At 34.7% G+C, this 57,671-nt stretch carries 47 protein-coding genes, 1 tRNA gene and 3 pseudogenes; 31 read left to right on the top strand and 20 right to left on the bottom strand.

Translation table 11 applies throughout. The annotated features are described in order from the left end of the window. The first annotated feature begins 835 nt into the window (after positions 1-835). The 26 genes and pseudogenes from HNQ00_RS02160 to HNQ00_RS02035 all read left to right on the top strand — a co-directional run bounded on the left by HNQ00_RS02160 (position 836) and on the right by HNQ00_RS02035 (position 27,136). Positions 836-1,519: a BON domain-containing protein gene (locus tag HNQ00_RS02160; RefSeq protein ID WP_173836602.1), complete on the top strand. Its 684-nt coding sequence runs from the start codon at positions 836-838 to the stop codon at positions 1,517-1,519. Between the two features lie 315 nt (positions 1,520-1,834). Beyond that, the gene (locus tag HNQ00_RS02155) at positions 1,835-2,881 is read left to right on the top strand and encodes a glycoside hydrolase family 130 protein (RefSeq protein ID WP_173836600.1); all 1,047 of its coding nucleotides are present in this window, start codon (positions 1,835-1,837) and stop codon (positions 2,879-2,881) included. Next, positions 2,871-5,234 (top strand): glycosyltransferase, encoded by a 2,364-nt coding sequence (locus HNQ00_RS02150; protein ID WP_173836598.1) that lies wholly within the window; start codon positions 2,871-2,873, stop codon positions 5,232-5,234. The genes HNQ00_RS02155 and HNQ00_RS02150 overlap by 11 nt, the downstream gene beginning before the upstream one ends. Positions 5,235-5,303: 69 nt before the next feature. Next, positions 5,304-5,633: a hypothetical protein gene (locus tag HNQ00_RS02145; RefSeq protein WP_173836596.1), complete on the top strand. Its 330-nt coding sequence runs from the start codon at positions 5,304-5,306 to the stop codon at positions 5,631-5,633. Between the two features lie 304 nt (positions 5,634-5,937). After that, entirely contained in the window at positions 5,938-6,696 is a 759-nt protein-coding gene (locus HNQ00_RS02140; protein ID WP_026707183.1) for an MlaE family ABC transporter permease, read from the top strand. A gap of 4 nt (positions 6,697-6,700) precedes the next feature. Continuing rightward, entirely contained in the window at positions 6,701-7,441 is a 741-nt protein-coding gene (locus tag HNQ00_RS02135) for an ABC transporter ATP-binding protein (RefSeq protein ID WP_173836594.1), read from the top strand. 39 nt (positions 7,442-7,480) lie between these two features. Then, a complete protein-coding gene (locus HNQ00_RS02130) occupies positions 7,481-8,428 on the top strand; it encodes an MlaD family protein (RefSeq protein WP_173836593.1) in 948 nt (315 codons plus the stop codon). A gap of 322 nt (positions 8,429-8,750) precedes the next feature. Then, positions 8,751-9,251: a Dps family protein gene (locus tag HNQ00_RS02125; RefSeq protein ID WP_254598422.1), complete on the top strand. Its 501-nt coding sequence runs from the start codon at positions 8,751-8,753 to the stop codon at positions 9,249-9,251. A gap of 3 nt (positions 9,252-9,254) precedes the next feature. Beyond that, a complete protein-coding gene (locus HNQ00_RS02120) occupies positions 9,255-9,473 on the top strand; it encodes an SHOCT domain-containing protein (RefSeq protein ID WP_316930247.1) in 219 nt (72 codons plus the stop codon). A gap of 20 nt (positions 9,474-9,493) precedes the next feature. After that, positions 9,494-9,712, top strand: a complete 219-nt coding sequence (locus HNQ00_RS02115; protein WP_371738720.1) for a YgaP family membrane protein — start codon at positions 9,494-9,496, stop codon at positions 9,710-9,712. A 159-nt stretch (positions 9,713-9,871) separates the two neighbouring features. Further along, entirely contained in the window at positions 9,872-10,252 is a 381-nt protein-coding gene (locus tag HNQ00_RS02110; protein ID WP_173836592.1) for a hypothetical protein, read from the top strand. Between the two features lie 60 nt (positions 10,253-10,312). Then, positions 10,313-10,624 (top strand): hypothetical protein, encoded by a 312-nt coding sequence (locus tag HNQ00_RS02105; RefSeq protein ID WP_173836591.1) that lies wholly within the window; start codon positions 10,313-10,315, stop codon positions 10,622-10,624. Positions 10,625-10,757: 133 nt separating this feature from the next. Then, positions 10,758-13,262 (top strand): annotated as a pseudogene (locus tag HNQ00_RS02100) (cation-translocating P-type ATPase). Positions 13,263-13,806: 544 nt separating this feature from the next. Beyond that, entirely contained in the window at positions 13,807-14,193 is a 387-nt protein-coding gene (locus HNQ00_RS02095) for a hypothetical protein (RefSeq protein WP_173836590.1), read from the top strand. Positions 14,194-14,661: 468 nt separating this feature from the next. Next, the gene (locus tag HNQ00_RS02090; protein ID WP_173836589.1) at positions 14,662-16,260 is read left to right on the top strand and encodes an oleate hydratase; all 1,599 of its coding nucleotides are present in this window, start codon (positions 14,662-14,664) and stop codon (positions 16,258-16,260) included. 68 nt (positions 16,261-16,328) lie between these two features. Continuing rightward, complete coding sequence (locus HNQ00_RS02085; RefSeq protein WP_173836588.1) at positions 16,329-18,029, top strand: alpha-keto acid decarboxylase family protein; 1,701 nt, start codon at positions 16,329-16,331, stop codon at positions 18,027-18,029. Between the two features lie 72 nt (positions 18,030-18,101). Then, on the top strand, positions 18,102-19,409 hold the full coding sequence (locus HNQ00_RS02080) for an MFS transporter (protein ID WP_217425239.1): 1,308 nt from the start codon (positions 18,102-18,104) through the stop codon (positions 19,407-19,409). A gap of 148 nt (positions 19,410-19,557) precedes the next feature. Then, positions 19,558-20,376 carry a hypothetical protein gene (locus tag HNQ00_RS02075; protein ID WP_173836586.1) on the top strand — a complete coding sequence of 273 codons (819 nt, stop codon included), beginning with the start codon at positions 19,558-19,560 and terminating at the stop codon, positions 20,374-20,376. Positions 20,377-20,400: 24 nt separating this feature from the next. Further along, positions 20,401-21,105 carry a 2,3-bisphosphoglycerate-dependent phosphoglycerate mutase gene (locus HNQ00_RS02070; RefSeq protein WP_173836585.1) on the top strand — a complete coding sequence of 235 codons (705 nt, stop codon included), beginning with the start codon at positions 20,401-20,403 and terminating at the stop codon, positions 21,103-21,105. An 11-nt stretch (positions 21,106-21,116) separates the two neighbouring features. Next, positions 21,117-21,617, top strand: coding sequence for a hypothetical protein (locus tag HNQ00_RS02065; RefSeq protein ID WP_173836584.1), 501 nt, complete (start codon positions 21,117-21,119; stop codon positions 21,615-21,617). A 54-nt stretch (positions 21,618-21,671) separates the two neighbouring features. Next, the gene (locus tag HNQ00_RS02060) at positions 21,672-23,264 is read left to right on the top strand and encodes an oleate hydratase (protein ID WP_173836583.1); all 1,593 of its coding nucleotides are present in this window, start codon (positions 21,672-21,674) and stop codon (positions 23,262-23,264) included. 275 nt (positions 23,265-23,539) lie between these two features. Beyond that, complete coding sequence (locus HNQ00_RS02055; protein WP_173836582.1) at positions 23,540-23,998, top strand: peroxiredoxin; 459 nt, start codon at positions 23,540-23,542, stop codon at positions 23,996-23,998. An 11-nt stretch (positions 23,999-24,009) separates the two neighbouring features. Further along, on the top strand, positions 24,010-24,525 hold the full coding sequence (locus tag HNQ00_RS02050; RefSeq protein WP_173836581.1) for a DsbA family protein: 516 nt from the start codon (positions 24,010-24,012) through the stop codon (positions 24,523-24,525). Positions 24,526-24,625: 100 nt separating this feature from the next. Continuing rightward, a complete protein-coding gene (locus tag HNQ00_RS02045) occupies positions 24,626-25,102 on the top strand; it encodes a Dps family protein (RefSeq protein WP_173836580.1) in 477 nt (158 codons plus the stop codon). 218 nt (positions 25,103-25,320) lie between these two features. Next, complete coding sequence (locus HNQ00_RS02040; protein WP_173836579.1) at positions 25,321-25,971, top strand: BON domain-containing protein; 651 nt, start codon at positions 25,321-25,323, stop codon at positions 25,969-25,971. A 268-nt stretch (positions 25,972-26,239) separates the two neighbouring features. After that, a complete protein-coding gene (locus HNQ00_RS02035) occupies positions 26,240-27,136 on the top strand; it encodes a 3-hydroxyacyl-CoA dehydrogenase (protein ID WP_173836578.1) in 897 nt (298 codons plus the stop codon). 92 nt (positions 27,137-27,228) lie between these two features. Here the strand turns inward: HNQ00_RS02035 and HNQ00_RS02030 are convergent, their stop codons facing one another. The 13 genes from HNQ00_RS02030 to HNQ00_RS01970 form a co-directional block, all read right to left on the bottom strand. Then, complete coding sequence (locus HNQ00_RS02030) at positions 27,229-27,588, bottom strand: hypothetical protein (RefSeq protein WP_173836577.1); 360 nt, start codon at positions 27,586-27,588, stop codon at positions 27,229-27,231. A gap of 87 nt (positions 27,589-27,675) precedes the next feature. After that, a complete protein-coding gene (locus tag HNQ00_RS02025) occupies positions 27,676-28,440 on the bottom strand; it encodes a sigma-70 family RNA polymerase sigma factor (RefSeq protein ID WP_173836576.1) in 765 nt (254 codons plus the stop codon). A gap of 516 nt (positions 28,441-28,956) precedes the next feature. After that, positions 28,957-30,027, bottom strand: a complete 1,071-nt coding sequence (locus tag HNQ00_RS02020; protein WP_173836575.1) for a response regulator — start codon at positions 30,025-30,027, stop codon at positions 28,957-28,959. Beyond that, complete coding sequence (locus HNQ00_RS02015; protein WP_173836574.1) at positions 30,020-33,283, bottom strand: PAS domain S-box protein; 3,264 nt, start codon at positions 33,281-33,283, stop codon at positions 30,020-30,022. The genes HNQ00_RS02020 and HNQ00_RS02015 overlap by 8 nt, the downstream gene beginning before the upstream one ends. Next, positions 33,276-34,148 (bottom strand): mechanosensitive ion channel family protein, encoded by an 873-nt coding sequence (locus HNQ00_RS02010; RefSeq protein ID WP_173836573.1) that lies wholly within the window; start codon positions 34,146-34,148, stop codon positions 33,276-33,278. The genes HNQ00_RS02015 and HNQ00_RS02010 overlap by 8 nt, the downstream gene beginning before the upstream one ends. Positions 34,149-34,676: 528 nt before the next feature. Further along, positions 34,677-35,165 (bottom strand): hypothetical protein, encoded by a 489-nt coding sequence (locus HNQ00_RS02005; RefSeq protein ID WP_173836572.1) that lies wholly within the window; start codon positions 35,163-35,165, stop codon positions 34,677-34,679. Between the two features lie 71 nt (positions 35,166-35,236). Then, entirely contained in the window at positions 35,237-35,983 is a 747-nt protein-coding gene (locus tag HNQ00_RS02000) for a succinate dehydrogenase/fumarate reductase iron-sulfur subunit (protein ID WP_173836570.1), read from the bottom strand. Between the two features lie 17 nt (positions 35,984-36,000). Further along, positions 36,001-37,914, bottom strand: a complete 1,914-nt coding sequence (locus HNQ00_RS01995; RefSeq protein WP_173836642.1) for a fumarate reductase/succinate dehydrogenase flavoprotein subunit — start codon at positions 37,912-37,914, stop codon at positions 36,001-36,003. 2 nt (positions 37,915-37,916) lie between these two features. Further along, a complete protein-coding gene (locus tag HNQ00_RS01990; protein WP_173836568.1) occupies positions 37,917-38,576 on the bottom strand; it encodes a succinate dehydrogenase cytochrome b subunit in 660 nt (219 codons plus the stop codon). Between the two features lie 40 nt (positions 38,577-38,616). Further along, on the bottom strand, positions 38,617-40,047 hold the full coding sequence (locus HNQ00_RS01985) for an anion permease (RefSeq protein ID WP_173836566.1): 1,431 nt from the start codon (positions 40,045-40,047) through the stop codon (positions 38,617-38,619). Between the two features lie 14 nt (positions 40,048-40,061). Beyond that, a complete protein-coding gene (locus tag HNQ00_RS01980; RefSeq protein ID WP_173836564.1) occupies positions 40,062-41,168 on the bottom strand; it encodes a porin in 1,107 nt (368 codons plus the stop codon). Positions 41,169-41,264: 96 nt separating this feature from the next. Then, positions 41,265-41,576, bottom strand: coding sequence for a hypothetical protein (locus HNQ00_RS01975; RefSeq protein WP_173836562.1), 312 nt, complete (start codon positions 41,574-41,576; stop codon positions 41,265-41,267). 139 nt (positions 41,577-41,715) lie between these two features. Continuing rightward, positions 41,716-42,168 carry a hypothetical protein gene (locus HNQ00_RS01970; protein WP_173836560.1) on the bottom strand — a complete coding sequence of 151 codons (453 nt, stop codon included), beginning with the start codon at positions 42,166-42,168 and terminating at the stop codon, positions 41,716-41,718. Between the two features lie 280 nt (positions 42,169-42,448). Here HNQ00_RS01970 and HNQ00_RS01965 point away from each other — a divergent pair, with 280 nt between their 5' ends. Continuing rightward, complete coding sequence (locus HNQ00_RS01965) at positions 42,449-43,636, top strand: PAS domain-containing sensor histidine kinase (RefSeq protein ID WP_173836558.1); 1,188 nt, start codon at positions 42,449-42,451, stop codon at positions 43,634-43,636. Then, the gene (locus tag HNQ00_RS01960) at positions 43,633-44,685 is read left to right on the top strand and encodes a response regulator (protein ID WP_173836555.1); all 1,053 of its coding nucleotides are present in this window, start codon (positions 43,633-43,635) and stop codon (positions 44,683-44,685) included. The genes HNQ00_RS01965 and HNQ00_RS01960 overlap by 4 nt, the downstream gene beginning before the upstream one ends. A 1,295-nt stretch (positions 44,686-45,980) precedes the next feature. Here the strand turns inward: HNQ00_RS01960 and HNQ00_RS01955 are convergent. After that, positions 45,981-47,048 carry a DUF932 domain-containing protein gene (locus tag HNQ00_RS01955; RefSeq protein WP_173836554.1) on the bottom strand — a complete coding sequence of 356 codons (1,068 nt, stop codon included), beginning with the start codon at positions 47,046-47,048 and terminating at the stop codon, positions 45,981-45,983. 54 nt (positions 47,049-47,102) lie between these two features. After that, positions 47,103-47,495, bottom strand: a pseudogene (locus tag HNQ00_RS01950) (single-stranded DNA-binding protein). Positions 47,496-48,414: 919 nt separating this feature from the next. Between HNQ00_RS01950 and HNQ00_RS01945 the strand changes: the two are divergent. Continuing rightward, entirely contained in the window at positions 48,415-48,693 is a 279-nt protein-coding gene (locus tag HNQ00_RS01945; protein ID WP_173836552.1) for a DNA-binding protein, read from the top strand. Further along, positions 48,677-48,991 (top strand): hypothetical protein, encoded by a 315-nt coding sequence (locus HNQ00_RS01940; RefSeq protein ID WP_254598421.1) that lies wholly within the window; start codon positions 48,677-48,679, stop codon positions 48,989-48,991. The genes HNQ00_RS01945 and HNQ00_RS01940 overlap by 17 nt, the downstream gene beginning before the upstream one ends. Before the next feature lie 83 nt (positions 48,992-49,074). Here the strand turns inward: HNQ00_RS01940 and HNQ00_RS01935 are convergent, their stop codons facing one another. From HNQ00_RS01935 to HNQ00_RS01915, 5 genes and pseudogenes are all read right to left on the bottom strand, one after another. Further along, entirely contained in the window at positions 49,075-50,379 is a 1,305-nt protein-coding gene (locus tag HNQ00_RS01935; protein ID WP_173836550.1) for a site-specific integrase, read from the bottom strand. A gap of 291 nt (positions 50,380-50,670) precedes the next feature. Beyond that, positions 50,671-50,752 (bottom strand) — tRNA-Tyr (locus tag HNQ00_RS01930). 382 nt (positions 50,753-51,134) lie between these two features. Next, positions 51,135-51,521 (bottom strand): annotated as a pseudogene (locus tag HNQ00_RS01925) (peroxiredoxin family protein); the annotation flags it as partial. A gap of 18 nt (positions 51,522-51,539) precedes the next feature. Then, positions 51,540-52,292, bottom strand: coding sequence for a DUF4369 domain-containing protein (locus HNQ00_RS01920; RefSeq protein ID WP_173836548.1), 753 nt, complete (start codon positions 52,290-52,292; stop codon positions 51,540-51,542). Between the two features lie 255 nt (positions 52,293-52,547). Beyond that, positions 52,548-52,784, bottom strand: a complete 237-nt coding sequence (locus HNQ00_RS01915) for a hypothetical protein (RefSeq protein WP_173836546.1) — start codon at positions 52,782-52,784, stop codon at positions 52,548-52,550. Positions 52,785-53,573: 789 nt separating this feature from the next. Between HNQ00_RS01915 and HNQ00_RS01910 the strand changes: the two genes are divergently transcribed. After that, on the top strand, positions 53,574-57,671 hold a 4,098-nt coding region (locus HNQ00_RS01910; protein WP_173836545.1), incomplete at its 3' end, for a beta strand repeat-containing protein.

The following is a 57,671-nucleotide window of genomic DNA, read 5'->3' as shown; positions in this document are numbered from 1 at the left end:
ATCTAGAAATGGAAGAATCACTCGTTATTTCATCATATCTTATTAAATTGAGTTACTAGGGAATCTTAAATTAGCTAAAGTCTTTTGGTCTTTATCCTAGGAAAAAGCACATATTTTTGGCGCCGCCATTTTCGAATTATACTACTGAAAATTACGATTTTTCGAAAGTAAAAATTGCGGCTTCGTTACAGAATTTGGATTATGAAATTGCAAATGGCCACATAATCTCCAGTGTATGTTTTATAGTAGAACCTGATAATGAATCACTCACTATGTGATAATGTTGCATTTCTTTTTTTGTTTAGCTGAGTTTTAATAGCATTTGAAAGTCTAAATCAATAAAATGGTTTGTTGGACAATCAGCAACACCCATTTCTATTCCTTTTCGCATATCCATTCTTCCTGATTATGCAGTTATAATAATGAAAGTGATTATATCAATTGTGTTCTAGTAAATAATAAAAAAAGCGGCAGGCAAGATTACATTAAAATAATGGGAAAATAACTTCGAATAATAGTAGTGTAGCTTCACTAGTTTCGAATTATTTTATTGAAAAGAATCTTTAATTCATTGTATCATAAAGGAACTGCTGAGTGTATTACCTAGAATATACTTAGTTTTTCTTCACATTGTAAATCAATTTAAATACTTGTAATGAAAACAAATACTATGAGTTTCACGGACTGATATTGAAAAAAGTGTTTCACATCACTTTTAGATAGTCCTACAATCATTTCCATTCGAAAAAAAGTACCTCAACTTTGTCAAATAATTTATTAAAAGTGACCTGCACTAAGCTAGTGATAAAAGCAATTAAATTAAAGCACTACAGATATGAAAACAAATGAAGAGTTACAAAGAGATGTTCAGAATGCTATTCAATTTGAACCCCTTATGCATGCTGCAGAAATAGGAGTGATGGTAAAAGATGGTATTGTAACCTTAACAGGAAATGTCGATCGCTATTACAAGAAGATAGAAGTAGAAAATGCAACCAAAAACGTGGCAGGTGTAAAAGCTGTAGTTGAAAACATTACAGTTATCAATAATGATTTTGTCAAAGATGACAATGAGATTGCTGTTGAGGTTGTATATGCCTTAGATAGTAACTGGTCAGTGCCTAAAGATAAAGTGAAGGTCAAAGTAGAAAGAGGCTGGGTTACTCTTGATGGAGAATTATCCTGTAACTATGAAAGAGATGCAGCCAAAAGTGCAGTAAATTATCTTATGGGAGTTAAAGGTGTTACTTGCAATATCAAAATTAAATCTCAAGTTCCTGATGGTATTGAGAAAAAACATGTTGAAAATGCATTGGCACGCCACTGGTCTATCAATGCCAAAGATATTACTGTTACGGTTTTAGGTGCTATGGTTACCTTAACAGGTGATGTGACTTCGCTATACCAAAAGGAAGAGGCTGGGCGTATTGCTTGGAATACCCCAGGAGTATTGTCAGTGAATAATAGATTAGTAGTAGAATATGATTATGCATTTGTTGATCAAAGCAAAATAATTTAGAATATACATGCTATATGATTAGTACATACAGAATAATATGAAGACTGAGCCAGCCTTATTAATGTTGCCAGACTTGCCCACCACTATACCCATAAATGCATTTTCGAAAATTAAACTAAAATTATCATGAAAATAATTATTGTACTTACACCTTACAAATTTCTAGAAACAATTGATGCAAAAAAATTCTCTCGAGTTCTGGGATTCGCTGCACCTTTTTTTGTCTTTTAGATGTATATGCAACAATAAACATTGCCTCTGCGGAGGCTGTATTTCAGATAAAGAGACAAAAACTAATTTAAGACACGATAGACAATGATACAAGTAAAGAAAGAAGGTGTGGTATTAAGTAAAACAATACTTCCGTTTGAAAACGAAGGTGTACTAAATCCTGCTGTCATAAAAGAAGGCAATTTTGTTCATATGTTCTATCGTGCTGTGGCTGAAGGAAATCATTCGACCATTGGTTATTGCAAATTCGATGGTCCTTTGACATTGTTTGAAATAGATAGAAAACCTCTTTTGATTACTGAGTTTGATTATGAGTGCCAAGGTATGGAAGATCCTAGAATTGTAAAAATTGAAGACCTCTATTATTTAACGTATACCGGTTTTGATGGAATCAATGCTCTAGGATGTCTTGCTATTTCTAAGGATTTGATTCATTTTGAAAAAAAAGGGGTTATAGTACCACAAATCAGTTTCGAAGAGTTTGATAGATTGGCCGAAGAAGAAACAGCCATAAACCCAAAATATTTTCGATACAATGAACACACAAATAGCTTAGAAAAAGACAATAATAAATATCTAGTTTGGGATAAGAACGTGATTTTTTTTCCGCGAAAAATAAATGAAAATTTTTATTTTTTGCATCGCATTCGACCTGAAGTTCAGATTGTTGTAGGGGTCAAAGATTTAAAAGATTTGACAGAAGTGTTTTATCAAGATTATCTGAGACATTTTAATGATTATGTAGTGCTCAGTTCTAAATTTGATCATGAAATCAGTTATGTTGGTGGAGGTTGTCCACCCATAGAAACGGCGCAAGGATGGTTGTTAATTTACCATGGCGTGAAAGATGGTGCTGATGGTTTCATTTATGCAGGATGTGCTGCCTTATTGGATCTCGAAAACCCACAAAAAGAGATTGCTAGACTTCCTTATCCACTTTTTAAGCCAGAATTAGATTGGGAATTAAACGGCGAAGTTAATAATGTTTGTTTTCCAACAGGTACAGCACTTTTTGAGGATACTTTATATATCTATTATGGCGCTGCAGACGAAAGAATTGCCTGTGCCTCTGTTTCCTTTTCAGGATTGCTAAATGAATTAATACTTTATAAAAAAGAAGATGATAAATAACGTAAGATCAAAGCATAATGATGCATTTGTAGTTGTAAACGAACCTCTAATTAACTCGATAGCGACTACTAAACAAATAGTTAAGGCCGGCAGTAGATCTGAAGTATTATTTATAACTTCTTATCCGCCACGCGAGTGCGGCATTGCTACCTATTCACAAGATTTAATTTTTGCATTAAATAACAAATTCGAAAACACATTTGATATAAAAATAGCAGCATTAGAAACAAAGAAACATAAATACAGCTATGGAAAAAAAGTGGTCACTGTTTTAGAAACAGATAATGAAAATTCCTATCGTGAACTTGCAGCGCAAATCAACAAAAACACATCGCTAGAATTAGTTCTTATTCAGCATGAATTTGGACTATTTAGATCAAACGAAGCTGATTTTATTGATTTTTTAAAGTCTATAAATAAGAGTAATATCATTGTTTTTCATACGGTTTTACCTAATCCTGATGCGGCATTGAGAGAGAATGTTGCACAAATTAATGCAAGTGTTGACTCATTTATAGTAATGACAAAAAACTCAGCAAAATTACTGCATCAGGATTATGGAATTTCAATGGATAAAATTACTGTTATTCCTCACGGCATCCACTTAGTGAAGTACATAGATAAGGAAATTTTAAAAGAAAAATACAATTTATTAGGCAGGAAGGTAATCTCTACATTTGGTTTATTAAGCTCAGGTAAATCTATCGAAACAACGCTAGATGCAATGCCTGCCATCATTGCAAAAAGTCCAAATGTTGTGTTTTTGATTATAGGTAAAACGCATCCCTCTGTCGTTTTGGAAGAGGGAGAAAAATACCGTGAGGGTTTAGAACATAAAATTGAAACCTTAGGGCTGCAAGAACATGTGAAATTTATTAATTCTTTTCTGCCACTTGATGAATTGTTAGATTATTTACAACTTACAGATATTTATCTATTCACGTCAAATGATCCTAATCAGGCGGTTAGTGGTACGTTTTCGTATGCAATAAGTTGTGGTTGTCCTGTAATTTCAACGCCAATACCACATGCAAATGAGTTAATCAAAAACAAAGGAGGATTGACAATCAATTTTGGTGACTCAAATCAATTAGCTAAACAAGTAACCTTATTGCTCGATAATCCAAAGTTGCGTAAGGAAATTTCAAGCAATGGTATTCATAAAATGGCGCCAACAGCTTGGGAAAACTCTGCAATTGCACATGCTACTTTATTCAAAAGATTTATTAATAGAAAAATTAGACTGCAATATATTACTCCCAAGATCAATTTAAATCATTTGAAAGAACTGACTACATCATTTGCTATGATTCAATTCTCAGTAATTAACAAACCCGATTATAAAAGTGGGTATACGCTTGATGATAATGCGAGAGCATTAGTAGCACTGTGCCAGCATTTTGAATTAACAAATGATCCTGAAGACTTAACTTATATCAACCGATATTATGAGTTTATTCATTTTTGCCAACAAAAAGACGGTACTTTTTTAAATTATGTAGCTACAGATAAAAAATTTACAGAACAAAATAGTGAAAATCTTGAAGATTCGAATGGTCGGGCGATATGGGCTTTGGGATTTTTGCTTTCGATGCACGAAATACTGCCAAAATCATTAATCATAAATGCAAAGCATACCATGCAAGCTGCCTTGATAGGTGCCGTATCCATGCATTCCACAAGAGCTATGGCTTTTACGATAAAAGGAATTTATTACAGTAATAAAAAAGTAATGAGTTTTGAATATAAGGCATTGATAAAGTTATTAGCCAATCGCTTGATGCAAATGTACAAGCACGAATTAAAACCAACTTGGCATTGGTTTGAAAGCTATATGACGTATGGCAATAGTATTTTACCAGAAGCCATGCTCTGTGCTTACCTTGCTACTGGAGAAATAGTTTATAAAGAGATAGCAAAAACGTCGTTTGATTTTTTATTAACTAAAATTATGTCAGATGATAACATTACAGTTATTTCAAATAAAGGGTGGTTACACCATAATGCTCCAGTGAAAGAGAAAATACTTGGCGGTGAGCAACCCATCGATGTGGCTTACACCATTCTAGCTCTAGCAAAATTCTATGAAACTTTTAGGTGTAATCGCTATCAGCAAGCTATGGAAATGGCATTTAGTTGGTTTTTAGGTAACAATCATCTGCACAAAATTATTTATAACCCGTGCACAGGAGGTTGTTATGATGGACTAGAAGATAGTTATGTCAATCTTAATCAAGGAGCAGAGTCAACAGTAAGTTATTTAATGGCAAGACTAACCATGGAAAAATTTAAAAGGGAGATGCATGATAAGAGCATGGCGATTAAAAATCGAAGTGTAATGTTAACCAATTAAAAAATGGGTAATTCCTAGTAAGAATTTTAAATAATCAGGTACCAATAATTTGTCAATACAATTAGTAATATGAAATCAACAAGAAATATTTTCAAATCACCAGAATCACAGCAAAGTAATTTAGATCGAATACACTATACACCAAGCGATGATATCTTTAATAAACTTACAGAGGAACAAGATATTGATCCAGAAAATATTTTGAAAAAAAAGTTCATTATTAAGCCTAGAAACAACAAATGGAACGAAAAGGACTTTATTGAAGATGTTTCCGGTTCTGACTTAGATAATCTCGGTTCTGAACTCGACGATGCAATGGAACAAATTGGTAGTGAAGACGAAGAAAATAATGGGTATAGTTTGGGCGGCGATGCGCACAATGATTTGGACGAAGATTAAATAGATCAATAGCGTCTTGTTTTTAAAGATAAGAAAACTTAACATTTATGTTTTTAATTAAATACAACAGTCTATCATCATTAGGAAGCACTCCTTATCGAGAATATACAAATGTATCATGTGGTTTTCAAATTTACTAGACTCGTATTAAGGTTGCAAATAAAATCAAATACGACACGTAATAAGCTGTATTACAATTCATATGAATATAATATTATTTGCTCCAAGAGATTAAAATTCACCTAAAAATTTCAAATCAGTTAGGTCCTAACCAAATAATATTTATCTATTTAAAAAAATAATCATGGTAGCTTTTATAAAAGAGCAGTTCACTCAAGCTGGAAAATTTTCCTTTTTTATTGCAAGATTTTTTAGAGAACTAGTTACTCCTGTTTTTCAGTTTAATGAATTTGTAAGACAATGCTATACCATTGGGTACAAATCCATACCCCTTGTTAGTATTACAGGTTTTATTATGGGTTTAGTACTGACCATACAGTCAAGACCAACAATGACAAAATTTGGTGCAGAATCTTGGTTGCCCAGTATGGTTTCACTTTCACTAATAAGAGAAATTGCACCAGTGATTACAGCTTTAATTTGTGCAGGGAAGATTGCTTCTGCCATTGGTGCTGAAATTGGATCTATGAAAGTTACTTCACAACTCGATGCTATGGAAGTTTCTGCAATAAATCCTTTTAAATATCTAGTGGTTACTAGAATTTTAGCCACCTCTTTAATGGTTCCTTTACTTGTTATTATTGCTGATTTAGTAGGGATTTATGGTGGTTATATTGGGTATAACGTGCACAGCAGTATTAGCTTAATGCGCTATTTCTCAGATGTTGTTGAGCATCTTGATTTTATAGACCTTTTACCAGCAACCATAAAAACTTTCTTTTTTGGATTTTTCATTGGTGTTATAGGTTGTTACAAAGGATTTAATGCTTCAGGCGGAACCGCAAGTGTAGGCCAAGCAGCTAATTCGGCAGTAGTCACCGCTTCACTGTCAATTTTTATTTTGGATATGCTAGCAGTACAAATAACCGATTTATTTTTTTAAAACTATGCAAGAACAACCCATCATAAATATCAAAAAACTCACTAAATCCTTTGGTAAAAACAACGTATTGAGAGGCATTGACTTAACTGTGAACAAAGGAGATAATTTAGTCATTCTTGGTCGTTCAGGTTCTGGTAAATCAGTAACGATCAAATGTGTAGTAGGATTGCTAAAAGTTGATAAGGGAATAATAGACGTCTTTGGAACCGATGTAACAAAATTAAACTACAAGGAACTCAATAAAATACGGTTGAGAATTGGGTTTTTGTTTCAAAATGGTGCCTTATATGATTCGATGTCTGTAAGAGACAATTTAGCTTTTACGTTAAAACATCATACTAAGGATTTACCAAAAGAGGAGGTTGAAAAACAGATCATCGAGGTATTAGAAAATGTTGGTCTTGAAGAAGCTATAGATAAAATGCCTTCTCAATTATCGGGAGGTATGATTAAACGTATCGGTCTGGCAAGAACTTTAGTCATTAAACCAGAAATTATTCTCTATGATGAACCTACGGCAGGACTGGATACCATAACTGGTAAAGAAATTAGTGAATTAATCCTATCGGTCCAAGAAAAATACAAAACCACTTCGATAGTTATAACACATGACATAATTTGTGCAAAAATGACCGCCAATAGGATCATAATTATAAAAGATGGATTGATACATGTAGAAGGAAGTTTTGAAGAACTTAAAAACAGTTCTGATGAATGGGTGCGTTCTTTTTTTGAATATGAATAAATTACAAATAGCATAAATATAGTTTTTAAAATAAATCTAATGGAAAATAAAATTATTAAAGCTTGGAAACTTGGGATGTTTGTAGTGCTATCGCTTACGGTGTTCTTGGTTGCTATTTATTTCATTGGCAAAAGCCAAAATCTTTTTGGAACAACCTTCCATTTGGAAGCAAAATTTAAGAATGTAAGCGGTCTCCAAATAGGCAATAATGTACAACTTTCAGGAATCAACATTGGAACGGTGAAAGAAATTGAATTCGTGTCTGATTCTATTGTAATGGTTAATATGGTGATACGTTCTGAAATTCAACAGTATATCAAGACAGATGCCTCTGCAACCATTGGTTCTGATGGATTGATGGGCGACAAAGTATTGATGATTGCTGCAGGAAGTGCATCACAAGAAATTGTAAAAGATCATTCTCTAATAAAATCTACTGAAGCCGTAGGAATGGAGGACTTGATGAACGGACTCAAAAAGAGTATTGATAATGCCGAGATTATCACCAAAGAGTTATCAGAATTCAGTTATAAAATCAATAACGGCAAAGGTGCTTTATCAAAGGTGCTAACCGATGAAGAGTTTTCTAAAAGCATAGATCGAACATTGCAAAATCTCGAAACCGGAACTGACGAATTTGTAGTTTTTACTACAAAAATGAACGATAAAAATGGTTCTTTGTCTAAAGTTATGACTGATCCTGTTTATGCTAACAGTCTAAAGAAAACTTTATCAAAATTTGAAAAAAGTGCTGCCGATATAAATGTTTTTACAGCCAAGTTAAAGAATGATAAAGGGATCGTGTCCAAATTGCTTTCAGATGAAAAAATGGCTAATGATCTAGATTCAATTGTAACAAACACGAGAACAGCAACAGAAAAACTGAATGAGTTAGAAGAAGCTGCAAAACATAATTTTCTTCTAAGAGGTTTTTTTAGAAAAAAAGAAAAAGCCAAAGATAAAATGGAAGCCAATAAAAATCACTAATGTTATTTTTTAATCATAGAAATAGCCTTTTTAATGTAATTATTACGAACGCGATTATCTTGATGATATAATGCTAATTTTAGGCATCGGCTTACTTATCGCAATGACGGCTTCATTGAAAGGTTTATACCTTTTAATAATTTGCTCATCATTCAAATCAAGCCTTTTTTACCTAAGAGGGACAGAGGAAATAATAAGAATGTAGACTCATATTTTTTATTGATTTTTTTTACCAAATTAAAGTAATGAATATCACTTTTTTAACCACGCTGTGTCATTTCATGAGTAGTCTTTAAGGCGCATCTTTGTTCATGAATTCAAAATGAAGAGCTTTAAATACAGTATTATGAAAAACAGTATTGAAATCACAGCCCAAAATAGAGAAGGTGTTGCAGGAGATCTAGGAAAGATCTTGGCAGATGAATATGTATTATATACCAAAACTAGACACGCACAGTGGAATATTGAAGGCCCTAACTTTCTTGACAAGCACAAATTCTTTGAAGCTCAGTTTGGCGAATTAAATGGCATGATTGATAACGTTGGCGAACGCATACGCACTTTAGGGCATTATGTAGATGCGATGCTCAAAGCATTTCTCAGCGTGACACAGTTTACTGCACAAAAGCGAGAAAAGAATGACAGTCAAGGCTACTTAAAAGAATTATTAATAGACCATGAAACATTAATCATGTCCTTAAGAGATAATATTCCTGTTTTTGCTAACGAGTACCATGACTTAGATAACAGCGATTTTATTATAGGACTTGTAGAAACGCATGAAAAAATGGCTTGGTTTTTACGCTCACATTTAAATAATTAAATTATGATGGAATATAACAATTACAGTTACGTAGGAATGCACTTGATATGGTGGTTTGTTTGGATGGTATTATTATTTTGGATTTTTGCTAGCCCATTTAACATACCTGGACAAAGAGCCAGAAAAGATACACCACTTGATGTATTAAAGAAACGTTTAGCATCAGGAGAAATTGGTAGAGAAAAGTATCAGGAAATCAAAAAAACACTTGAACTTAAATAATCACAAAACCAAACAGTATTATGATGAAAAAAAATATGGGAACAGTTGACAAAGCAGTAAGAGTCCTAATTGCAGTAGTTTTCATAGGTTTATACTTCGCCAATGTAATTACAGGAACAGTGGGTATCGCTCTTTTAATGTTTGCTGGAGTTTTTATCCTTACTAGTTTTATAAGTTTTTGTCCGTTGTATTATCCGTTTGGATTCTTTTCGAATAAAAGAATGGAAGACAGAACGTAAACAGAAACTTCTGATAACGAGCTAGTAATTACTATGACTTTATTACATAGCATGATAACCGTTGCTACTCCTCCCGAATTCCCAAAAGGACTAGAAGGGATTTAGTCAGATGAACACGTAAGCCCTTATCTATTTTATAACCATTAAACAAAAGCAGAAATGGAAACACAAAAAAACTTAGGCATTTGGATGGATCATTCAACTGCCAATTTTATCGATTTAAATTCAGAGAAAAACAGCAAATCTATTGATTCAAAATTCACTACAGATACAAAAGAAGAAGTGCTATCAAGAAGTGAGTTTACCATGCACAATAAAGAGGAGCAAATGACAGAAGCCTTCTACAAGAAGATTTCAGAAAAGATTTTGAAATATGATCACGTACTTTTATTTGGTCCAACCAATGCAAAAACAGAACTGCAGAATTACTTAGACAAAGATTTACATTTTAAAGACATACAAATTGATGTGGAAGCAGCAGATAAAATGACCGACAACCAACTCGATGCATTTGTTAGAAATCATTTTGATAAACAATAGCATAAAATTATTTTAAAGCGGGCAAAGAGGGGCCATATTACTACTCTAACAATTATAATTATGGAAAAAACAAATATGGATAGCTTAGTTACAGTATTAGCCGAGGTAGAAAAACTCGGCTTTCAATCGCAATTTGAAATCAATGGAAAAAATCTAGTTTCTTTAAAAACAGGTAAACATTTTTTATCGAGCGAAGTGAAAATAGCACATTATTACCGTTTTGAAGGCGAATCCAATCCTGATGACAGTTCAATAATGTACGCAATTGAGTGCAGTGATGGGGAAAAAGGAACGCTAATTAATGGTTACGGTCCTAGCGCTAGTCTTGAAACAGCTGATTTTATCACTACAGTAGAGAACATAGAAAAATAATCTGCAATAGAAATAACCATTAAAAAATTAGAAAAAATAAGTATTTAATAGCTGCTTTTTTTGCGTAACTTCACTACTAAATAGACCATTAGTGATACGGTATAATGACACTTCTTGATAATACATAGATTTTATGTCCCAAAATAATTTTAAAATCAAAGGTCTAACCGGTGCCGAAGTACGTGCTGCAAGGGAAAAACATGGAGAGAATAGAATTAGCTATAAAAAATCCAACCAATTCTTAAAGGGGCTGATTCAAATTGTCACTGAGCCTATGACAATTTTATTATTTGTGGCTTCTACTATCTATTTAGTGAGTGGAAAAACTTCAGATGGAATTTTTCTAGCTGGGGCTATTATTTTAATCGCCGTAATATCATCGTATCAAAATGCCAGAAGCCGCAATGCTTTAGACAAATTAAAAGATTTTACTAAGCCTAAATGCAAAGTCATTAGAAATGGTGCTACCATAGAAATTAAAACCGAAGAATTAGTAGTAGGGGATAGCTTATTGGTCGAAGAAGGAAACGCAATTGCAGCGGATGGAACCATTGTACATTCGAATGATTTCTCGGTGAATGAATCTATTCTTACGGGGGAATCTATGGCTGTTGCCAAAGACAAGTCGACAAAGGATAACACTATTTTTCAAGGAACCACCGTTGCCAGCGGATTGGCTATTGCAACTATTACAGCCATTGGAAGTGAAACCAACTTAGGAAAAATAGGCAAAAGTCTCGAAGAAATTAAAGAGGAAAAAACACCACTAGAATTACAGATTAATAGTTTTGTCAAAAAGATGACTATAGCGGGAGCTTTGGTCTTTTTTGTTGTTTGGGCAATAAATTATTTCAACTCCTACCTTTTGTTTGATAGTTTACTTAAAGCTTTAACGCTCGCCATGAGCGTGTTACCCGAAGAAATTCCGATTGCCTTTACCACCTTTATGGCACTTGGCGCTTGGCGTATGATGGAGAACGGTATTATCGTCAAGCAAATGAAAACGGTCGAAACCCTAGGAAGCGCAACTATAATTTGTGTGGATAAAACAGGAACAATTAGCGAGAACAAAATGAGTTTAGCCAAAATATTCACGCTGAAATCTCAAAAAATAAACGACATAGGAAACGATTTGTCAGCCGATGAAAAGCAGTTAATTACAATCTCCATGTGGGCGAGTGAGCCTGTTCCATTTGATGCTATGGAAATTGCATTGCATGAAGTCTACGCAGCAGAAATTGAAAAAGATCAACGTTGTCAATTTAAAATGGTGCATGAATATCCACTATCAGGCAAACCGCCTATGATGACCCACATTTTTGAAAATAAAGCGGGAGAACGTATTATTGCCGCCAAAGGTGGTGCTGAAGCTATAACTGTAATTTCACAGCTTACTGAAAAAGAAAAAGCAGCAATTGAAAAAGCTATACACTTATTATCAACAGAAGGCTACCGCACTTTGGCTGTTGGGAAAGCATTATTTGAAGGAGATAATTTTCCAGAAAAGCAACAAGATTTTTCATTTGAATTCATAGGATTATTGGCCTTTTATGATCGCCCTAAAAAGAATATTAAATCGGTTTTACAAGCGTTTTACAAAGCAGGAATAAAAGTAAAAATAATCACAGGAGACAATGCCGAAACAACGGGTTCTATAGCCAAACAAATCGGATTTGTTGGCTACGAAAAAAGTATTTCTGGTGATGCATTACTGCAGTTATCCGATGAGGAACTTCAAAAACAAGTGGGAGAAATCAATTTATTCACCCGAATGTATCCCGAAGCCAAACTGAAAATCATCAATGCCCTAAAAGCGAATCAAGAAATTGTGGCCATGACGGGCGATGGTGTCAACGATGGCCCCGCACTCAAAGCGGCGCACATAGGTATCGCCATGGGTAAAAAAGGAACCGAAATTGCCAAGCAAGCGGCTTCTCTAATTCTAATAAATGATGATTTGGCTAAAATGGTCGATGCGGTTGCTGCAGGTCGAAAAATATATGCCAACTTAAAAAAGGCCATACAATTTATCATTTCTATTCATATTCCCATCATTTTCACCGTATTTATACCGTTGGCTTTAGGCTGGATTTATCCTAACATTTTTTCACCAATACATATTATATTTTTAGAATTAATTATGGGACCCACTTGTTCTATCGTGTACGAAAATGAACCTATAGAAAAGAATGCAATGTCATTAAAACCAAGACCTTTTACAAATACTTTCTTCAGTTGGAAAGAACTTTCCACTAGTATCATTCAAGGAATAGTAATCACTATTGGGACGTTATTTATCTATCAGTTTTCGGTGTATTAAGGTTTTAATGAGCAAGTAACGCGAACTATGGTTTTCTTGGTTTTGGTGACTGCCAATATTTTTCTAACCTTAATCAATCGTTCATTTTATTATTCCATTTTTACTACGATGCAGTACAAAAATAATTTAGTGTTCATCATTACCGGAATTACGATTGTTATTACAGGACTACTGCTCACCGTGCAGCCACTAATTGATTTTTTCTTATTTACAAAACTAAATTTGCAGCAAGTAGGGCTCGCTATCGGTACAGGAATCGTTTCGGTGCTTTGGTACGAATTAGTTAAAATTTGGATGCGGAATTTTAAAGCGATTTAGATGACTTATTAGTTATAATTGGATAATTACTTTGGGGCGGGAAAAAGAAAGGGTGTTCAGCTACTCATAAAATTTGATGGAACGCAACCCATTGCATACCCAAATATAAGTGAAGCCAAAATACAAAGTGGTGTACTCAAGTATTTTTACTCTAATTACGTAGTACTGTTTAGCTAAATAAGTAAGTGTGTTTGTCTAGTTTTTTGGGATGCGGCAATTAGATTAAAGCTTGCAGTTATCTTTAATCATTTAACGATGTTTTTTAATAAGTAGTAGATAAAAGTGATATAGTTTTATGTGTTTAGGCCTTATTTTTATTAGGTGTAGGACAGTGTTTTTTTTCGTTTTACTTGACAAAAAGTTAGTGTAATTATTTACCAATCAAACGGAATCATAAAAAGACTTTTGCAGTAAAAAACTATTATATACTGGCAAATTGAGAATGTTGTGCATTAGCTGACCTAGGTCATTTACAATAACCTTGATATGAAATACTTTTGATAAATATTTACTGCACACAGTATTAACATTAAAAGCCTAAATCATGAAAAAAGAAGTTTTATACAACTCCAATATGCATTTTGAACACGAACAATGGAAAGGGGAACTTGCCTTATGGAAGGGCGAACTACTATTCTTCAACAATAAACTGAGCGAACTCGTAACGCGCTGGACAGACAAGGACGTATTGGCTCAATTAGAGCACTATCAAAACGAATTTGTGTTGCACGGTGGTGTCATCGAAGATCTACAAGAACTTATTGAAAAACACGAAGAGCGTATCGCTGGACAAAGCATGATTGGTGAGGATGCGTTAGATATTCAATCAACTAAACAGCATTTAGAATTTAGAGATAAAATAGAAACGCAAAGACATATTTATGCTGAATTAAAGAAAGAATTTTTTAGATTTCTTGAAAAGTATATGTAATTCTAAAGATCACTATTTTATTTTCCTAAATAGAATGATAAAAACAAAGGTTGACTACTAATTTTAATTTGGTAGCCAACCTTTTTTTTGTGGCAAAAATGTAAGACTTATAAATTCAGGAATAGATAAACTGTAAAAATTGTTTGGGCGTGACCACAAGGGTCGGGCTTTCCGCTACAATTCCTTGCTGCACTCCCAATAAAAATTGGGAGTTTGCTGTGGGATTTTCACTTCAATCCCTCACGCACGATCATTGTTAATCCTCAAAATTAAATTGATTTCGTCTTTTTTAACCTAGCTGATCTAGGTCAGTGCAACAGTCTTTCTAACCACCTAATTTTGAAATTTGAAATTTTGATAAGTGAACTCTTCCATAACGGTAAACAGAATTTTAAAAAATGGTGTAGTAATAACTCACTATAGGAAGCAATAATGACAAAATAACAAAACGAATAATATATTTTGATTATGAAAAGTAATAAAGATAAAAAAGCCTATTTCATAGGTGGCGGAATAGGATCATTAGCAGCAGCAGTATTTTTAATTCGTGATGGTGGAGTAGCCGGTGAAAATATTACGATCTATGAAAGTTTACCCGTTTTAGGCGGAAGTCTAGACGCAGGTGGAAACCCTGAAAAAGGGTATACACTGCGTGGATCGCGCATGCTGACTTTAAATATCTATGAATGCACTTGGGATTTATTCAAGTCTATTCCATCGCTTACAGATCCTAATACTTCTGTTTATGAAGAAACAGTTGCATTTAATGAGCGCGTAAAATCAAATGCAAAAGCTCGTTTAATTGACAAAAACCGCGCAATAGTTGATGCCTCTAAACTTGATTTCTCGATGGAAAATCGTGCAGAATTGTTGAAACTAAGTGAAGCTAGTGAAGAAAAATTGGGCAATAGCTGTATTTCTGATTGGTTTTCACCTTCGTTTTTTGAGACTAATTTTTGGTTCATGTGGCGTACTAGTTTTGCTTTTTCACCTTGGCATAGCGCAGTAGAGTTCAAACGTTATTTGCACCGATTCATGCAAGAATTTCCTAATGTAGAGACAATGACAGGCGTAAAACGTACCGTTTATAACCAATATGACTCTATGATTCTTCCGTTGGTTGTTTGGTTGAAGTCGCGTGGAGTGAATTTTATGAAGAATTACACGGTAATGGATTTAGATACTGCTTACGAATTGGATTCAAAAACTGGAACCGAAAAAGTGGTCGTTAAAAACCTTTTTTATGAAAATGATGGAGCTAGTACCTCAGTTGGTATTGATGCCGATAACCTGGTATTCCTTCAAAATGGATCTATGACAGACGCTTCTAGTTATGGATCTATGACAACAGCTCCTCAATTCTATACAAAAGAAGACAGTCAAGGCTGGGCAATTTGGGAAAAACTAGCTAAAAAATATCCTGGATTTGGTAAACCAGAAGTGTTTAACTCCAATATAGCAGAATCGTTCTGGGAATCTTTTACAGTTACATTAAAAGACACTGTTTTCTTTGATCAAATGGAAAAATTTTCTGGTAACAAAGCAGGAACAGGAAGTCAGGTTACACTTAAAGATTCTAATTGGTTCATGAGTTTTTCATTAAACAAGCAACCTCACTATAGAGAGCAACCAGAGAATGTGCAGGTGTTTTTTACTTATGGTTTACATCCTGACCGCGTTGGGAATTTTGTAGGGAAACCCATGACAGATTGTTCAGGAGAAGAAATTCTTCGTGAACTATGCGGGCACTTAAAATTTGATTACAATGTGGTGTTTGCTAATGCCATTTGCATTCCTTGTAGAATGCCGTACATCACCAGTATGTTCATGCCGCGATTATCTACTGACAGGCCGCTGCCAGTGCCTAAAAACTCAAAAAACCTCGCGTTTGTAAGTCAGTTTGTTGAGATTCCAGATGATGTAGTTTTTACTGTGGAATACTCGATAAGAGCTGCCCAAATGGCGGTTTATGAACTACTAGAAATTGATCTTGAAATTCCGCCAATTACAAAATTTGATAAAAGTATAAAGGTTGAAATAGAAACCTTAGTAAAAGCATTTCATTAAAAAATAACTCTGAAATACAAATACTTATTAGAGCAAAAGTGAAGACTTTAATATAAAATAATAGAAACATGAAAAAAGAAAAAGAATACACGGTTGGAACTTATTTAGCCAAACGTTTACAAGATATCGGTTTGAAACACCATTTTGCTGTCGCAGGTGACTACAATCTTGTGTTGCTTGATCAGCTTTTAGCAAACAAAGAAATGGATCAAGTGTATTGCACTAATGAATTAAATTGTGGCTTTAGTGCTGAAGGATACGCACGTGCAAACGGAGCTGCAGCTGCAGTAGTAACTTTTAGTGTTGGAGCACTATCTGCTTTTGATGCCATTGGAGGGGCTTATGCTGAGAACCTTCCAGTGATTCTGATAGTGGGAGCACCAAACAGCAATGATTATGGAACAAACCATTTATTACATCATACACTAGGAACACATGATTTTAGTTACCAACTTGAAATGGCCAAACACATCACGTGTGCTGCAGTATCTATTACATCAGCACAAGAGGCACCATCGCTGATAGATCATGCTATTCGTACCGCTTTACGCGAAAAGAAGCCTGCATATATTGAGATTGCTTGTAATGTAGCTGGACTTCCGTGTGCTGCACCTGGACCTGCAAGTGCTGTCCTTAGTGAAATTCCAAGTGATAAAGAAACATTAGATAAAGCAGTAGAAACGGCTGTAGCATTCTTGGCTAGTAAAGAAAAACCTGTACTATTGATTGGTAGTAAGCTACGAGCAGCTGGTGCAGAAAAAGAAGCGATACAACTTGCAGAAGCACTTGGGTGTTCTGTAGCGGTGATGGCTGCAGCAAAAAGCTTCTTCCCAGAAGAGCATCCACAATTTGTAGGTGTATATTGGGGAGAAGTTAGCGCTCCGGGTGCACAAGAAATTGTAGACTGGTCAGACAGTATTATATGTCTAGCGCCACTCTTTAATGATTATTCTACTGTTGGTTGGACTGCAATGCCAGAAGGTCCGAACGTAATGATTGCGGATCAGAAGAACGTTCGTATGTTAGGACACGATTTTTCAGACCTTCACTTACGTGACTTTCTTTCGGCGCTTGCTCGTAAGGTAGAAAAAAAGCCAGCTACAATGGTTGAGTTTGAACGTATCAAATACAAGAGAGAAGCAGTAAAAGAGGCGGCTCCAGATACAAAGCTAATGCGAAGCGAATTGTTCAGACAAGTCCAACAATTGATCACACCGCAAACAACCATTTTTGCTGAGACTGGCGACTCTTGGTTTGGTGGTGTTGCGCTTTATCTGCCTGATGGTGCTCGTTTTGAGGTAGAAATGCAGTGGGGACATATTGGATGGTCCATACCTTCAGTTTTTGGATATGCTGTTTCAGCATCAAATCAACGACGCATTATTTCATTAACTGGAGATGGTTCTTTTCAACTAACAGCGCAAGAAGTAGCACAAATGATTCGTCGTAAACTACCTGTTATTATTTTTTTAATTAACAATCGAGGATATACCATTGAAGTCGAAATCCATGATGGTCCTTATAATAATATCAAAAATTGGGACTATGCAGGTCTTATCAAAGCTTTCAATGCTGAGGACGGAAAAGGGCTTGGTTTTAAAGCGCAAACAGGAGGGGAACTAGCGGATGCTATTAAGAAGGCACTCGCTAATCAAGAGGGTCCAACTTTAATAGAATGTGTGATTGATCGTGACGATTGTACAGCAGAACTTATATCATGGGGACATCTAGTCGCTAAGGCAAATGGTCGTCCGCCAAGTTTACGTTAGAAAAGAATTCTCAATGACTAATAAGTCAATTAAGAGCATTTAAAATTCATTAAATAATTAAAAAATAACAGTATGACGACAAACGAGTCTAACTCCACTAGTACTAACATGGGAACGGCAAAATCCCCCCCATTAAAGTTAAAGAAGGTTTATCTTCTAGCTTGGTTTCTTTGCGCGCTTTTCTATTTTTATCAATATGCTGTGCGATCTGCACCAGGAGTCATGCAGTCAGAATTGACAGCAGCTTGGGGCGAAAATGAAATAGGGTCAATTATTTCGGCATATTATATAGCCTACGCGATAATGGCACTAGTAGCGGGAGTTTTATTAGATCGTTACGGAGCTCATCGTACTATTCCAGCTGGTATCGCAGTAGTTGGTGTTGGTTGTTTACTATTTGCGCAGGGTAGTGAAATCGCTGGAATGATAGGATTTGTACTTCAGGCTATCGGGGCGATATTTGGATTTATAGGAGCATCTTATGTAGCTGCGAGATATCTTCCAGCAAGAATGCTCGCCATATTTATAGGCTTGACACAATGTCTAGGTATGGCTGGTGCAGCGTTTGGTTCTAAACCTGTTCACATGGCAATAGATCCTACTGGAAGTTTTCAAGTACCTTGGCAAACAGTGTGGATCACGTTTGGTTTTATTGGGTTTGTGCTGGCGATTGCGACATGGTTCGTGATGCCCAAGGACTCTGGTGATAGCGCAACGCATCATGGCTCACTTTCTATAAAAAGCTTAGTTTCACCTTTCAAAATTGTCTTTGGGAATCCCCAGAGTTGGTACGCTGGAATTATCGGTGGGCTTCTTTTTGTTCCAACCACTATTGGAGCTCTTGTTTGGGCAACTTCATTTCTACATTCCGGCGAGAATTTACCCATGTCGGATGCAGCTTCAATTGCCTCAATAGTCCCTATTGGGTGGGTAATAGGGTGTCCTTTGCTCGGTTATATTTCGGATAAAATGGGTAAAAGGAAACCTGTCTTAATTGGGGGAGCTCTTGTTATGTTGGTTGTCGGAATTACAGCTGTTTATATGCCTGCAGAAAGCACCATCTGGATGCGATATTCCGTAGCACTAATTTTAGGTATTGCTTCAGGAGCAGCTATGATTCCTTTTTCTATGATTAAAGAAGCAAATCCACCTGAGGTAAAAGGGACAGCAGCAGGTTCCATGAATTTTATTGTTTTTGGAACAACTGGATTATTGTCACCTTTTGTCTCTTTTTTAATGGGACCTACACCAGACAGCTCCCTAACTTTAACTCAGTTTCAGGAAGCGCTTCTTCCTCTTATAGGAGCTATTGTAGTAGCACTTATTCTAAGCTTCTTTATTAATGAGACTGGCCTTAAAAAAGATAAAATTAACGTATAGTTAAACACAAAGTACTTTCCTCGGAAAAATATGGATCTTCATCTTTCAGTTTTTAAAAAATAGAAAGAGCTTGTAGGGAACCGAAGAATTCTCAGTAAAAGTATTTCATTATATAAAAGCAAAGAACTACAGTTTATAATCGAAAATTATGACAAATATAATAGTGATCCCGTTCACGGAAGAAGAAAATGCAATAAAGGCTTTGCACAAGATCAAAGAGTTAGATGGGTATGGTGATATAACGCTTTATGAACATTTAATGATTCGTAAAATAGAGCACAATCAGTACGGAATTTTATTTTACAAGGAGCAAGGGGAAGGTTGGAGAACGTTAACAGTAATCGCTCTTGGTGGGCTCTTAGGTTCTGTTGCGGGTCCTGTAGGATTAATTGTAGGCTTGTATACAGGTGTAGTTGCAGGAGCAGCATGGGATGTGAGTCGTCATGATTTTGGAGAAGCACTTATCCAGAAAGTGAGTAACAAAATGAATATAGGAACTATAGCAATTATTGCCATGGTTGGCGAAGACAGTTCGCTATTTATTGATGATGTCGTAAAACCTTTTGCGTCAGAAATTATTAGAAGTGAAGCTGGGATTGATTTTGACGATTATATCGACGGGCATATAGAAGACATCGAAGATAAAATTGAAGAAGAACGTGAGCAACTGAGAAAAGCGACTACAAAAGAAAAAGACAAAATTAAAGCTAAGATTACCGATTTGAAATCAAAAAGAGAGTCGAAAATAGCAGCTTTTGAAGGTAAAAGGAAATCGGCTTTAAAAGAAGTAAAAGACATAACAAAAGATAGAATTAAGAAATTAGAATCCCGTCTTAAAGACTATGAACATGCCGTTGAAGATGTATTTGCTAAAGCAAAAATAAACTCAATAAAAAAGAGACTACAAAAACAACAAGAAAAATTAGCTCACTTACTTAACGTTTTATACGAAGAAATAAGGGATTAATAAACATTTCATAAGTAAACTTATATGGGAAAACTGATATTGGTAAGGCACGGAAAAAGTTTGTGGAATATAGCCAACGTATTTACTGGCTGGACCAATGTCGACCTTGCTCCCGAAGGTATAGTGGAAGCAAATATAGCGGGCAAAATCATCAAAGAACACCGTATTGCTATTGATATTTGTTATTCCTCTTATCTTAAAAGAGCCATCCGTACAGGACTAATTATCTTGGAACATGCTAATATGATGCACATCGATTTCATAAAAAGTTGGAAACTAAACGAACGAAATTATGGTGCTTGGCAAGGTCAAAATAAAGAGGAGATAAAAGCAGCAGTGGGAGAGGAACTCTTTTTAAAAGTGCGAAGAGGTTTTAGCACTCCACCTCCCAGTTTGTTACTTACTGATAAAAGACACCCCAAATTTGATCATTTGTATGATAATATCAATAGCAACGATTTGCCAGCAAGTGAATCATTAGAACAAACAGAAGTGCGCGTAGTACAATACTTTTTTGAGGTCATTATACCAGATCTAGTCAAAGGAAAAACTGTCTTAGTTGCTGCACATGGAAATTCGATTAGAGCACTAATGGCACATATTGAAAATATTGCTTCTGCTGATATACCAAAGGTTACGGTGCAAACAGGAATGGTAAATATTTATGAATTTGATACTAACATGATTTTAAAAAAGCAATATAAATTAGAACAAAAAATAACCATTTAAAACAACCCATTATGAAAACAAAATTTTTATCCTTAACCATGATTACATTGATGGCAGGAACTATTTTAACGAGTTGTGGAAAGACAACTAAAGAAGATGCATCAGCTGTAAAAGAGGATGTTACAGAACTAAACCAAGATTTATTAGAAGGAGCAAAAGATACTAGTGTTGATACCAAAGAAGCCGTGCATGCAGATTGGAAAAAGTTTGAAGCTTCGGCTAAAATAGCCATTGAAAATACAGATTCTCAAATTAAAGCACTTAGAGATAAAATTGCTAAAGCAGATAAAGCAGAAAAAGTAAAATTGACAGTAAAAGTAGATGAGCTAGAAAAAAAGAACGCAGTGCAAAAAGAAAAATTAGTTAAAAGAGGGAAAGAGTTTACTGAAGATGTCAAGGAAATGAAAGATTCAGCCAAAGAAGAAGAAAATAAATTTGAAAGAGAGTTCAATCATGATATGGATGAGATGGGCACTGCTATAAAAGACCTTTTTAAAGACAATGTAAAATAAGCTGAAAAAATACTGCATAGCAGCGTAATTGAAATATAATATCAAAATAAACTCATGAAAATTAAAAAAAATAAAACAGCTCAAAACGCACAAGTATATTTAATTGGGAGCGGTATTGCGTCATTAGCAAGCGCAGTTTACCTAATTAAAGATGCCAAAGTTCTTGGGTCGAACATACATATTCTTGAAAAAGATACTATCGCTGGTGGCGCACTTGATGGTGCAGGAAGTACAGATGATGGATTTGTAGTCCGCGGTGGGCGCATGCACGAACCGCATTATACCTGCTATTGGGACTTACTATCGAAAATCCCATCGCTAGAAGATCAGCTTGTAACGGTAACGGAAGAGTCTGATGAATTCAATAAACGGTTTGTTTCTAACGGACAAGCACGACTTTTAAAAGAGGGAAAAATATTGGATGTCTCCTCTTATGGACTTTCGTTAATGGAACAAGCGGAGTTGTTAAGGTTACTATTTGCATCTGAAAAATCATTAGGAAAGAAAAGAATTCTAGATTGGTTTGACCAGGAATTTTTTGAAACTAATTTTTGGTACATCTGGTCTACGATGTTTGCCTTTCAAAAATGGAGCAGTCTTGCCGAAATGCGACGGTACATGCGACGCTTTATTCACATGTTAGATGGATTGAATAGGCTAGGTGGCGTTTTGCGTACCAAGTACAATCAGTACGATTCGGTTGTGGTACCGCTAAAGCGTTATTTAGAAAAAGAAGGTGTTCAATTTACGATGGATTCTGAGGTGGTAGATGTAGATTTTGATATCTCTGCTGATAAAAAAACAGCTACAGTACTGCATCTAAAAAATAAAAATGAAATTGTACTTAGTAAGAATGATTATGTTTTTATAACCAATGGTTCCATTACAGTAAGTACAGATAATGGTGCTTGGGACAGACCGGCAAAATTAAAGGGGCTGGAGGAATCTGGTTCTTGGAAACTATGGAAAAAAATTGCCGAAAAAGACCGCGCGTTCGGAAATCCAAGTCCGTTTTGTGATGCTATCGATTTACAAAAATGGTATTCCTTTACCGCTACATTGAAAGACAGTACGTTTCATGATTATATGGAAAATTTTTCTGGAAATACGGATGGAACAGGAGGGTTGGTCACAGCAACCGATTCTAATTGGCTGATGTCGATTGTTATTGCGCGCCAACCTCATTTTCCTAATCAACCAGACAATGTAAAGATTTTTTGGGGATATGGTTTGTACCCTGATCGAAAAGGCAACTACATTAACAAAACCATGGCGGAGTGTACTGGAGCAGAAATCTTAGAGGAACTATGGTTTCATTTAAAGGTTCAAGAGATAATGAAACCCGTTACAGAAGCAGGAAAAGTAAATTGTATTCCTACCGCGATGCCTTTTATTGATAGTTTGTTTATGCCACGTATAAAGGGCGACCGACCTAAAGTATTACCAAAAGGAGCTACAAATTTTGCTTTTTTGGGACAATTTGCTGAGGTTCCAAAAGATGTAGTGTTTACGGTCGAATATTCGGTTAGAACAGCACAAACTGCTGTTTATGGCTTATTCAAAACGGATAAAAAAGTATTACCTGTATACGACTCAATCCATAGTCCAGAAGCTCTTATTAAAGCAGCTAAAGCTATTAGTAGATAAACTGAAAGTATGTTGCTACCCTATTATAAAATGAAGAGAGGGCGCTGCATCAGATTAATTTATTAACATCAATTTTGATTTAAAAACAGCTTTGCCATTATATTGGTTGGCTGTTTTTTTCAGCTTTAACAATCAGTTATAAATACATGGCAATGAAATAACATATGCTTAAAAATCCGTAATCTTAAAAGGGCTTACAAAGATTATATTTGAATATAATTTTAACGGTGCGAATGAAAATTTGATTCCAATATTTAATTTAAACAGTACATACTATGTTACATAAAAACGATACTGCACCTAATTTTACCTTATACGCAACACCGGACAAAGAAATAACATTAGCTGATATGAAAGGGAAAAATGTAATTCTTGCCTTTTATCCCGCTGATTGGAGTCCTGTTTGTAGCGACCAAATGGCTTTATATAATGAAACACTCAAATACTTTGAAAAACATGACGCTGAAATATTTGGTATATCAGTAGATAGTGTATGGTGCCATAAGGCGTTTACAGATTCTCGTAATCTACATTTTCCTTTATTAGCCGACTTTGAACCTAAAGGGGCCGTTTCAAAAGCTTACGGAGCTTATGATGAGAAAGAAGGGCAATCTAAAAGAGCTTTATTTGTAATTAATAAAGAAGGAGTTATAGAATGGAGTTTTGTCTCTCCAAATGAAGAAAACCCTGGTGCGGATGGTATTTTAGAAGCATTAGAAAATATGAATAAATAAAAAACAAGAAAATGAGTTTACATCCAGAAGTTAATAAACAAGATCATATCAAAGGAGATTCAAGCGCTAATTTAGAAATCGTAGAATTTGGGGATTTCCAGTGCGGACATTGTGGGGCGGCACACCCAGTTGTAGAAAAAATAATAAAAGAATTTGGTAACCAAGTTACTTTTGTTTTTAGAAATTTTCCATTGTCAGAAATGCATGAAAATGCTCGTGAAGCGGCAATGGCAGCAGAAGCCGCTGCAATTCAAGGTAAATATTGGGAGATGCACAACAGCATTTTCGAAAACCAAGAAAATTTACAATCCAGTGATTTTATTGCGCATGCGGAGAAATTAGGATTAGACATCGACAAATTTAAAGAGGATATGCAGCTTAGTAGTATAGCCGAAAAAATAGATAATGATTTTGAAAGCGGTATTCGAAGCGGTGTAAATGGCACGCCTTCTTTCTTTGTTAACGGAAACAAATTTGATGGAGATGCTGCTAATTTATTAGCGGTAATTGAGGGTAGCAGAGCATAAAAATCCTTTCAAAAAAATAGTTTTAATACTGACGTAAGTCATTTTAATTGCTCTTATGCTTTAATAACTTTGAGTAATTAAAAATTTAAAACCAAAAAAAATGAAAACTCCAAACATCGGAATTTCAGTAGAGAATAGACAAGCAATCGCAGACCAATTATCAAAGATATTGGCAGATGAATCTATTCTTTATTCAAAAACACTTAATTTCCATTGGAACATTGAAGGGCCTGATTTTCACGCAGTGCACTTATATTTAGAAACATTGTACCATGAGCAACAAAGCACAGTTGATACAGTTGCCGAAAAAATACGTGCTTTGGGGCATTATGTACCAGCAACTTTAAAAAAATATTTGGAACTAACACACCTTACTGAAGAAATCAAAGGTAAGAATGACAGTCAAAGTATTTTTGCTGAATTGTTAGAAGATCATGAAAGTATTATTGTTTTCATTAGAGAAGAAATAAAACCTATTGCCGACAAAATGAAGGCAGATGGAATTAGTGATTATATAACAGGATTAATGGAGCAACATGAAAAGACAGCTTGGATGTTGCGTTCTCATCTAAAATAAGATTGCTAATTTAATGGAAATGGAAATGCAATTTATCAACCCAAGTAGGAATTATTCTGTTTGGTTTTTTTCTTTTTGTAGAAAATAAATTTTCCAGTAATTTTTATGCTCTTTTAATTTTTTACGAAATAAATATGTGCTGATATAGATCATTGTCAATGCTTTATAGCCATCATACATTTGTTTCATAATCATTCTTAATTTAAATAATAGAAATTATGAGAACAGATCTTAGTATAAAAGAAAATGTCTTGGAAGAATTACAATGGCAACCCAATATTGACGAAATTCAAATTGGTGTAATTGTAAAAGATGGAATTGTAACGCTATCAGGAATCGTAGACAGTTATGTAAAAAAACAAGAAGCAGAAATGGCAGCCAGGAGTGTAGTAGGAGTAAAAGGAGTAGCTGAAGATATTGAGGTTAAATATGGCACCACCTCTGCTAAGTCAGATACTGAAATAGCTACTGCAGCAGTCAATGCTTTGAAATGTGATATATCAGTTCCAGAGAATAAAGTACAACTACAAGTAGACAATGGCTGGGTGTATTTAAATGGTGAAGTAGAGTGGGATTTTGAGAAAAATGCTGCTAAAAAAGCTATAGAAAACCTAACGGGTGTTCGTTATGTTATGAACAATATAGTCCTTAAAAACACAGTGAACCCGATTGATATTAAGGAAAAAATAAAAAAAGCATTTGAACGTTCGGCTGATATTGATGCTGGAAATATTACTGTAAAAGCTGACGGGCATACCATTAAATTGACGGGTAAAGTGCGTTCTATGAAAGAAAAAGATAAAGCTAAAACAACAGCTTATTATGCCCCAGGAGTTTGGAGAGTAGAGAATAAGTTGGAAGTGGAATAGCAAATTTATTTTAGTAGTAGCGAGGATTTACTCATGATAATTTCCGTTAGAAAAAGGCTCTAAAACTATCAAAGTTTAGAGCCTTTTTCATAGCTGACTCAGATCAGTTATTGTTTCTCTTGAAAGTACTAATTTTGGAGTAATCCTGCTTATTATGAGAAAAATAGTAGCATGTATTGCAATAAATGAGGATGCAGTGCACCAAATCCTAAAAACAATAATAAGCGAAATTTGGGATAAAGAAGAGTAACAATTTAATTATTATAAAATGAACTATAAAAATATTACCGTAGCAGGAAGTGGTGTTTTAGGGTATCAAGTTGCATTTCAAACAGCATTTCATGGTTTTAATGTGACTGTTTATGATGTAAATGATTCTGTGTTAGACCAAGCAAAAGCGAAATTTAAAGATTTAGGTGCTTCCTACAAAAAAGATTTGAATGCAACTCAAGAACAATTGGATAAAACTTTCAAAAATCTAAGTTACAATGCTGATTTGGGGTTAGCTGTTGCAAATGCCGACTTATTAATTGAAGCGGTTCCAGAAAACCCAGCGATAAAAATTGATTTTTATCATAAGTTGGCTAAAGTTGCTCCCGAAAAAACAATTTTTGCAACCAACTCTTCAACGCTTTTACCAAGTGATTTTGCAGATGCTACAGGAAGGCCATCCAAGTTTTTAGCGTTGCATTTTGCCAATACGATTTGGATTCACAACACGGCCGAAGTTATGGGACATGCTGGGACAGATCCTGAAGTTTTTAAAGATGTAGTAAGCTTTGCTAAAGCTATAGGGATGCTTGCTTTGCCGGTACTGAAAGAGCAACCTGGATACATTCTAAACTCTTTATTAGTGCCTTTATTAAGTGCTGCGACTAATTTGCTAGTGAATGAAGTTGCCGATGTGGAAACGATAGATAAAACATGGATAAAAGCAACTGGTGCTCCTGTAGGACCGTTTGGAATTCTAGATGTTGTAGGGATTACCACTGCCTATAATATCAACATAATAGCAGCCGAAAAAACACAAGATGAGTTAAAAATAAAAACGGTGAAATACTTGAAAGAGCATTTTATTGATAAAAATAAACTAGGTGTTGCTACTGGTGAAGGTTTTTATAAATACCCGAATCCAGCTTATGAAAATCCGGATTTCTTAAAATAGGTTATACATAATTAAAGCCCTTAGATATTTGAAGTAAAAGTAAAATAGGATAAACAGGTTCAATACTGTTTATCCTTTATTGATTTCATTAGTTAGGAACGCTTTTTTAAATATCCCTTTAAAATATCTATTTGAAAAGCGCCTACAGAAGATAAATTAGAATCGGCGTTCATCAAGACCAACCCATAACCTAAATCAGATAGTTTACAGTCTTGAATTATTTCATTATTGATGCTGCTATAAATAGGCATGAAATGTTTTTCGACTTCAATTCCTGAAACATTTGCTACTTTGATAGCTGTTGTAAATGCATTTGCAATTTGATCTGGAGATAATCCTTTATCTAATAAATCACTAGCTAAATGTTTCATGTTTTCAGCATTGTAAAAATGCATGAAATTTTGAATATTCTCATTTACTTTGTATTTTCTCTTGTATAGTAATATTTGCATGGCTTGAAGTTTCTAAATTAATAAGGAATTGTTTTTTACTTATTGCTGTGCTATTTGTTTAGTGATTGAGGAAATTAATGTCATTATCTAAATGAATCTTTTTACAAAACTTGCTTGTAAAACTTGTTTAGTGTCGGTTAAAAGTTGGGAAACCTCTTCTAGTGTGTTGTTTCTTATTTTTGCAATTTCCTCTAGTTCTAGTTGTTCAATAGCGAATAATTCAAATACATTGCGCATAGAATTAGGTAAATTGTACAGCACCATTTGAATGTGATTTTGAATTTCTTGGGCACTTAAATCTTTGTCAATTTTTTCGATAAATGATTTTTGATTGTCCTTTATAAATACATGATTTAAAGTATAGTCGTTATGGTTGTAAGACATATCATCTAGCTCTTCAATCATCAGAAGATCGCCACCACCATCTGTGCTAAAATTTTCCTGCATTGCATCCCATTCGGGTTTAGTATAGTCATCAATGTTTTTAAAGAATATTTCATCAAATTCTTCTTCTATGGTAAGATCATCTAGAAGTTCATTTGTTTTTTTAAACAACCAGAGATAAAAGTCCTTTTGCTGTTTTACCTCATCAATATGATCGTAGATTTCGATAAAAAGTTGGTCAATAATATCGTCTGCTTTGATTTTATTTTTCGAAAAATGTCCTTTTTTGATTACAGTATTAAGTTGGCCATTGACGTACTTTTTTATTTCAGGTATTATATTTAATACCAGTGCATTAAAAGATGATTTATTGTCTTCTTTTTTTAGCTTGATCAGGTCAAGAAAAGTATTGCTTACAAAATGACGGAATTCCTGTTTGTTTTGGTAATACGAAATATTTGTTTCCATAAGAGATCGTTTTAAGAAGTTTACTGTAAAGATATGCTGTTACTGTTTTTCCTAAAATGACACAGGTCAGTCTTTTAAAATTGATTAGGTTATTCACTTAAATTTTAAATACCGATTTTATTTATCATAAAATAATTTAAAGAAATAGGGAAGTAAAAGTAAAGTTTAAAAAAATTACCAACTGATGCAGGTCATTTATCACATTGTAATTAGTAGCTATTTTTGTGGGAGAGAGAATGAAAAGTATTGCTTGAAATGTTGATTTTCACCATGGTAATGAAAGTCTCTAAAGTATTAGAAGTTGTTTGTAATTGTTTATCTTTTTAAAATTAACCATTGGTTGTTATAAATTTAAAAATACAGTTATAAAGTAGGACTGATACTTTCAAAGGAGCTAAAGCATTTGTACTGTCTTAGCTCCTTTTTAAATGCAACTGTGTTGTCCTAAACTAGGATTATATTATAAAAGTGTTATTTTGTAATTCTAGATTTATTTTCTTAGTACTCAATAAAATTTTAATGATTATCAGCAACTTGTTTTAGTCTATTTTTATCTAATAAAACAAATCTTTTGTTAGTTTCAACAGCTATTAATCCTTCGTTTTTAAATTCAGTTAACATTCTAATAGCAGTCTCTGTGGCAGTACCTATAAGTCCGGCAAAATCATCTCGAGGAATACTTATTCCAATATGGTTTTCATCTTTTGTCATTCCTTTTTTGTCTAAATCTAAAAGCACTTTGGCAGTTCGTTGTCGTACTGTCGCAAAAGCCATATCGACCAGTTGTTCCTGAAGTTCGATGATATTATTAGAAATCATCCCAAAAAACGTATTGGATACTTCTTTATTAAAGTAGAGTAGTTGCGTGAAATCATCTTTTGGAATCGCTAGAATTTCTGCATCCTCTAAGACGCTAGCCGTTTCCGCATAAGTTCCTGCACTAGCAAGAAGGGACAGTTGCCCTATAAAATCTCCAGGGCCATATAAGGCAATAACAAATTCCTTTCCTGCCTCCGTCGTTCTGTAGGTTTTTACATTTCCGCTTTGAATAAAGTACAATTGATGGGCAGCGTTACCTTCGGTAAAAATTTGTTCTTTCTTTTTGTATCTTTTTATATTTCGGTTTTTAGATAAATCTTCAAGATTTAAATACTGAGAAGCTTCGGTAAGGAATTCGCTAACGCCATCTATATTTTTTGCATATTCCTTTTTCAAAAAGGCCTTTTTCTTAAGTCTGCATTCAATCGCGCCTAATAAATCTTCCACTTCAAATGGTTTTATTAGATAATCGTCTACGCCTAAATTCATCCCTTTCCGAATTTCTGTTTTTCCAGATTTAGCGGTGAGAAAAATAAATGGGATATTAGCTGTTACGATATCTTTGCTTAAAGCATCATATACACCATAGCCATCTATTTGGGGCATCATAATATCACAAATAATAATATCTGGACTATTTTCTAGGGCTTTTTGAATACCAATTTTACCGTTTTCAGCAGTAATAACTGTATAATTTTCAAGTTCAAGAATTTCAGCAGTGTTTTCTCTTACGTCTTGATTGTCTTCGATTATCAGTACTTTATTCATTTGTTTTTTTATGTAATGGGAATGTTATATAAAAAGTGGAGCCTTCTTTTAACTGGCTTGTAAAACGGATAGAACCACCCATCAATTCTGTATACTGCTTTACAATATGGAGACCTAAACCTGTTCCTTGAATATTTGAAGCATTATTAGCGCGATAAAAACGCTGGAACATATTCTTTTGATCTTCGGTTGGAATACCAATTCCATGATCGCTTATCTCTATGGCAACTTGCTGATCGTTACTTTTTACTTCTATAGTTATTTCCTGATTCTCTTCAGAATATTTGATGGCATTGGACAGTAAATTATAAATGATGTGCTTCAATAATTTTAGGTCCAAAAAAGCTTCAATTTTTAAATGATCATATTTTAGTGTTATAAATTGACCATTCTTTTTTATATCTTCCAATTCTTCAATTAAAGATTTTGAAAAAGCAACCATATCAAATAATACAGGTTGTACAATTACTTTTCCTTCTTGCAGTTTGCTCAGGGATAGAAAATCATTTAGAATTACCACTAAGTTCTTTACATTTGACCTAATTTTCGATACATAATTTGTCCTTTTCTCTTCTTTACCAACACCATTTTGCTTTTCGATTAAAATAGCAGAGGAAAGTATTGCACTCAATGGAGTCCTAAACTCATGGGAAGCCATAGCAATAAAACGTGATTTTAATTCGCTCAATTCTTGTTCTTTCTTTAAGGTAGTGAACATATCAAATTCTGCTTTCTTTTGTAAAGTAATATTATTATACACTAATAAAACTTGCTTGATCTTATTCTCGTTGTTTGCTAAAGGGGTGGTGTTTACTAAATAGTAATTGTCTCTATACTCAACTTCAAAAGAGAGGTGTTCGCCTTCAAGCGTCTTCACTATTTTATCTTTAATCAATGTTTTTAAATAATCAGAAACACCAGTAATATCGTCAAGTAATGTTTCGTTTTTAGCTAAATTTTCAAAACCTAAAGCAACTAACTCTTCTCCTCCTATAAATACAACTCGCAAATTGAAATCGACAACAGATATAAATCCCCCTGGGAAATTATGAGAAACATCATCTAGTAATTGTTTACTGATTAAGACTCTATTTTCGGCCTCTTTGGTTTCAAGTATTTGATCTTTAAGATTTAAATTGGATGTTGTTAATTTTTCTACCATCACATTAAGCGCATTCGTACGTTCATTTACTTTATTTTCTAGTTGTTCAGCGTAGGCAGCTAATTTCTCTGTACTTTGTCTTAATGCATTACTAATGCTGTGCTGCTCAATAGCTACACTAGCTATTCTGGTAATATCTTGAATAATATCTTTCTCGATAGCCAATGGCTCCCGAATGGTATTAGAATAAATAGCAAAGATTCCCAATACTTCTTGGTCTGTAGAATAAATAGGGAAACACCAGCACGATTTTATGCCGCTATCTTGCGCTAAGGGAGTATATCCTTCCCACAATGGACTAATTGAAATATCGGCAACAATGACTTCTCTTTTTTCATTGACTGCGGTACCACAAGAACAGGTATTCTCTTGGATGCTAATTCCTTCCAATCCATCGCTAAAAGATTTTGGAATACTAGGCGATGCTAAATTATAGAGCGTCTTCGTTTCTTTGTTTAATAATAAAATGGCAACCATACAGTTGGGAATGGCTGTTTCTATTGTTTCTATTATTTTTTTACCTATAAGCTCAAGCGGGAGATACTGAATAATCATATCCATTACATCCTTATTTGCACTTTTAAAAAGATCATCCTTTTTACGAAGGGTGACATCGTTCAAGACGCCAATAAAATGAGTCATTACTTTTTGATCATTAAAAACAGGAGTTAAGGAAATTTCGTTCCAAAACAGAGAGCCATCTTTTCGATAATTACGTAATACTACATTGCAAGCTTCCCCTTTTTTTACTGCATTAGACATGATTCCAATTTCTTCTTGATCATGATCAGTTCCTTGCAAAAACCGGCAATTATGTCCTATAATGTCACTCTCACTATAGCCTGTCATAGTAAAAAAAGAATCGTTAGAATAAACTATAGGCGAGTCGGGTAGTAGTGAATCAACAATAATAATTCCGTTTGATGCAGCGGATAATGCTCTAGTTCTAATAGATAAAGTATTGTCTAACTGTTTTTTAGATGTAATGTCTCGAACAATAGCCAATAGTCGGTTATCGTCAAAACGGACGATCCGTGCTTCATAGAAGCGAAATGTTTTTTGATCCTTTAGAGAAAACTCTATAAGTTGCGGTTTTTTATTGTCTGAGACATCGTTTAATGATACTTTAAGGGCTTGATACGTTTCTTTAGGCAATATTTCTTTTATATTCTTACCAATAAAATTTTCTTTTAATTTTAGTAATTTTCTGGTCTCTGGAGCAAATAAGTCCAAATATTCTCCTTGATTATTTAAAATAAACATCATATCAGGTAGCACTTCTAGAATAACTTTGTTACGATCTTCACTATCCTTCAGTTCTTTCTCGGTTTCTTTCTGCTGGGTAATATCTTGTGTAGTCCCAAGCATTTCAAAAGGTTTGCCATTTTCATCATATGTTATCACCCCCTTGCTAATAACGTATCTTATGCTATTATCAAGCCTTACTATTCTCTTTTCATATTGATAGTCTGTTTGATTTTCGATGGCATGAGCAATTGTTTTCAATTCATTTTCGCGATCATTTGGATGAATAAAATTACTTACAGAAGCTTTAGTAAGCCGTTCATCACCAGGTAAAAGGCCATAAATTCTATAGAATTCGTTTGACCAGCTTCTTTCGTTTGTTTTCAAGTTCCAATACCAGTTTCCTACTTGTGCAATTTGTTGTGCTTCTGCCATTCTGCTCTCACTATCGACTAACGCTTGTTGTGTCGCCTTGCGTATTGTGGTATCAATCACAAAAACAATGACTACTTGATTACTGTCTATAGTTGTTGGGCTTAAACTTATTTCTAAAGGGAATTGTGAACCATCTTTTTTTAATCCCCATAAATCCAAATTGTGCCCCATACGTCTCGCCTTTGGCTTTACTGCATAATGTGCTCTATGTGATTGATGGTTGTTTCTAAATTTTGTAGGTATTAGACTTTCTACTTTTTGACTAATTAATTCCTGCGGTGCGTAACCAAACATATTTTCACCAGCAGGATTTGCTTTAATGATGTAGCCTTGCTCATCGACTACCAATATACCTTCGACAGAAGATTGAAAAATACTTTTAAAAAGGAGGTTGTCTTCTAAATTATTAATCATTTTCACTTTTTTTAAATTGGTCCAATTGTCTTAATTTTGGTAAGCATTCAGGATAATTTTCTTGTATAAATGCTATAAGTTGTTCTCTTACTTGGCAACGTAAATTCCAAACCTCGGAAGCATTCTTAGCACTAAAAGTTGCGCGTAACTCCATTGCTCTGTCATCGCTTTTAGTAACTAAAAGTTCTGCTATTTTTTTATCCCATAAGGAATTTTCATTTAAAAGTACTAGTAGTTTTGTTCGTAGCATAGCAACAGGAAAAGTATAGTCGACACTGATAAAAACACTACCTATTATTTCTCTAGAACTAAAAGTCCAGTTTACAAATGAGTTATCACTAAAGAAGTTAAGCGGTACAACGAGTCGCCTCCAATCCCAAGTTTTGATCACTACATAGGTCAGCGTGATATCTTCTACAGTGCCATATTCCCCTTGTATTACTACCTCATCATCAATTTTTATAGGTTGTGTAAAGGCGATTTGAAAGCCCGTAATAAGATTGGCAATTGATTTTTGAGCAGCAACACCTGCGATGATACCAATCACACCCGCAGATGTTAATATAGTTGTGCCTAACTTTCTTGCTGCAGGAATATTCCATAAAACAACTGCAATGGCGATCGTAATAATGATGATAATTGAAAAACTCTTCATGAACCGCAATTGCGTCAAGACCCTTCTTTCTTTAGCTTGGTGGAAGCCGTCAACAGTAAATTTTTTTTGGACAATTTCTTCTACTGCATTTAATAAGGCAATTAACATCCATGAAAAGTTGATGATAATAAGACTTTCTACCACTGTTAGCATGTAAGAATCTAATGCAATAACATTAAAAGAACCGTAGATAAGTAGGAATGGTAACAAAAATCGAGCAGGTTTTTTTAAATGCTTAAGTAGCTGTGTTTTTAAAACAGTTGGACTTTTTCGGTTAGAATAGCTAAGCAGCCAAAATAAAAACCACCTGAGCAATAATCCCAATAGTATACAGCCTAAAATTACTATGCAGTAAGTAATAATAGGATCAAAAGGGAGTGACGTTATTTTCCGGGTGACATTCATATGGTCTAACAAAATTAAAGTAATGTTTGACTCTAAAAAATGATATTGGTCACCTTATCCATCTATAATGTAAAACCTCCAAAATCAGCTGATACTGGAGGTTTCTAATGGTTAGTGAAGAAAGAGGATAGGTACTTGGAATATGAATTCTTCTAGTGATGTACCCTTCGGAACAACTTTACTTCCCCTATGAATCTAAAGTGCTTTTATTTTAAGTTTATATTTTTATTGCATTTTAATACTAATATGGAGTCCTAAAGACATAAGTAAATAGTACGTATAATATGAAATAGCTTTAGCCATGTAGACCTTTACAACTAGTGATTTAGATTTTTAATTACCAGGTTCCATAGGTAAGTTCAACTCATTTATTCTGATGTCTACTCTTTTCCATGTTGATTTATCTAAGGCAGTAGTATCAACAGCGGTTGTCCAATCGATAAGTGGTATTATTTTTAAACGTTCAATTATACGCTCTCTATACCCAAAAGCAAACCTACTGGCTTTCAGTTGAAACTCGATTGTTTTGTTTCCGTTTTGACTGTTTTTATAAATAACAGTCTGAGTTTTCCAGTCTCCTTCCCAAGTAAAAAACGCCTTACCCAACGTGATGCCTCCTATAATTAGAAAAGTGATTAATATTGATTTATCAATTCGTAATTTCCCAAACAAGTGGCCTATAATTATTACAAATGATGATGCAGCAATAAATAACACTATAAAGTGTAAAATGGAACTATTGATATAGAGTGACGTATAACGGTTAAGTACTACTAACGCTGCCGTTAAAACAAACAAAATGTAAATTAGGATGTGTTTCATGTTACTTTATTTATTTGATTTTGCTTAATACAAGCGATTTGGTGGCACTACTGACATTGTGCGAATGTTTTTTATTTATGCAGTAACAATGCTTTATTATATTCATAATTCATTCGAGCAATATTGAGAACTGAAATATCCTGAGGACATTCTACTTCACATGCTTCTGTATTGGAGCAATTCCCAAAACCCATAGCATCCATTTGACTAACCATGCTTAGTACTCGATTTGCTGCTTCCAGTTTTCCTTGAGGAAGCTGAACGAGATGACTTATTTTTGCCGAAGTAAATAAGGCCGCACTAGAGTTTTTGCACGTGGCCACACATGCGCCGCAACCTATACAAGCTGCAGCATCAAAAGATGCTTCGCTAGCTCCATAACTCACGGGTATACTATTAGCCTCTGGAGCTTGTCCTGTCGCTACCGAAATGTAGCCTCCAGCTTCGATAATCGAGTCGAAAGCTTTTCTATCAATTTTTAAATCTCTTAAAATGGGGAAAGCTGCCGCACGGAATGGCTCCAAATAAATGGTGTCTCCATCCTTAAAACTTCGCATATGGAGTTGGCACGTTGTAGTGTGCGTTAAAGGACCATGTGCTCTACCATTTATCATAATACCACATTGACCACAAATACCTTCGCGACAATCGTGATCAAATTCGATCACGCGCTCCCCACGTTGTATTAATGATTCATTAAGCATATCAAGCATTTCCAAAAAAGACATCTGTTCAGACACCTCATTTACTTCATAGTCAGTCATTTCTCCTTTTGAAGCAGCGTTCAACTGTCTCCATATTTTTAAGTGTAATTTCATGCTTTTTCTCTTTTCTTTTATTTATAACTTCTTACGCTTAGTTTGACAGCTTCAAACACCAAAGGTTCTTTATGCAGTTCCGGTGCTATTTCTTTACCTTTAAATTCCCATGCAGACACATAACAGAAGTCATCATCATTACGCAATGCTTCTCCTTCTGGAGTTTGAAATTCTTCTCTAAAGTGCGCCCCGCAAGATTCTTCTCTTTGTAGCGCGTCGTAACACATCAATTCGGCAAGGGCTAGATAATCAGCTACACGACCAGCCTTTTCGAGTTCACTATTTAAGGTGTCGTCTCCAGTGATTTTTAAATCTTTTTCGAATGAAATCCTTAGTTGACCAATATCTATAATGGCTTGTTCAAGGCTTTCTTTGGTTCTAGATAAACCGCATTTGTCATATAATAATTTGCCTATTGTTTTATGGAAATAATCCGCAGAAAGATGTCCATCAGTATTTAAAAATTGGTTCAACTGCTTTCTAACGGCATTTTCCGCTTCTATAAATGCGGGATCTTCAGTGGTGGCTTTGGCATTTTTTAATTCACCTGCCAAATAATCCGGTATTGTGTAAGGCGATATAAAATAACCATCTACGCAAGATTGAAGTAAAGAGTTGGCACCAAGTCGATTGGCACCATGATCAGAGAAATTAGCTTCACCAAGTGCAAATAAACCAGGAATAGTGGTCATTAAATTATAATCTACCCATAAACCGCCCATTGTGAAATGTGCCGCTGGCGAAATAAGCATTGGTTCTTTATAAGCATCGATGCCATTTATTTTCAAATACATAGTAAATAGATTGCTGTATTTGGCTTCTATAGCGTCTTTGCCTTGTTCTGCAATGGCTTTAGAAAAGTCAAGGCAAACCGCATTCTTCATTGGGCCAATGCCACAACCAGCATCAATTCGTTCTTTAGCCGCACGCGAGGCAATATCACGAGGTGCCAAATTACCAAAAGTAGGGTAGCGGCGTTCGAGATAATAATCCCGTTCTTCTTCTGGAATGTCGTTTGGTATTCGATCATCTCCCACTTTTTTAGGTACCCAAATGCGACCATCATTTCGCAATGATTCCGACATTAAGGTTAATTTAGATTGTGTTGCTCCCACTTGAGGAAGGCAGGTAGGGTGAAACTGAATCCAGCTTACTCCAGCCATATAAGCTCCCTTTTTATGCGCACGCCAAATCGCAGAACTATTGCATCCCATAGCAAGAGTAGAAAGGTAATAAACTTTTCCATACCCTCCCGTTGCTAGCACGACAGCATCTGCTACGTGACGTTCTAAAACGCCAGTTTCAAGATTTCGAGCAATAATACCTTTTGCTTTACCATCAATCACCACCAGTTCTAACATTTCATGGCGCGTGTTAGACTTTATTTTTCCTTTTCCTACTTGTCTCATGAACGCTTGGTAGGCACCCAACATTAGTTGTTGCCCCGTTTGCCCGCGAGCATAAAACGTTCGTGATACCTGTACGCCTCCAAAAGAGCGGTTGTTTAGGTAGCCACTATATTCTCTTGCAAAAGGAACTCCTTGTGCCACTGCTTGATCAATCAAATTTGCAGAACATTCTGCTAATCGATAGACATTTGCTTCGCGAGAGCGAAAATCACCTCCTTTGATGGTGTCATAAAACATGCGAAATACGCTATCTCCATCGTTTTTATAGTTTTTTGCAGCATTAACACCACCTTGAGCTGCCACTGAATGTGCACGTCTAGGGGAGTCTTGAAAGCAAAAAGATTGTATGCTATACCCTTGCTCTGCCAAGGAGGCTGCACATGATGCCCCGGCAAGACCGGTGCCTACGACAATTACATTTAGTTTTTTACGGTGAGCTGGGTTTACAAGTTGCGCTTTTGCCTTGTAGTTATTCCATTTCTCATTGATTGCTCCCTCTGGTATTTTTGAATTCATCATGATATTTATTTTATAAAATGGATGTATAGCGGAATGGCCATAAAACCCAAAGTGATCAATAGTGTGTAGATCCAACCAAAAACTTTGACGGCTTTTACATATTTAGGATGGTAAAGACCAAATGTACGTGAGGCACTAAAAAAGCCATGTAGTAAATGAAATCCTAGAGCTAAAAATGAAACTTCATAAACTAGTACATACCAAAGTTGATCATAGGTTGCAATAACAATAGTGTATAGATCTTTGTTGCCAGCAGCATCTAGTGGTAGATCGGTAAACATATACACATACCAGAAATCTTTAAAATGAATCACTAAGAAAATCAAAATGATAGTTCCTAATATTCCCATATTGCGACTGCTCCATGGACTTGACACTTTGCGTTTATCATAATAATAACTACTTGCATTTGCTTTTTTACTTTTTCGAGTAATAAGCAATGCATATACAGCATGACTTATTAAAGAGAGGTACAAAACCCAAGAGATTATTTTAATTAAGATATTTCCAGATAAGAGATGGGAGTACCAGTTAAATTGTTCCTGAGCACGAGCTGCAGGTAACAATAGCTGCAGGTTTCCTAAAAGATGTATGACTAAAAAGAAGCACAAGAATAATCCCGTGGCAGCCATGATTAGTTTGTATTGAAGTGTGGTTGTTTTCATATTCTGTTTTTGTAAATATTTCTATCGGGAACTAATTTTCTTACCATAAACCAATTACTTTCCACCAAACGCCTCCGATTAAGAACCAAACCAATAGAAACAACACACTCATAAAAAAGCCTTGTTTCCACCAATCCTTTAAATCTACATAAGTACTTCCAAAAAAGATAGGGGCAGGTCCATGCGCATAGTGTGTAATAGAGCCCATCAAAGTGGCACACGCACCCAAAAATATAGCTAACATAGTTCCTGGAACTCCTACTGCAATACCTACTGCTAAAAAAACAGAGTACATGGCAGCTACTTGTGCGGTGGCACTAGCAAACATATAGTGACAGTAAGAATAAACGATTATTATAAGAGGGAAAGCTAATTGCCAACTTAGGCCAGAAAGCTCATTACCAACCAAATTACCAAACCATCCTACAAAACCCAATGAATTAAGATACGAGCCCATCATTACTAATGATGAAAACCAAACGATAGTATCCCATGCACCTTTTTCTGACTTTACATCATCCCAAGTAAGCACCCTACTTAATAGCAAAATACAAAGTCCGATCAATGCTCCCGTAGTGGCATCAATAGAAAAAAGATTACCAAAAATCCAGAGTACCAGCAGGATAATAAAAGTAGCGACCATAAGCCATTCTTTACTAGATATTGATCCCATTTCTAAAAGTTGCTTCGCTGCAATGGCAGGTGCTTCTTTCGTTTCTTTCAGTTCTGGCGGAAATACTTTATATAGAAATATGGGTACTAGTAAAAAGCATATTAATCCTGGTACGGCAGCAGCGATAGCCCAGCTTCCCCAAGTAATTACAATTCCTTGATCAGCGGCAAACTTTTGTGCCATAGGATTACTGGCTGTAGCTGTCAAAAACATAACCGATGTAATCATATTGGCATTGTAACTACTTAAGGTTAAAAATGCACCAATTTTACGATGCGTTTCCGGTTTTTCTGGGATCGAACCCATATTTACTGCGATGGATTTCATAATAGGAAAAATAACTCCACCAGCTCTTGCCGTGTTACTAGGTATAGCTGGAGCCAATATCAAGTCGGCAGTATTAAGACCGTAAGCCAATCCTAGTGGGCTTTTACCAAAGATCTTTATAAAGTTATAGGCAATTCGAGTACCTAATCCCGTTTTTATAAAACCTCTCGCAATAAAAAAAGCCAAACCGATAAGCCAAATGGTCGAGTTACCAAAGCCGCTAAGGGCATTTACAATCGAAGCTTTAGGATCACCTGGAGCTAAAACCTGTGTGGTTGCACATAAAGTCATTCCTATGATAGCCATCGTTCCCATAGATGCTGCTTTTGAAATAATACCAACAATGGTTGCAATAAAAATGGCAAGAAGATGCCAGGCATTCGGCTGAACTCCGTCTGGAACAGGTATGAACCAAATGGTCAGCCCGATAATCGTTGTTATAAGTAAGGACTTAAAATTAATCTCTTTCATGTTTTCGCTATGTGTTAAAATCGGATTTGTAATTGAACGTAGGCCAGATTATGGTTATTTGTTGTTGTTAAGGGTATTTCGTTTTTATACCAATCAATTGATACTCCCATTTGTAATGCTGCATAATAATCGTCAGCAAATATTAAACTAAGATTAGGAATGATGGTTTGACGGGCATTGCTGTCCATTTTGTAACTTTCGTCTAAATACTCGTAGCGAGAGGAGAATTCTATCGCACGAATTCGCTTACTCTGTAAGTCATACTTGAGGGTAGGGAGAAAATAAAACCCGTGCATGTTATAGTCTGATAAGGCTGATTTTATTATTACCGTGTTATCTGCAAGTGCCCCATTATACTCTAGGAAATTAGACCCTGTTTTTGCTTCAGCCATAAGCAAAAGCTGAAATTTATCAGACAAGGGTAATCTAGCTGTTAGATCGACACCATAAGCATATCCTGTACCGCTGGTAGCGATGCTTCCTGTGGCGACATTTGCGCCTAGGGTGAAATTTTTGACTATATCAGTTTCTAATCTTAAGTACCCATTTTTGCCGTTATTATCGTCACTTTTCTGGGTTTTATTATTACCATTATACACGCCCATAAAATAACGCAAATCTCCTTTCTTAGTCAGATCTCCAAAAACGGACATCCCTATCTGAAAACTTTGCCAGCCATTTTTACCGAAAGAGTAGTATTGATTTGAAAAATCTAGAGTTCGAATAACATCTACTGAGAGGGCATCTTCTACACCAAAAGAGGGGCGAAATTGTCCTACCTGTACATGAAAATAGTTGCTTTGACTGTATTTGATATAGGCATTCTCTAAGACTTTATTGGTAGGATTCCCACTGAAATCTGCTAGGTTCACTAATATATTCGCTGAAAAGTGATCATTAATATTGGCCTTAACCAGTATTCTGGCTCTTTTAACTGTAAAGGTGTTTGTAATAGCCGTTTCATCACTTGATATATAATTTTTACCGTCAATATCAGTATTATCAGTTATTGAATATACATATCGCGTTTGCATAACACCACCAAAACTTAAGGCTCTTTTGTACGCAGAGTAATTAGAAATGCTGTCTGTAGATGAGGTTCTATCTCGCTGTTGTGCCAATAAAAAATTAAAGTTGACTAATACCACAAGAAAGACAAAGGACAGTTTGTTTTTTGAATTCATATAATTTATTTTAAAGATGATGAACGATTACCACTATTTTTGAATGTGGGTGACAGCACGCATGAAATCGGCAGTTGATGTGTCAGATGCGGTTCCGTAACCATCGATCAAAGTTCCTTTTTCGTTATTATCGGTTTCAATGGCATACATAATCGAACTATCGTCCTGACTTGAATCACCTTCAAAGCGATAAAAATGAACTATTTTTATCTGTTCAGGTTCAAAATGATTATTGGTTTTGAGCGAAATCAGCGTTTTCCCATTTACTTCAAATTGGGATGTAAATCCTAAATTTTCTACATATGCCAATATTGTTACTAAGCTATCCATGTTTGCCTTTTCCATAATTATTTTGAGTTTGTTACAGGGTTTGTGGTTCTTCTTTTAAATGCCGCTGTTTACAAATTTGAAGAAATAAAAAGTTATCCGAAATGACGTGGATCAGTCTTTCAAATTTTACTTTCGATCATTGGTAAAAATTTAATTAAACCGATAAAAAATACGTTTCTCTATTATACCGGCCTTGTTCAAATTGCCAGTTTCTATTAATTACTTGCTGCAACACTTTATTACGCTCTATAATATTATTTGATTTCTTGATATAGATGTTGGCTCCTGCCTCTAGTATATCTTCATCAAAAGAGGACGCCTTGGAATCATACACTATTATAGAGAGATCTTTACTTTTTAAGTTTTTTCTAATAGTTGCGATTTCTTTGGTACATTTTTGCACATTTTTATTTAAGTAGAAAAATAAAATAGGAGTGTCCATAATAGGCATCTCTTTCAAATTTTGCAGACATGATTCTATATTTCGATATAAAGAAATGGGAGTTCTTGACCCCATATGTGTTAATGCTGTTTGAAAAATGGTTAATATTTCAGCATCTTCTTTGAGAAGAAGTCGGTGTACTGGGAGGGTTTTATACGAGATCATAGACTGTATTATTTGATAATGGCAAAGGAGCGATAAAAGCGCATCATTAGTCGTGACGAAAAACATCTAGCTTTATGATGTAAATCACTTTTATAAATCAAAAGGATGTATCACCGACTTAAAGACTTTATTAATTTGAAAGAAAATACCCTAATTATTTCTTTTTATATCAAAATAAAGAGTACGTGCGAGTTATGCTGTCATTAAAGTCACCTAATTCCTTTACTGAGTTTAAATAGTCGTTCTTTATCCAGATCATCATAATTTGATCAAAAATTAGATGAACAACGCCGCTCTTTTATATGCCCTTGTGCAAAATGCTTTGGATGGAATCATCACTATTGACGAAAAAGGAATTGTAGAATCTATTAATCCCGCGGGTTGTATTCTATTTGAGTACTTAGAAGAAGAAGTTATAGGTCAAAATATAGCTATGCTGATGCCTTCAAACGATAAGGAAAAACATGATGGCTACCTAGGAGATTATAAAAACACAAGAAAGCCAAGTATAATAGGCACTGGTAGAGAACTGATAGGATTACGCAAAGGGGGACAAGAATTTCCAATGAAACTGGGAGTCAGTGAGGTTCAATATTCAGGAAAAACAATGTATGCAGGATTTATACATGATCTCACCCAGCAGAAAATCGACGAAGAACGTTTTAAAAATTATGCTGCAGAGTTGGAGGCATTAGTTGAAGTTAGGACTAAGTCGCTTAATGATACGATTTTTGCTTTAGAAAAAGCTAAAGAAAAAGTCAGTATTTCATTAGAAAAAGAAAAGGAGCTTAGTAAATTAAAGAATAGATTTTTGTCGATGGCTTCACATGAATTTAGAACGCCACTAAGTACGGTGCAACTTTCTGCTTCGTTGATTGAAAGGTATGCCGAACCATTTAAAAGCGATCCAATCAGTAAACATGTGAGTAAGATTAAAAATTCGGTGATGAATTTAACCGCTATTCTTAATGATTTTCTTTATGTCGAAAAATTAGAAGTAGGGAAAATGATGGTTAGTTTAACGAGTTTCGATTTAACCACATTTTCTAAAGAAGTAACCGAGGAGATGCAGTTATTGGCAAAAGCCAAGCAGAAAATTAATTATAAGCATTTAGGTAAAGAAACCATGGTGTCCTTAGATATCAATTTATTAAAAAATTGTGCAATTAATTTAATTACTAATTCCATCAAATATTCTGGTGATAAATGTTGTATTAATTTAGTAACAGAGATTACGAATTCATACTGTATTTTATCTGTTCACGACAATGGCATAGGTATTCCATTAGAGGAACAAAAATATTTATTTCAGGCATTCTTTAGAGCGCACAATACTGGTAGCATTCCAGGAACAGGGCTAGGATTAAATATCGTTAGTCGCTATGTTTCTTTGATGAATGGTACAGCTGAATTTAAAAGTAACACGCAGGACGGAACACTATTTACATTAAAATTTCCTTTATTATGAGCAAAGTATTAATTATAGAAGATCACAATGACATCAGAGAGAACGTTGTAGAAATACTTACTTTGAGCGGGTACACCGTTTTTCAAGCCAATAATGGTAAAGTAGGAGTAGAGTCTGCAATTTTTAACATGCCAGACATAATTTTATGTGATATTATGATGCCTGAGCTTGACGGCTACGGCGTTTTATATTTGCTTAATAAAAATCCAGCAACAAGCACAATTCCATTTATATTTATTACAGCAAAGTCAGAGCGACCAGATTTAAGAAAAGCGATGGAAATGGGAGCAGACGATTACCTGACCAAACCATTTGATGATATTGAACTGTTGCAAGCAATAGAGAGCCGACTGAATAAAAAAAAAGTAGAACAAGAGTTTTATAAAGATACTATTGGTACGAATGTAACGGGAAGTTCTAGTAAAGAGGGAATAGCTGAACTTAAAAAAATAATAGATACGCATGCTCGCAGACCTTTTAAAAAAAATCAAGTTATTCACTATGAAGGTGATCGTGCTGTTGGAATTTACCTCGTTATTTCAGGTAAGATTAAAACGGTAAAAATGGCTGAAGATGGCCGGGAGCTGATGACGGGTATTTATCAATGCAATGATTTTTTGGGAATTAACACCATTCTTTGTCATGCGACTTTTACAGATACAGCAACAGCAATTGAAGATAGCGAATTGTGTTTTTTTCCAAAAGAACAATTTGAAGAACTGATAAAATTGTATCCAGATGTAGCCGAGAAATTTATTAAAATTTTATCGAATGAAATTCGTTCAAAGGACACCCATTTATTATTGATAGCCTACCAATCTGTTCGAAAAAGAGTAGCAGAATCACTGCTTAAAATTTTCATATTTGAAGATGAGGTTCAAGGGAACAGCATTAAAATAACGCGAGATGATCTTGCGGCCATGTCTGGTACAGCTCCAGAAACGGTTAGCAGAACTTTAACGGAGTTTAGAAACGAAGGCTTAATCGAAAAAAAAGGAAGCTACATTGTAGTTTTAGATTACAATAAAATAAGCAGGATGAAAAATTAAAATAGTTGCTAGCAGCTGAAAAGAAATCAGAAAATTCAAGATCTTCAGCATTAAATTTAAGTCGAATAAAAGCTCGTAAATGATTACTATTGATAGTGAAACGATCGAGAGTTCCTTTCCCATATCCTTTACCCAGAAAAGTCGTCATTTCATCATTATGTTTTTGGAACTCTTCAACTACTTTGGCTCTCGTAGCATTTTTACCCAAAATGTAATTCATCACTTTCTGAGAAGCAATTTGCTTTCCGCTATACATGTTAGCGGTTTTGTACTTATTAACTTTCAACGTAAGAGACTTTAAGAACATATTAATAATTTTCGCATATTCCTTAGTTACGATTGCTCTTTCTATTTTTAATCACAACATGAGACATCCCATTTGCATCTCGAAGATGTTTCTTTAGGTATCCCATCTACTGTACTTCTAACAGAAATGGTTCTAATTTTACTTTCATTGCGGGGAGGGGCAAAAAGATAATAAACACCAAACTGCTTTCTACCATAATTCAACTTTTAAGGTTAATAAATGTAGAATTATAACTTCAAAAAATCAAGTCGTTAAGTACGTTAATCTCTGTGTGTATAAGAGTTTAACTCATATTTTAATGTGTGTTTTTGAAAAATACTAATGTGTCACGACTCTGCCATAGAAACTTTGAGTGCTTTTATAAATTTTGACAAAGTGCAGAAAATGATAAAAGCCTGCAAATCGTTGGATTTTCAAGCTTAACACTTTTTTTGAGAACTTTTGAAAAGATTGAAAAACTTTCATTTTTTAATCTTAATCCCTTTTAGTGGGGAGAAGGGTTTTCCAGTTACGAAAAATTAGTAGTAATAACATTCTTTGAAAGAGTGACCAAATGGATTTCCATTGGATTAATTATTTTTGGACTACTCATGTTATGGAGTTATTCAAAAACGAAGTCAAGCGAAAAGAAACCAGCTCAAATCAAAGTAGAAAATTTGCAATAATAAGGCGGCATTCTTTTGCTTCTTTTCTTTTTACGCTTTTGTGGAAAGAAATGAAGGCGATAATAAGTAATAGGATAAAGAATATCCTATCATTTAACTCGAACCTTTTCAGAAAAAATAGATGGAAGCGTTGCGTACTGATTACTTTTTTCTGAAGTGGTTCAACTAGTTTCTTCAAAAAGATTTTCCCGATCATTTGGAAGGGAAGGTCTTTTTGAAGTTCGACATTGCAACAAATGTATTCAGTAATACAAAGAAATTAGACTTATAAAAAATAGACGGCCACTATCAAAGTGGGCCGTCTATAGTTTTAAAAGGGAATATTAATTAAAGCAATTTGTACCCATATTTTGAAAATTAGTACAGATTTCAAATGCCTTCTGAGATTTTAATTGTGCAGTACCTCCCAAAATAATAGATTGCAATTTTGCTTCATTGTCCTTATAGCTTCGCACATTTTGATAGTATCCTGTTACAGCATTGTAAGCGCCAAATAAAGTTCCTTTTGTGGTGTTCATTTGTTGTGAGTCGCTTGTCATAGCGTAGGCAAAAGCATCTTCAACCGTGTTTTTAAATACGGTGGACAATTCAGCATCATTTCCAGTTTGGAGATATTGTAACGTTTCCTTGTTAGGGCATATTGCGAGTTGTATCATTTTCTTAACCTCATTATCATTCACTTTTACTTTTGCCCAATTATTAAAAATGTTTTCTAATTGATTGCTAAATTCATTTGCTAATCCCATTACTTTATGCGCATTTTCCAAACGTTGTTTTGCTCCTGAAGTGTGGCGAATTCTTACTACATTACTCATATATCGAAGAGAGGCATTTAGTGTATTTTGGCAAACAATTCTAACAGGCGTAAAAGCTGCAGTAATACTGCCGCTACCATCGTGTGAAGTCGTGAGAAAAATATATTTTTCTGTAACATCATCACCATTACCAACACGAATATAGTTAGGTAATTTTGCTGTAATAAAAATGCGTTCTCCATTACCTAATGCGCCTGCAGTCTCGTACATAATTCCATCTGTTCCACCTACAATAGCATCAAAGAAACCAAATGCTTCACGATTTTGGACAATATGATACTCTTTACCGACTACACCCAAAACAGTATTGTTATCGGTACGGGTAGTGGCAAAATAATTAGGCACTTTTAGTTCATTGTCTCTAATTGCTAAACAGTCATTAGAATCAATTACGTTTGATACCTTGGAATAAAGAGGACTTTTTATGACTTCATAGTCAAGTCCTGCATGTTTAATTGCTTCTGCACTTGTCGGATAGTCTGTTACTATTTGCCCTAAGCCGTGCCAAGCTTTTTCTTGTACGCTAAAAAATGAATAGCGTCCCGTTCTTTCGTTGAAATTTAGATTGTGTGCCATGATATTAAAGTTTTTAAAGTTTTAAAAGTTGAAAAAATTATTATGTGTTTAGTGTTAAAATGGTAAATCTTCAACAGGTTCTGGTGTGATGATCTTTGTATTATCCTGTTTTGTAATTCCTTGTGTAAATTCAATTTTCTTACTACCTCCGTGCAATTTTATTGTCGATGTATGAAAATTCAAACTTGATTTTAATTCTCCGTTAGTAGCTGTCTAGGCTCTTGCACTTACTCTACCTGTAAGCTCGACTAAAGCGCCTTTGGTGACTATTTTTGCAACATTTGGACTTATCCAGTAGGAGCAATCAAAATAGCTTGTTTGCTCTATGCGTTCGCCTTGCTTATTTTTGTAGCTATCATTGATGGCTACAGAAAAATTCACTACTTGTTTGTCTTGCGTGGTTCTGTGTATTTCCGCATCCTTTATTAATCTTCCGATGATGTTCATGATTTTCTGTTTTTAGGATTATTTTTTTTTAAATTAATTTATTTGGTAATGAGAGGAGGAGCTGTTTTGTTTCACTCTAAATCCAATATAAATTGTAATACATTTCATTGTTGACATTTTTTTTTATTCGTCCAAAGAGTCGGAGTATGTTATGTTTCGTTTCGAGAGCATAAAAGGTTAGTGTTTAGCAAAAACAAGGTTTTATCAAATAAATACTATTCGCCGCGGCGGATGGAGATTTTTTGATAAACCCGTAGGGCAAGACCTTTTTTTTGCGTTAAAAACACTAGTATACCTTTGCTCTTGAAATGGGACAATTAGCATACTGGCTTTTGAATACAGATAGGATGGAAGCAAGGTTGTCCTGTGTATTATTTGTGATGGTAAAGAAAGAAGGTACTCGACTAAAAGTACTGTTTGAGGGTACTAATCAGCTAATAGTTTGAAGTAATATTATGGCTAAATAAGCCATGGAAAAGGATCTTGAAAATTATACGTAGTTAGTGGCTTTAATTTTCAAGATTCTTTGCTGCGTATCCTAAAAGCTCTTTTATACTGTAGCATAGCGAAGGTATAAATGTGCTTTGAGGATCTGAATTGGTTGCAAATTAATTGAAGTATGAATCGCTTTCAAAGAATGTATAATTTTCACTGAAAGTTTTAAGCCCTTTTATAAATAGTATTTAAACGGCCATTTAAAGACAAATAAAACCATTGATGATCAGCTGAATATATGAAATGTATTAAGTATATACTTTAGAGAAAAATAACTAAAATTGGGCTATTTATTGCATTATGATTTACATAAAAGGATTTGTGAATAGTTTTCTATCTCAATAAAATCATGAGCATAGTAAGTAGTTATTCGAGATTGAAGATTAAAAGTATTTATTGTTTAAATTTTTAATAATTGGAGATTATGAATGATATGGTAACAAAAGAGGATTTAAGGCAATTTGGTTTGGAATTACTAGGTAATATTGGAAACTTAATAACACAGACGAAAGAAGGTCATAGCGACGTAACGGAGCAAGAATGGATCAAAAGTAGGCAAGTCAGAAAATTGATGAATATGTCACCAGGATCTGTTCAAAACCTACGAGTAACCGAAAAGGTACGTTTTAAGAAAATAGTCGGCTCATATTACTATAATAAGGCTGATCTTCTAAAACTTTTCACAGATGAAAGAAGCAAATAAACTTAAAGAAGATCGGTTGATGAATTATTTCCTAATTTATATGGAAGATCCTAGACTAAACGTTTGGCACTTCGCTCTTTTGCTAGCTATAGTAAGCTTGGGCTACAAGCAGGGGCAGATACAAAATATTAAAGTGAGTCGAAGCAAAATCATGGCACTTTCCCATATTAATACACTACCGACCTATCATAAGTATTTCAAAGAATTACAGAATTTAGGATACATTGAATATTTTCCTTCCTACCATCCAGGTGTTAGAAGTGAAGTCTGTCTAATAGACAAAAAGGTTGCTCCATGATGGAAGCAACCTTTTTTTGTGATATGAATAAATATGTTTTAGGAGTCTTTATTTCTGGTTAATAAACAGTATTTGCTTTGATTTCAAGAAAGGTTATACTTTTGCTTGATCTTTTTTATTTCTTTCTCTAATCTAGAGAGGATGGCTAGATCTGATTCACACATGACAGGATCCGTTTTATTTATCCGTTTATTAAGTAATGCCATTTCTCGTCCAACTGTAACTTGTTCCGTTATAGCATACGCTTCTGTCTGCTTTACAGAGGAATGTCCAAGCATTTCCTTCACAACATTGATTGGGACGTTATTTTGCAACGTAACGGTACTTCCAAAGGTCCTACGAGCCATGTGTGTATTGAGAGTAAACGGGAAAGCACACAGTAAAGCGATCTCTTTCAAATATTCATTCATTTTTTGATTAGAGGCTACAGGCAAGACATTGCCACGTTGTATACAAAGCGGATGATCTTTATATTTTTCAATTATTTTTAGTGCTTGAGGTAGGAGAGGAACATTAGTTGAAGAGCCTGTTTTTTGTCTTTCAGACATGATCCATGATTGTTTATCAATACCCACTTTGATATCAGTTTTCTTTAGTTGATACACATCGATATAAGCTAGTCCTGTGTAGCATTGAAAAACGAAAACGTCTCTGACTACATTAAGCCGATCAGTACTGAAATAGTGCCTTTCTAGCTCATATAATTCCTGAGTAGAAAGTGGTTTTTTTATAATTTTTGATTTTTTACCTTTAAAGTTTTTAAACGGATCTTTTAAAATGACTTCATGATCAATAGCACGTAGTACTATCTTTTTAAAGTTAGCAATATATTTTAAGGTCGTATTATTACTGCAATTACGAACTGATCGTAAGTAAAATTCAAAGTCTTTTATAAATGCGAGATTCAAATCAGAAAATTCAAGATCTTCTGCATTAAATTTAAGTCGAATAAAAGATCTTAAATGATTAATAGTAATAGTGAAACGATCTAGAGTTCCTTTTGCGTATCCATTACCCAATAGAGCCGTCATTTCATCGTTATGTTTTTGGAACTCTTCAAGTACTTTAGCTCTGGTAGTATTTTTACCCAAAATGTAATCCATAACTTTTTGAGCAGTTATAAGCTTACCGCTATACATGTTCTCAGTCTTATATTGATTAATTTTAAGAATAAGAGAATCCAAGAAGAAGTTAATAGATTTGGCATCTTCTTTCGAACCAGTTGCTCTTTCTAATTTTTGATCCCAACGTGAGATATCCCACTTCCGTTTTGTAGATGTTTCTTTAGGAATTCCGTCTACAGTGATTCGAAGATAAATAGTTCTAATTTTATTTTCATTGCGGGGGATTTTCAAAAAGAAAACCAGCCCAAAACTGCTTTCTAACATAATTCGACTTTTAAGGTTAATAAATGTAGAATTATAAGTTATTAAAATCAAGTCGTTAAGCACGTTAACCCCTTTGTTAATGGGGTTTTAGATGATATTCTGTGGCACTTTTTTAAAAATGCAAATGTGCCACGATTGTGCCATAGAAACTTTGAGCGCTTTTATAAATTTTGACTAGGTGCAGAAAATGAAAAAAGCCTGCAAATCGTTAGATTTGCAGGCTTAACACTATTTTTGAGGACTTTTGAAAATATTGAAAAGCTTTCACTTTCTTATCTTCATCCCTTATAGTGGGGAGAGTAGGATTCGAACCTACGAAGACGTAGTCAGCAGATTTACAGTCTGCCCTCGTTGGCCGCTTGAGTATCTCCCCGAGGCCTTTGATAACAACGTTTGTTGTTGTTGTTAGCGGTGGCAAATATAGGAACACTTTTCGTTTCTACAAACAAATTTTGGAGTTAATTTTTGATTATTTTTGATATTATTTTTAATCTATTGGAAGTGAATAATATAAAAATAAAATATTTTAGAAATGAACGTAAGTTTGCTGTCTAGATGTCTTCTTTTGCAGCAGTTTCAAAGGCTTTTCGCATCTTATAAATAGTCTTTCAAAGTGTCTTTGGAATGAATTAGTACATAGGAGTGCGTATCGCTGATAAGAAATAAGATTATTTGTAAAAGAGTGTGTGACTTTTTGAAATAAAAAAAACCTCCGCAAGGGAGGTTTTAGTGAAATAGAAGTGTTTAAATCTATCTTATTTATTTAGCAACTCTAAGACTTTAGCTTTTAATTCGGCTCCTCTTAGGTCTTTTGCAACAATTTTACCAGTAGCGTCTAATATAAAAGTAGCTGGAATTGCTTCCACTTTATACTGTGCAGCTATTGGTTCGTCCCAAAATTTTAAGTTTGATACATGAGTCCATGTAAGTTTGTCTTTAGCAATAGCCTCTTTCCATTTAGCGGCATCCTTATCTAGTGAAACCCCTACTATGTTTAAACCTTTACTATGTAGCTCATTATACATGGCAACTACATTAGGGTTTTCTTGTCTGCATGGACCGCACCACGATGCCCAAAAGTCAACAATTGTAACTTTTCCTAAACTCTCTTTTAAAGATACAATTTTACCTTCTGGATTAGGCGCTGAAAAATCTGATCTTCATTTAGCGTCACCAACAGCAGGTGCAGCAGCTCCAGTTGTAGGCGATTTCATTTGGTCTAATTTTGTTTTAATCTCTTTACCCGGTTTTGTGTTCTTTAAAGACTCATCAAAACTATTGTATATAGCTTCTGTTTTCTTGCTATCTGCAGATGGGTCGTTAGCCATTCCTTGCAGAATCAATGCACTAATTAAAGATTTTGGGTGCGTTTCTGCATACTTAATGTATTTTGCTTTTGACGATACAGCTACTTCTTCTTGAAGTTTAGAAAACTGTTGCATTAAGGTATTAATAACAGCAGTATCTTTGTTTTGCTGAGCCGTATTCATAGCTTGCATGTTGTTTATTTGAAAGTCCATAAGTTTCTTTTGAACTACTTTGATTTCTTCGTTAAACTTAACGTACTCATCATTGTTGTATGTTCCTGAAACTTTTGATTTTTGGATACTGTCTTTGTCGATAACAACTGTAATATCTCCATTTTCTAAGATGAAAGGTACTTTTCCTTGAACACCTTCAACTTGTAATGTATGGAAAATAGGCTCTACTGCTTTACCTTCAATTTCAAATTTTTCGTTTTCAACTTTAACTGTATCAACAGCTATCATTCCCATACCGTTAGCATCTTGTGTTTCAACGATAATGGTTTTACCATTTTCAATTCCTTTAGCAGTTCCTGAAATAGTGTACTTATCTTTATTGCATGAAGTAAATACTACTGCAGCAGTAAGGAATAAAATTAATTTTTTCATTATAAATTAGTTAATTGAGTTAAGCTGCAAAAGTATTTAATTTTATTAAAGTATAAATAATTTTATCAGCTAATTTTTTGTTATATTTTAAAGTTAATATCTTATAAAATTGTCATATTAATGGGCGAACGATATTTTTCTAAGAAAATTCGCGATTTATAGTTTATCTAATATAGCAACCTATCAAAGTAGTGAGCATAAAAATCAATACCTATGCTTTTTCAGGTTTTTTATAATGGATCAGAATTATAATTTCTAAACAACCTTCAAAATTTCAGCCTGTGTGTTTTCAATGTCACTTTTAGCTTGTTCTATTTCATTTAATGTGATCCTAATATCTAGTAATACTAATCTTAAATCTTTATTAGAGACAGGGCAAGAGGGATTGCTTTCTAATTTTAAATTTATTTGGTTTTTCTGTACTTCAAGAACTTCGAGTACTTCTTTTGCCCGTTTGAGCTGCATTTTGTGTAATTGTAGCTTTTCTTTCACGATTTAATGTAGTTTTGGTTTTTTGGAAGTGCTAATATATTAAAATTGACTGAATTATATGCTATAAGTAGTACAAAAACAGAAAGAATAATCTAGTTTATGTTAAATTTTATCTTTTTTTTGAAATTTTTAAATCCACTTGGGTGATGTTTACGTACATAAATTAATAGGGTTTTATAAGAGTTTGTTAATCAATAGTTTTAAAGATTTTAAAAGACTTTTTTATTTTCGAATGATAATTAATATGGATTTATCATTGACATATATCAATTTTTAAAATATATTTTACTATTTTTAACTTTGTCATTATTGTAATAAACCTACTATTATACCTATATATTAACATATAAATAAAGCACTATGACGTTTTTTGCCCCCAAAAAAAGAATAGGTTGTACTTCTTACAAGTACATTGGATATTTACTGTCCTTCATTAAGTACGAACAATTAATTCGCTTATTTCTTAGTTTAAAAAGAGATAAGTTCGAATGCGACATCCCTCTTTACAATTCGCTATTCCAATTTCATTTTTTTAAACGGAGCTAGTTTTAAAGGATGAATTTATATCTCCAAATTACATTATTTAAAATGTTATACTTTTTGCAATAGCTTTTACATAGTATTTTGAACAATACTTTTCATACGGTTTTTAGTTACAAACTAGTACAAATACAATCATAGTTGTCAATCTCTGACTTATTGATGTGTTGTTTAATGGCTAAATTCCCTTAAATACCAACAATACGCATACAAATACCACGATATTTTTTATAATTTAAAACATTTTTTATGAGTAATTCTACTTTAAAAAAGGTCAGTTTTAATGGAGTAAAGTCATTGGGTTTTGCCTTTGCATTATTGCTACTCTTATTATTAGGACCACAAGCACACGCTTTTAAAACGAATTTAAATAGCGGTATTGCGACAATTAATCCGGGAAGTCCGCCAGCTAATGTAAAAGTACCCTTAGTGAATGGGGCTGTATTCGATCAGCTGCAAGCCACTGTTACAGATGACGTTAGTGAATTTCTAAGTTGTGTAGGTAATGTGGCAAATGTAGGTAACCTCGTCGATAGTAATTTTAATAATTTCACTGATATTAATTTCACTGGACTAGGTTGTAATGCCATTTTAAGCGTAAAAGATGCGAACGATACCTATGCAGCTGGAACATATGCTGGATTTAGAATAGGAACTGCTGGTTTGATTCAGGCATCTTTAGGTGCTAGTGTAACAATTAGAACGTATCAAAATGGTGTTTTGAGAGAGACACATAACGCGGTTAATTCTCTTGTGCGTATTAATGCAAATATTTTAAACGCAGACGGAACAGCTACAATAGGATTTATAACAAGTTCGGCTTTTGACGAAATTAGAATTGAGTACACATCACTACTTTTAGATGTTCTTAGTAATTACCGTGTGTACAATGCTATAATTCAACAATTTTCTGCTCCAAGTAGTACTGATTTCGAATGCAATACAAAAACAGATTGGACTAACCCTAATTTCCCAGTTGCAATAAGTACTGCAAATACGGGATTTTTGACTGGACTATGTGTTGGTTGCTCAGTTAATAATACTGATAATGTAATTTCGGCGAGTACTTCAGATTTTGCTACACTCACAATAGCTGCAGGTGTTGGTACTAAGGGAGCAGTTGCTGTCAAGGACGTTATCACTAATTATACTGCAGGAACATTTGCAGGTTTCAAAGTTGGTGCTGCTGGACTTTTGCAAGCTTCGGTAGCTGCTAAAGTGGATATTATTACTTACCTAGAAGGAGTTCCACAAGAAACTTACCCAGCAGTTACATCCACTATAGGTATAAACTCTAGTTTAATTGACGGTAGTGGTAACGCTATTCTCGGCTTTGTTACTACAAAAGAATTTGACGAAATTAAAATCGAGTATACTTCTATTGTAGGTGTATTATTTACTTCCCAGATATATGGAGCGGTGATAGAACGATTTTGCATTGGTGCTGATCTAACCTGTAATACTGAAACGAAACTTACAAATCCTGCATTTCCAGTAGTTGTTAATAGTAAAAATACGGGAATTTCTGGCGTTTTGACTGTTGGAAGTTCGGTAAGCAACTCTGATGCAATACTTACTGAAAGTGATACAGATTTCGCAACACTAAATTTAGTTGCTGGAGCATTAGACTATAGTGCTTCAATTGCTGTACAAAATGTTCTTGAAACCTATCCCATAGGAACTTATGCTGGTTTTAATATTGAAAGTACCTCGTTATTAGATGTAGGCCTGCTGAAAGGCTATTCGATAGAAGCATATAATAATGGCGTTAAAACAGAGACGTTTTCTAGTGATTCAGGATTGATTTCGGTTAATAGCGTTTTATTGACTGGAAGTAACCGTTCAACTATAGGATTTGTTTCAACTCAAGAATTTGACGAAGTACGATTGGTTGTTAGTAATCCTATCTTGGGAGTAAATGTGGGAATAGTTAAAGTGTATAATGCTTTTGTCAGAAAGGTTTGTTCAGTACCTATTCAATGTGATGCCACCTATTATTTAAATGAAGGTGCTACTGGTTTTCCTGTAATTATAAATAGTCAAAATACCGGAATAGATGGTGTGGCTTGTGTAGGATGTTCTGTTAGTGATACTCAAAATGTAATTTCGAATAGTACCAAAGACTATGCAACTATCAGTACAGCTGTTGGAGTTCTTAATAAACCTTCTATAGCGATCAAAGATATTTTAAATACTTTTCCTATTGGTAGCGTTGCAGGATTTGCTATCCAAAATAGTAATGGTTTGTTAGCTGTAGATCTATTAAACTCTTTACAAATTACCACTTATTTAGATGGGAATTTACAAGAATCTAGAACTGGAACAGAATTATTAGATCTAACTGTTATCATTGATATCTTTGGTTCCTCTACAGGACGTTATAATGTTGGCTTCAAAACAACTAAACGTTATGACGAAATCAAGATTAGTTCAGCTGCTGTAGCGAGTGTTCTAAATACTATACGTATTTATGGTGCTTTTGTTGACACTAGAACTGCCAATGATTCAGGCTTGAGTTTAGATTGTAATAACACTCCAGAAGCGGTGAATGATACAGCGAGTGTAACTTCAGATGTTTTGTACAATTCAGTTGCTACTTTACAATCAAATGACACAGATGCTGATGGCGACACTCTAACTATTACTGCCGGAGCTTTTGCAACCACTCAAGGAGGAGAAATTATTATCGATGCTGATGGGAATTATACCTATCAGTCAGCGACTGGATTTATAGGGACTGATACTTATGTTTATACTGTTGGAGATGGTCAAGCAACTACTACCGGAACGGTTACGTTCACTGTAACTGCTCCAGCAAATTCAGCTCCAGTAGCGGTTAACGATATAGCGAGTGTAACTTCCGATGTGTTGTACAATTCTGTTGCTACTTTACAATCGAATGACACTGATGCTGACGGCGATATTTTAGCGGTAACAGCGGGAACATTTGCGACAGTAGAAGGAGGAGAAATTATTATTGATTCCGATGGGAATTACAGCTATCAATCTGCAATTGGTTTTGTAGGAACTGATTCTTATATTTATACTGTTGGAGACGGTCAAGCAACTACTACAGGAACGGTGACGTTCACTGTAAGTGCTCCAGCAAATTCTACTCCAGTAGCGGTGAACGATACAGCAACTGTAACTTCAGATGTGTTATACAATTCAGTTGCTACTTTACAATCAAATGATACAGATGCTGATGGCGATACGTTGACTGTTACGGCGGGAACATTTGCCACAGCAGAAGGCGGAGAAATCATTATTGGTGCAGATGGGAATTACACCTATCAATCAGTGACTGGATTTATAGGAACTGATACTTATGTTTATACCGTTGGAGATGGTCAAGCAAGTACTACTGGAACGGCGACGTTCACAGTAAGTGCTTTAGCAAATTCAGCTCCAGTAGCGGTAAATGATACAGCGAATGTAACTTCAGATGTGTTATACAATTCAGTTGCTACTTTACAATCAAATGATACAGATGCTGATGGCGATACGTTGACTGTTACGGCGGGAACATTTGCCACAGCAGAAGGCGGAGAAATCATTATTGGTGCAGATGGGAATTACACCTATCAGTCAGCGACTGGATTTATAGGGACTGATACTTATGTTTATACTGTTGGAGATGGTCAAGCAACTAGTACCGGAACGGTGACGTTCACTGTAAGTGCTCCAGCAAATTCAGCTCCAGTAGCGATGAACGATACAGCGAGTGTAACTTCAGATGTGTTGTACAATTCAATTGCTACATTACAATCCAATGACACAGATGTTGATGGTGATACTTTAACGGTTACTGCCGGAACATTTGCAACAGTAGAAGGAGGAGAAATCATTATTGGTACAGATGGGAATTATACCTATCAATCTCCAACAGCTTTCGTAGGAACTGATACTTATGTTTATACTATTGGAGATGGACAAGTAACTACTACAGGAACTTTAACTATTACGGTGAATGCTGCAATACCAGCAAATTCTACTCCAGTAGCGGTTAACGATACAGCGAATGTAACTTCAGATGTGTTGTACAATTCACTTGCTACTTTACAATCGAATGACACTGATGCTGATGGCGACACTCTAACTATTACTGCCGGAACATTTGCAACCACTCAAGGAGGAGAAATTATTATTGATGCCGATGGAAATTACACCTATCAATCAGCGACTGGATTTATAGGAACTGATACTTATGTTTATACTGTTAGTGATGGAAGAGTAACTACTACAGGAACATTAACTATTACGGTGAATGCTATAATTCCGACGAATTCAGCTCCAGTAGCAGTGGATGATTCTGCAACAGCTACAACCGAAGTTCTTTACAATTCA

The organism is Flavobacterium aeripolare (genome assembly GCF_013294025.1).
GTDB lineage: Bacteria > Bacteroidota > Bacteroidia > Flavobacteriales > Flavobacteriaceae > Flavobacterium.
Note: the sequence above shows the minus strand (reverse complement) of the source record. Positions and strands in the feature narration are given on the sequence as shown.

What these genes read in the sequence shown, in the direction of transcription:
- HNQ00_RS02130 (WP_173836593.1), top strand. Translation starts at nt 7,481, where the DNA reads ATGGAAAATAAAATTATTAAAGCTTGGAAACTTGGGATGTTTGTAGTG.
- HNQ00_RS02140 (WP_026707183.1), top strand. Translation starts at nt 5,938, where the DNA reads ATGGTAGCTTTTATAAAAGAGCAGTTCACTCAAGCTGGAAAATTTTCC.
- HNQ00_RS02035 (WP_173836578.1), top strand. Translation starts at nt 26,240, where the DNA reads ATGAACTATAAAAATATTACCGTAGCAGGAAGTGGTGTTTTAGGGTAT.
- HNQ00_RS02015 (WP_173836574.1), bottom strand. Translation starts at nt 33,283, where the DNA reads ATGATTAATAATTTAGAAGACAACCTCCTTTTTAAAAGTATTTTTCAA.
- HNQ00_RS01965 (WP_173836558.1), top strand. Translation starts at nt 42,449, where the DNA reads ATGAACAACGCCGCTCTTTTATATGCCCTTGTGCAAAATGCTTTGGAT.
- HNQ00_RS01920 (WP_173836548.1), bottom strand. Translation starts at nt 52,292, where the DNA reads ATGAAAAAATTAATTTTATTCCTTACTGCTGCAGTAGTATTTACTTCA.
- HNQ00_RS01955 (WP_173836554.1), bottom strand. Translation starts at nt 47,048, where the DNA reads ATGGCACACAATCTAAATTTCAACGAAAGAACGGGACGCTATTCATTT.
- HNQ00_RS02005 (WP_173836572.1), bottom strand. Translation starts at nt 35,165, where the DNA reads ATGAAACACATCCTAATTTACATTTTGTTTGTTTTAACGGCAGCGTTA.
- HNQ00_RS02065 (WP_173836584.1), top strand. Translation starts at nt 21,117, where the DNA reads ATGAAAACAAAATTTTTATCCTTAACCATGATTACATTGATGGCAGGA.
- HNQ00_RS02025 (WP_173836576.1), bottom strand. Translation starts at nt 28,440, where the DNA reads ATGGAAACAAATATTTCGTATTACCAAAACAAACAGGAATTCCGTCAT.
- HNQ00_RS02045 (WP_173836580.1), top strand. Translation starts at nt 24,626, where the DNA reads ATGAAAACTCCAAACATCGGAATTTCAGTAGAGAATAGACAAGCAATC.
- HNQ00_RS02080 (WP_217425239.1), top strand. Translation starts at nt 18,102, where the DNA reads ATGACGACAAACGAGTCTAACTCCACTAGTACTAACATGGGAACGGCA.
- HNQ00_RS02000 (WP_173836570.1), bottom strand. Translation starts at nt 35,983, where the DNA reads ATGAAATTACACTTAAAAATATGGAGACAGTTGAACGCTGCTTCAAAA.
- HNQ00_RS02040 (WP_173836579.1), top strand. Translation starts at nt 25,321, where the DNA reads ATGAGAACAGATCTTAGTATAAAAGAAAATGTCTTGGAAGAATTACAA.
- HNQ00_RS01990 (WP_173836568.1), bottom strand. Translation starts at nt 38,576, where the DNA reads ATGAAAACAACCACACTTCAATACAAACTAATCATGGCTGCCACGGGA.
- HNQ00_RS02125 (WP_254598422.1), top strand. Translation starts at nt 8,751, where the DNA reads ATGAAGAGCTTTAAATACAGTATTATGAAAAACAGTATTGAAATCACA.
- HNQ00_RS02160 (WP_173836602.1), top strand. Translation starts at nt 836, where the DNA reads ATGAAAACAAATGAAGAGTTACAAAGAGATGTTCAGAATGCTATTCAA.
- HNQ00_RS02070 (WP_173836585.1), top strand. Translation starts at nt 20,401, where the DNA reads ATGGGAAAACTGATATTGGTAAGGCACGGAAAAAGTTTGTGGAATATA.
- HNQ00_RS02145 (WP_173836596.1), top strand. Translation starts at nt 5,304, where the DNA reads ATGAAATCAACAAGAAATATTTTCAAATCACCAGAATCACAGCAAAGT.
- HNQ00_RS01970 (WP_173836560.1), bottom strand. Translation starts at nt 42,168, where the DNA reads ATGATCTCGTATAAAACCCTCCCAGTACACCGACTTCTTCTCAAAGAA.
- HNQ00_RS02055 (WP_173836582.1), top strand. Translation starts at nt 23,540, where the DNA reads ATGTTACATAAAAACGATACTGCACCTAATTTTACCTTATACGCAACA.
- HNQ00_RS01935 (WP_173836550.1), bottom strand. Translation starts at nt 50,379, where the DNA reads ATGTTAGAAAGCAGTTTTGGGCTGGTTTTCTTTTTGAAAATCCCCCGC.
- HNQ00_RS02095 (WP_173836590.1), top strand. Translation starts at nt 13,807, where the DNA reads ATGAAAAAAGAAGTTTTATACAACTCCAATATGCATTTTGAACACGAA.
- HNQ00_RS02020 (WP_173836575.1), bottom strand. Translation starts at nt 30,027, where the DNA reads ATGAATAAAGTACTGATAATCGAAGACAATCAAGACGTAAGAGAAAAC.
- HNQ00_RS01975 (WP_173836562.1), bottom strand. Translation starts at nt 41,576, where the DNA reads ATGGAAAAGGCAAACATGGATAGCTTAGTAACAATATTGGCATATGTA.
- HNQ00_RS01945 (WP_173836552.1), top strand. Translation starts at nt 48,415, where the DNA reads ATGAATGATATGGTAACAAAAGAGGATTTAAGGCAATTTGGTTTGGAA.
- HNQ00_RS02050 (WP_173836581.1), top strand. Translation starts at nt 24,010, where the DNA reads ATGAGTTTACATCCAGAAGTTAATAAACAAGATCATATCAAAGGAGAT.
- HNQ00_RS01985 (WP_173836566.1), bottom strand. Translation starts at nt 40,047, where the DNA reads ATGAAAGAGATTAATTTTAAGTCCTTACTTATAACAACGATTATCGGG.
- HNQ00_RS02075 (WP_173836586.1), top strand. Translation starts at nt 19,558, where the DNA reads ATGACAAATATAATAGTGATCCCGTTCACGGAAGAAGAAAATGCAATA.
- HNQ00_RS02030 (WP_173836577.1), bottom strand. Translation starts at nt 27,588, where the DNA reads ATGCAAATATTACTATACAAGAGAAAATACAAAGTAAATGAGAATATT.
- HNQ00_RS02155 (WP_173836600.1), top strand. Translation starts at nt 1,835, where the DNA reads ATGATACAAGTAAAGAAAGAAGGTGTGGTATTAAGTAAAACAATACTT.
- HNQ00_RS02060 (WP_173836583.1), top strand. Translation starts at nt 21,672, where the DNA reads ATGAAAATTAAAAAAAATAAAACAGCTCAAAACGCACAAGTATATTTA.
- HNQ00_RS02090 (WP_173836589.1), top strand. Translation starts at nt 14,662, where the DNA reads ATGAAAAGTAATAAAGATAAAAAAGCCTATTTCATAGGTGGCGGAATA.
- HNQ00_RS02115 (WP_371738720.1), top strand. Translation starts at nt 9,494, where the DNA reads ATGATGAAAAAAAATATGGGAACAGTTGACAAAGCAGTAAGAGTCCTA.
- HNQ00_RS02135 (WP_173836594.1), top strand. Translation starts at nt 6,701, where the DNA reads ATGCAAGAACAACCCATCATAAATATCAAAAAACTCACTAAATCCTTT.
- HNQ00_RS01960 (WP_173836555.1), top strand. Translation starts at nt 43,633, where the DNA reads ATGAGCAAAGTATTAATTATAGAAGATCACAATGACATCAGAGAGAAC.
- HNQ00_RS02120 (WP_316930247.1), top strand. Translation starts at nt 9,255, where the DNA reads ATGATGGAATATAACAATTACAGTTACGTAGGAATGCACTTGATATGG.
- HNQ00_RS02110 (WP_173836592.1), top strand. Translation starts at nt 9,872, where the DNA reads ATGGAAACACAAAAAAACTTAGGCATTTGGATGGATCATTCAACTGCC.
- HNQ00_RS01940 (WP_254598421.1), top strand. Translation starts at nt 48,677, where the DNA reads ATGAAAGAAGCAAATAAACTTAAAGAAGATCGGTTGATGAATTATTTC.
- HNQ00_RS02105 (WP_173836591.1), top strand. Translation starts at nt 10,313, where the DNA reads ATGGAAAAAACAAATATGGATAGCTTAGTTACAGTATTAGCCGAGGTA.
- HNQ00_RS02150 (WP_173836598.1), top strand. Translation starts at nt 2,871, where the DNA reads ATGATAAATAACGTAAGATCAAAGCATAATGATGCATTTGTAGTTGTA.
- HNQ00_RS02085 (WP_173836588.1), top strand. Translation starts at nt 16,329, where the DNA reads ATGAAAAAAGAAAAAGAATACACGGTTGGAACTTATTTAGCCAAACGT.